General features: G+C 40.7%; 34 protein-coding genes and 1 pseudogene. 11 read left to right on the top strand and 24 right to left on the bottom strand.

Annotated features, from left to right (window positions below; genetic code table 11):
• Positions 1-365 precede the first annotated feature (365 nt).
• The gene (locus tag V7K15_RS07690; protein WP_334904504.1) at positions 366-869 is read left to right on the top strand and encodes a hypothetical protein; all 504 of its coding nucleotides are present in this window, start codon (positions 366-368) and stop codon (positions 867-869) included.
• A gap of 127 nt (positions 870-996) precedes the next feature.
• Here the strand turns inward: V7K15_RS07690 and V7K15_RS07685 are convergent, their stop codons facing one another.
• Positions 997-3471 carry an EAL domain-containing protein gene (locus V7K15_RS07685; RefSeq protein WP_334904502.1) on the bottom strand — a complete coding sequence of 825 codons (2475 nt, stop codon included), beginning with the start codon at positions 3469-3471 and terminating at the stop codon, positions 997-999.
• A gap of 21 nt (positions 3472-3492) precedes the next feature.
• Entirely contained in the window at positions 3493-4281 is a 789-nt protein-coding gene (locus V7K15_RS07680; RefSeq protein WP_334904500.1) for a sensor histidine kinase, read from the bottom strand.
• 511 nt (positions 4282-4792) lie between these two features.
• Between V7K15_RS07680 and V7K15_RS07675 the strand changes: the two genes are divergently transcribed.
• Both V7K15_RS07675 and V7K15_RS07670 read left to right on the top strand, forming a co-directional pair.
• Positions 4793-6022 carry a tetratricopeptide repeat protein gene (locus tag V7K15_RS07675; RefSeq protein ID WP_334904506.1) on the top strand — a complete coding sequence of 410 codons (1230 nt, stop codon included), beginning with the start codon at positions 4793-4795 and terminating at the stop codon, positions 6020-6022.
• Between the two features lie 171 nt (positions 6023-6193).
• Positions 6194-6343: a hypothetical protein gene (locus V7K15_RS07670; protein WP_334904498.1), complete on the top strand. Its 150-nt coding sequence runs from the start codon at positions 6194-6196 to the stop codon at positions 6341-6343.
• Here the strand turns inward: V7K15_RS07670 and V7K15_RS07665 are convergent.
• The 5 genes from V7K15_RS07665 to V7K15_RS07645 all read right to left on the bottom strand — a co-directional run bounded on the left by V7K15_RS07665 (position 6340) and on the right by V7K15_RS07645 (position 12547).
• Positions 6340-6906, bottom strand: coding sequence for a Uma2 family endonuclease (locus tag V7K15_RS07665; protein WP_334904496.1), 567 nt, complete (start codon positions 6904-6906; stop codon positions 6340-6342). The genes V7K15_RS07670 and V7K15_RS07665 overlap by 4 nt on opposite strands.
• Positions 6907-6954: 48 nt before the next feature.
• Positions 6955-8535, bottom strand: coding sequence for a DHA2 family efflux MFS transporter permease subunit (locus V7K15_RS07660; RefSeq protein ID WP_334904494.1), 1581 nt, complete (start codon positions 8533-8535; stop codon positions 6955-6957).
• A gap of 231 nt (positions 8536-8766) precedes the next feature.
• Positions 8767-10263 carry an HlyD family secretion protein gene (locus V7K15_RS07655; protein WP_334904492.1) on the bottom strand — a complete coding sequence of 499 codons (1497 nt, stop codon included), beginning with the start codon at positions 10261-10263 and terminating at the stop codon, positions 8767-8769.
• A gap of 134 nt (positions 10264-10397) precedes the next feature.
• Positions 10398-10865 (bottom strand): MarR family winged helix-turn-helix transcriptional regulator, encoded by a 468-nt coding sequence (locus V7K15_RS07650; protein ID WP_334904490.1) that lies wholly within the window; start codon positions 10863-10865, stop codon positions 10398-10400.
• Between the two features lie 77 nt (positions 10866-10942).
• Complete coding sequence (locus V7K15_RS07645; protein WP_334904488.1) at positions 10943-12547, bottom strand: ArnT family glycosyltransferase; 1605 nt, start codon at positions 12545-12547, stop codon at positions 10943-10945.
• Positions 12548-13256: 709 nt separating this feature from the next.
• On the opposite strand from V7K15_RS07645, the gene V7K15_RS07640 reads away from it, so the two are divergent.
• Together V7K15_RS07640 and V7K15_RS07635 are read left to right on the top strand one after the other, a co-directional pair.
• A complete protein-coding gene (locus V7K15_RS07640) occupies positions 13257-14864 on the top strand; it encodes a hypothetical protein (RefSeq protein WP_334904486.1) in 1608 nt (535 codons plus the stop codon).
• 26 nt (positions 14865-14890) lie between these two features.
• Complete coding sequence (locus tag V7K15_RS07635; RefSeq protein ID WP_334904485.1) at positions 14891-15535, top strand: class I SAM-dependent methyltransferase; 645 nt, start codon at positions 14891-14893, stop codon at positions 15533-15535.
• A gap of 13 nt (positions 15536-15548) precedes the next feature.
• On the opposite strand, the gene V7K15_RS07630 is transcribed toward V7K15_RS07635, so the two are convergent.
• The 3 genes from V7K15_RS07630 to V7K15_RS07620 form a co-directional block, all read right to left on the bottom strand.
• Positions 15549-16373, bottom strand: coding sequence for a zinc-dependent peptidase (locus V7K15_RS07630; RefSeq protein WP_334904483.1), 825 nt, complete (start codon positions 16371-16373; stop codon positions 15549-15551).
• A gap of 181 nt (positions 16374-16554) precedes the next feature.
• On the bottom strand, positions 16555-18477 hold the full coding sequence (locus V7K15_RS07625) for an Hsp70 family protein (protein ID WP_334904481.1): 1923 nt from the start codon (positions 18475-18477) through the stop codon (positions 16555-16557).
• A gap of 14 nt (positions 18478-18491) precedes the next feature.
• Positions 18492-19397 (bottom strand): hypothetical protein, encoded by a 906-nt coding sequence (locus tag V7K15_RS07620; RefSeq protein WP_334904479.1) that lies wholly within the window; start codon positions 19395-19397, stop codon positions 18492-18494.
• Positions 19398-19544: 147 nt separating this feature from the next.
• Between V7K15_RS07620 and V7K15_RS07615 the strand changes: the two genes are divergently transcribed.
• Entirely contained in the window at positions 19545-20336 is a 792-nt protein-coding gene (locus V7K15_RS07615; RefSeq protein WP_334904477.1) for an SAM hydrolase/SAM-dependent halogenase family protein, read from the top strand.
• Positions 20337-20762: 426 nt separating this feature from the next.
• Here the strand turns inward: V7K15_RS07615 and V7K15_RS07610 are convergent, their stop codons facing one another.
• The 5 genes from V7K15_RS07610 to V7K15_RS07590 all read right to left on the bottom strand — a co-directional run bounded on the left by V7K15_RS07610 (position 20763) and on the right by V7K15_RS07590 (position 23249).
• Positions 20763-21110, bottom strand: coding sequence for a DUF5615 family PIN-like protein (locus tag V7K15_RS07610; RefSeq protein WP_334904475.1), 348 nt, complete (start codon positions 21108-21110; stop codon positions 20763-20765).
• A 14-nt stretch (positions 21111-21124) separates the two neighbouring features.
• A complete protein-coding gene (locus V7K15_RS07605) occupies positions 21125-21376 on the bottom strand; it encodes a DUF433 domain-containing protein (RefSeq protein ID WP_334904474.1) in 252 nt (83 codons plus the stop codon).
• A 172-nt stretch (positions 21377-21548) separates the two neighbouring features.
• On the bottom strand, positions 21549-21788 hold the full coding sequence (locus V7K15_RS07600; protein WP_334904472.1) for a YgiT-type zinc finger protein: 240 nt from the start codon (positions 21786-21788) through the stop codon (positions 21549-21551).
• Complete coding sequence (locus tag V7K15_RS07595) at positions 21788-22099, bottom strand: DUF4258 domain-containing protein (RefSeq protein ID WP_334904470.1); 312 nt, start codon at positions 22097-22099, stop codon at positions 21788-21790. Before V7K15_RS07595 ends, V7K15_RS07600 begins: the two co-directional genes overlap by 1 nt.
• Before the next feature lie 406 nt (positions 22100-22505).
• Positions 22506-23249, bottom strand: a complete 744-nt coding sequence (locus tag V7K15_RS07590; RefSeq protein ID WP_334904468.1) for a response regulator transcription factor — start codon at positions 23247-23249, stop codon at positions 22506-22508.
• A gap of 159 nt (positions 23250-23408) precedes the next feature.
• On the opposite strand from V7K15_RS07590, the gene V7K15_RS07585 reads away from it, so the two are divergent.
• Entirely contained in the window at positions 23409-24473 is a 1065-nt protein-coding gene (locus tag V7K15_RS07585; protein ID WP_334904466.1) for a YheT family hydrolase, read from the top strand.
• A 215-nt stretch (positions 24474-24688) separates the two neighbouring features.
• On the opposite strand, the gene V7K15_RS07580 is transcribed toward V7K15_RS07585, so the two are convergent.
• Together V7K15_RS07580 and V7K15_RS07575 are read right to left on the bottom strand one after the other, a co-directional pair.
• Positions 24689-25654 carry an acyltransferase family protein gene (locus tag V7K15_RS07580; protein ID WP_334904464.1) on the bottom strand — a complete coding sequence of 322 codons (966 nt, stop codon included), beginning with the start codon at positions 25652-25654 and terminating at the stop codon, positions 24689-24691.
• Positions 25655-25908: 254 nt separating this feature from the next.
• Positions 25909-26055, bottom strand: a complete 147-nt coding sequence (locus V7K15_RS07575; RefSeq protein ID WP_334904462.1) for a hypothetical protein — start codon at positions 26053-26055, stop codon at positions 25909-25911.
• Between the two features lie 212 nt (positions 26056-26267).
• On the opposite strand from V7K15_RS07575, the gene hetI reads away from it, so the two are divergent.
• Positions 26268-26975 (top strand): 4'-phosphopantetheinyl transferase HetI, encoded by a 708-nt coding sequence (gene hetI, locus V7K15_RS07570; protein WP_334904461.1) that lies wholly within the window; start codon positions 26268-26270, stop codon positions 26973-26975.
• Positions 26976-27029: 54 nt separating this feature from the next.
• Here hetI and V7K15_RS07565 read toward each other — a convergent pair whose 3' ends face one another.
• The 7 genes and pseudogenes from V7K15_RS07565 to V7K15_RS07535 all read right to left on the bottom strand — a co-directional run bounded on the left by V7K15_RS07565 (position 27030) and on the right by V7K15_RS07535 (position 44802).
• Positions 27030-27833, bottom strand: coding sequence for an SDR family NAD(P)-dependent oxidoreductase (locus V7K15_RS07565; RefSeq protein WP_334904460.1), 804 nt, complete (start codon positions 27831-27833; stop codon positions 27030-27032).
• Positions 27834-28600: 767 nt separating this feature from the next.
• On the bottom strand, positions 28601-30115 hold the full coding sequence (locus tag V7K15_RS07560) for a thioester reductase domain-containing protein (RefSeq protein WP_334904459.1): 1515 nt from the start codon (positions 30113-30115) through the stop codon (positions 28601-28603).
• 2 nt (positions 30116-30117) lie between these two features.
• Positions 30118-31791, bottom strand: coding sequence for a PfaD family polyunsaturated fatty acid/polyketide biosynthesis protein (locus tag V7K15_RS07555; RefSeq protein WP_334904457.1), 1674 nt, complete (start codon positions 31789-31791; stop codon positions 30118-30120).
• Positions 31792-32041: 250 nt separating this feature from the next.
• Complete coding sequence (locus tag V7K15_RS07550) at positions 32042-36802, bottom strand: PfaB family protein (protein ID WP_334904455.1); 4761 nt, start codon at positions 36800-36802, stop codon at positions 32042-32044.
• 195 nt (positions 36803-36997) lie between these two features.
• Complete coding sequence (locus V7K15_RS07545; RefSeq protein WP_334904453.1) at positions 36998-38725, bottom strand: SDR family NAD(P)-dependent oxidoreductase; 1728 nt, start codon at positions 38723-38725, stop codon at positions 36998-37000.
• Between the two features lie 147 nt (positions 38726-38872).
• A complete protein-coding gene (locus V7K15_RS07540; RefSeq protein WP_334904451.1) occupies positions 38873-44320 on the bottom strand; it encodes a beta-ketoacyl synthase N-terminal-like domain-containing protein in 5448 nt (1815 codons plus the stop codon).
• Between the two features lie 263 nt (positions 44321-44583).
• Positions 44584-44802, bottom strand: a pseudogene (locus tag V7K15_RS07535) (hypothetical protein).
• A 1421-nt stretch (positions 44803-46223) separates the two neighbouring features.
• Between V7K15_RS07535 and V7K15_RS07530 the strand changes: the two are divergent.
• The 3 genes from V7K15_RS07530 (at position 46224) to V7K15_RS07520 (ending at position 49894) form a co-directional block, all read left to right on the top strand.
• Positions 46224-47429, top strand: a complete 1206-nt coding sequence (locus V7K15_RS07530; protein WP_334904450.1) for an ABC exporter membrane fusion protein — start codon at positions 46224-46226, stop codon at positions 47427-47429.
• A gap of 47 nt (positions 47430-47476) precedes the next feature.
• Positions 47477-48655 carry an ABC transporter permease DevC gene (devC, locus tag V7K15_RS07525; RefSeq protein WP_334904448.1) on the top strand — a complete coding sequence of 393 codons (1179 nt, stop codon included), beginning with the start codon at positions 47477-47479 and terminating at the stop codon, positions 48653-48655.
• Positions 48656-48889: 234 nt separating this feature from the next.
• Complete coding sequence (locus tag V7K15_RS07520) at positions 48890-49894, top strand: NAD-dependent epimerase/dehydratase family protein (protein WP_334904447.1); 1005 nt, start codon at positions 48890-48892, stop codon at positions 49892-49894.
• Positions 49895-50106: the final 212 nt, after the last annotated feature.

The following is a 50106-nucleotide window of genomic DNA, read 5'->3' as shown; positions in this document are numbered from 1 at the left end:
GCAAATTGTCCAGTTCCCCTTCTCCCATATTGGGAGAAGGGGTTAGGGGATGAGGGCAACCCTATAACCCTTTTCTTACCTAACTTCTACCTTAAGTTGACACGCAGGAGCTTTTTGTGTATCCCTACCGCATGGTCTATTTACCTGAAAATAACTTAAAGTACTTTTGAGTCCCAGGTTAAAAAATTACGTAAATGCTTTTGGCTTTCACTAGTACTCCACTAACCTAGAATTGCTGGGAGTCAGGAAGCAGAGGTTGAGTTTCTGACTAATGACTAATACTTCTTTACGAGAGGCTGCGCCAACGGCTTCTCTACGAGACGCTACGCGAACGCTCAGTACAAGTGACTTATGACTAATGACTTATGAATCAAGATTTAACACAACAGTGGTTGACAGAAATCCAAGTACTCAAAGAGCAGATGGCGGGACTTCAACACGATCGCAATGCTGCTTGGGAAAGTGCCCAAAAATGGCGTCAGCTTTATAACACAGAAGCAGAACAACGCCGCACAGATGCCCAACTCTCCCAACAGGCGATCGCATCCCTGAAGGCAGACATCCATAAACTCCAGGGTCTTGAGGTCGAGACACTGGCTACTGGGACACCAGTAACAGTAAACCAACAAGAAATAGAACAACTAAAATCTGTGGAGGAGTTGCAAGCTAAACTGATCGCCGTGATCAAAGAACGCGATCGCCTTTTGCAAGCTTTAAAAACTGAGCAGGATAACCACGCCCAAACCCGCAATAACCTAACTACTGCTTTAGGTGATGCTATTGATAGCTTGACACGCGAACGAGCCGGAGCAGAAAAAGACCCAAGAGGACAAGGCGACAAGGAGATAGGGGGACAAGGGGCTAGCTAATGATACAAATACGTTGGTAGGGGCACAGCAATGCTTTGCCCTTACGAGAAATCTATATCTCTTGCGTAAGTCCTATTCTGGTTTCAGGAAAGTCCAGGTGTTCGTGAATGGCAATTTACCGATGCTGCTATCCTTTTCTGAGATGAATATCACATCTCATTAATCTCTCTATCGACTTGCTATCCACGCCTTGGGAGAAAAAATATCCCTGTGCGTACTTGCATTTCATCGCTCTAAGTTGTGTCATCTGTTCCCCCGTTTCTACGCCCTCCGCTATTACATCTTTATTTAGACTTTCGGCTAGAGTGATGATTGCCTGAATAATCTCTAAATTTTCTCCATTAGCACCCATCTTGGTAATAAAAGAACGATCAACCTTCAAGGCAGTACTTGGAAACCGGTGCAGGTAACTCAAAGATGAATAGCCTGTACCAAAATCATCTAAATGTAATTCAATATTCATCTCTTGCAGTTGCAAAATCATATAAGTTGCTAATTGAATATTTGCCATAAGTACGCTTTCGGTAATCTCCAGTTTTAAATTGCTGCCTTCGAGTCCAGTCTCTTGGAGAATTTGCTTAATTTGTTCAATCAGCGCAGGTTCTGCAAACTGTTTAGTGGAAAGATTTACACTGATTGTCAAGGGTGGATCAGCAGGAAATTGTATTTGCCAAGCGTGCATCTGACGACAAGCCTCGCGCAGTACCGAATAACCAATAGGGATAATCAGCCCAGTTTCTTCTGCCAGTGCAATAAAGTTGTCTGGAAAAACTAATCCCTGTTGCGGGTGCTGCCAACGAACCAGAGCCTCGAAGCCAATAATTTTGTAAGTTTCTAACAAAACAATTGGCTGGTAATGAATCTGAAACTCGTGGCGTTCCACTGCCCGTCGTAGATCCATCTCTAACTCTAATAGCTTCGTTACTTGGGTGTACATGGTTGACTCAAATATCTTATGGCATCCTTTACCCGATCTCTTAGCCTGATACATTGCAATGTCAGCATCGCGTAGGAGTTCCTCCGGTAGGTTGTAACTAGCATTGCTCAGGGCGACGCCAATGCTGACGGTGGTAAATACCTCATTCCCACTGAGTTTGAACGCAGATTTCAGAGCTTGCTGTATCCGCTCAACTACCCTTGTTATGTCATTAATGTTCTTGAGATCATCAAGCAAAATTGTAAATTCATCTCCCCCTAGACGGGCAACTGTGTCTCCACCGCGCAGGCAACTTTCCAATATGCGAGCAAGCGCAGTTAATAGTTGATCACCAATCAGATGACCGAGACTATCGTTGACTACTTTGAAGCGATCTAGGTCTAGAAATAGAACAGCGAATGTATAGTCTACACGTCGTTTTGCCGACATGATCGCACGTTCTAGGCGTTGCAGAAATAAGGCGCGGTTTGGCAGACCGGTTAGTAGATCGTGAAAGGCATTATAAATTAATTTCTCCTCGGCAACTTTTAGAGCGCTAATATTGCGAGCGATACTCAAAACAAAATATACTGAACCATCGCTAGCCAATTCCGGCACAAGACGGGTATGGTAATGTTTCGTTTCCCAAGCGATCGCTAAACTGCATTCAAACTGCATCTCTTGCTTAGTTTGGAAAACTTGCTGGAGGTGATGATCACATATCTGGCAAAATTCTGACGGCAGATTTGACTCTGCGTTTGTTTTGCCGATAAATGTTTCGGCTGATATTCCTGTAATGTTTTCAATAGCTGGATTAACGTAAACGTAGCGTAATTCAGTGTTAAATCTGGAAATAATATCAGGTGCATTTTCAACTAGTGCTTTGAATTCTTGCTCACGCCGCCCTAGTACCTGCAATATCTGCTTACGCTCGGTGATATCCTGAAAGACCAAAACTGCACCTGTAATGTTACCATCGTCATCTTTAATCGGTGCAATACTATCATCAATTGGTATTTCTGCACCGTTTCTAGCAATAAGTATCGTTTCTTCTGGTAAATGGACAGTAACGCCAGACTCAAGGACTTGTCTTATAAGACTTTCAATTTTTATCCGAGTCTTTTGATGAGCAATATTGAATACTTCTGTCGCTTCTTTACCAAAGGCATCTGAATATTTCCAACCCGTCATTACCTCCGCAACAGGATTCATAAAAGTCACCGCTCCGAATGCGTCGCTAGTAATCACCGCATCCCCAATACTTTTAAGTACGGTATTCAGCCATTGTTCACTCTGTTTTAATTTTGTTTCTATCCGATGTTTGGATAGGGTAATTTCAATATTAACTTTTAATTCTTTTTCTTTGAAAGGTTTGATAATGTAGCCAAACGGATTAGTTACTTTTGCACGCTCTAATGTTTTTTCATCTGAATCAACAGTGAGATAAATTACTGGAATATCAAAATTTTTATAAATTATCTGGGCAGCCTCCACACCGTCCATCTTTCCCTTGAGGATAATATCCATTAAAACTAAATCTATAGAATTATCTGCTGCTTTCTCAATTGCTTCTTCTCCAGAATCGGCAAGCCCAAAAACAGTGTATCCAAATTTTTCTAGCCGATTTCGTATATCCATTGCCACGATGAATTCATCTTCAACAATTAATATATTTATTTTGCTCATGATTTTCTTTCATTGAAGAAATTATAAATTTTCGGTCGAAAATGTAATTTTAAACTCTACTCCGTTATTATTGCTAAAATCAATGTTCCCTTTTAGCTGATTTGTGAGACCCTTTACTAATAGCAGACCTAATGATTCTGTAGTCTGAAAGTCAAAATCTTTGGCAAAACCAACGCCATTATCACTGATAGTAAGTGTAAATAAATTTGCTTTTAGGGAGCAAAACTCAATATAAATTTCTCCTGATTCTCTTTGGGGAAAGGCGTGTTTTAGAGAATTTGAAATAAGTTCATTGATAATCAAGCCACAAAGAATAGCTGCATCATTAACTAGGAAAATATCCTCAACCTTGGTTTTCAAGGTAATAGCAGTAGAATTAAGTTTGTATGAATGCAACAAATTAGTTATTAAGTCTTGGATATACTCAGCAAAATTAATCCTTGCTAGGTCTTTAGATTGATACAGTTTGTCGTGGATTAGAGCCATTGATTGAATCCGGTTCTGGCTCTCTTTTAATACTTCAATGGCTCGATTATCGTTGAGATACTGTGCTTCCAAACTTAGCAGACTAGAAATAATCTGCAAATTATTTTTTACGCGGTGATGAATTTCTTTCAATAGCACTTCTTTTTCTTGAAGCAATGCTTTAATCTGCTCCTCTGATTGTTTACACGCTAAACTGACGATAACAGAAGCTAGCATGCTGCCAAAAATAGTCAGCAAATTTGTTTGATGAGTGCTGGTGTTCGCCTCTATCAACAGCTGTTTCAAGAACTCATTCTCTTCGTTATCTCTAACTGTAGTGAGCATTCAGACATCCTCCATAATCTGCTGACACTGAAGTGTCGTAAACTATACCTGTCCCTTGCGCGTTTCGTAGACAGGACTTACGCAAACAATAGCCAAAACCCTTATTTTTAGGTAGTGGCAAATCATGTAGCTTTAGCTGACCGCAGGGTATTGCCCCTGAGTGCCTGTAGTTTTGCGTAAGTCCTAAGGGTCTTTTGCTCTCATGGTGAGTACGGCGAAGCATCTCAGTACATGGCTGAAACCTTGTTTTTTCGTCGCAGTTGACCTAAGTCAGAACGGCAAAATTATACCTTGCGGGGCTTTTAAAACAACCTTTCATAAAGGATATCTACATTAGTTAATTATTGGGAGCGTATATTTTCGGAGTCATGGGAAGAAAAATAATAAGTTTTGTTCAGTAATTAAGTATATTTACGTAGTTAACTTCCAGAGATTTTCGCTTGCATAAGTTATGTTAATGTGGTAGGCAATGTCAACTCACACAACTAACTCAAGGCAAAGTAAAGTACCCATGCTCAGGCGCTTAATTGTGATTGTTACTGCCGCTATACTCTTTAACAGTTCCTTGACGCTGGCAGAGAGTAAAAAGCCTATACCACCGGATAAATTTCCTCCTAGTCCCCTAGAAATTACCACACCCGATCCACTGCTGCCACGTTTGCCCAAGGATAAACAGTCGTTAACTCTTGAAGAACAGCAAAAGTTAGAACCAGCGCTGGATGCCTTAAACCAAGAAGCAGGGGCGAAACTGCAAGCAGGGGATGAGGTGGCGGCGTTTGAAATTTGGAACCGGGAACTGCGCTTGCGACGCTTTTTAGGTTCATTAGCAGAAGTGCAAGCCTTATCACGAGTCGGGGCGATCGCCTGGAAGGAAAACGACGGCCCCGAAGTACAATATATTACGCAGCGATTGCAAGCAATTCAAAAGCAGGCAGAATCTCAGAAAACAACTGCCGAAATTGATCTACAATTGTGGCGATCGCTAGGACAAGCTTACCAAAATGTGCGATCGCCTAAACTAGCTCTAGAAGCTTACAGCCAAGTTTTGTTAGTGGTGCGACAGCAAAAAAATCCCATAGCACTAGTAGAAATGCTTAAGACAATTGGAGAACTACATTTGAGTTGGTTTGATTATCGCAAAGCCGCCCCAATCTACGAGGAATTGTTGGCTTTAGCGACTTCTCAAGGCGAACGTGTAAACGAGGTAACATATCTGCAACGACTGGCTGACATTTACGAGCAGACAAAACAACCGCAGCAGTCATTAAATGTACTTAATAAACTAGCAGAAATTTACGTCAATGAAAATAATCTTACTGAAATACCAGAATTAAAGCTAGCGATCGCTTCAGATTATGAATCTCTAGCCAAGAAAGATCCTAACTTACTGCTAGAAGCTTTTAAAAATTATCAAGAAGCTTATACTACTGCTTGGCAATTACAGGAATATGTTCGTGCTGGTGAAGCTTTGCAAAAGTTAATTGCGCTCTATCGTTCTCAAGGACAAACAGACGAGGCTTTGCAGGCTAGCCAAATTCTTGTGCAGACACAGACGCAAGCCACCAACTTTTACGGGATGATGCAAGCTTATGATCAAATTGGGCAATTGTATCTAGAACGCAAAGAGTTTCCTCAAGCACTAACAGCTTTTAAAAAAGGCTTAGAACTAGCGCAACAACTTAAATATGAGGAAGCATACTTTACTGGGCAAATTGAAAAAGTCTCGAAAGCAAATTTGTAGCGAATATTAACGAAGTACTATAGCGCTTCTCGTTTATATGCAATACACTTTGACCTCTCTCCAAACCTCTCTCCTTTTAGGAGAGAGGCTTTGAATATTACTCCCCTTCCCTTGTAGGGAAGGGGCTGGGGGTTAGGTCTGTATTGCACTCAACCCAGAAGCGCTATATCGTTGAGGAGTAAAATTCGTGAAGTCGCGGAAGTTGAGCGAGATAAGCGGGAGATAATTGTAGAGAAATTGCGTAGGCGTAGCCCGTCGCAGACATCGCTCTCTGTTGAAGAACTTAATACTTTAGGAATTGACCCAGAAATGTTGGATTAGGATACTAATGAGACATCTTCATATATAGCTGCGATCGCACAACGAAAATCAACGCTAGCTAAATGCACTTCTTCTTGTTCATAAAGGTAAAGTACCCAATGTCCTTCTTCATTGCGGCGGAAGCATTCCACACCCATTTTGTCTGGGGAAATTAGCACATATTCTTGTAGTGATTCTAAGTGTCGGTAGCTGGCAAATTTCTTTCCTCTGTCATAGCCTTCTGTTGACTCAGAAAGCACTTCGATAATTAAGCTAGGATAGCACTTAAAATATTCAAATTCTTTATCTCGGATATCGCAAGTTACCATTACATCAGGATAGAAATAGCGATTTATGACATCAATTTGTGCTTTCATATCTAACATATAAACACGGCAACTACTACCCCGGAGATGGTTCCGTAACAGCATAGATACATTCATGGTAACTGTAACATGGGCATCACTTGCCCCTGCCATTGCGTAGACTTGTCCATCAATATACTCGTGTTTGATTTCACTTACTTTTTCGCCTTCTAAATATTCTTCTGGAGAAATATAGTACTCACTTTGGCTAATCACCATTTTAATACCTTAGTAGTTTTATCAAATATTGTAACCCATAGAACAAATTTAATGCGCGACAGCGCCACCAGTTGGCTTCACCTTTTTCAAGAATAAAATGGCAATGCCACTGAGTAACAAAGCAATGCCAATAAAGTAAAAACAATCGTTAAAAGCCATTACAAATGCTTCCCGGCGGACAATGTTAGATATGGATGCGATCGCCTGATTTTGTGCTGTACTCAAATCTGATCCATGACTGATAAAATATTGTGTCATTTGGTCAATTCGCTGTTGAGTTTCTGGGTTATATAAAGATACTCCATCACCCAATCGATTCGAGTGGAATTGCTCTCTGTTAGTTAATAAAGTTGCTAAAGATGCAATTCCTATAGAACCGCCCAGATTCCGCATCATATTAAATAAACCACTCGCTGAACCTGCTTCTTTCTGACTCAATCCAGCAGTGGCGATAGAACTAAGCGGCACCATAATTAGAGGTTGTCCCATTGCACGCACAAATTGCGACCACCGTAACTGATCTAGTCCTGTTTGATTAGTCATTCCAGAGTTCATAAACGCACTGATGGAAAACAAAGTCACACCAACAGCCACCATTAATCGCACATCAATACGTTGCATCAATTTGGGTATCAGAGGAATAATAAACAGTTGGGGAATACCAGCCCAAATTAATACTTCACCAATTTGCAGCGCATTGTATTGTTGAATTTGGGTGAGATACAGAGGTAAAATATAAATTGAACCATACAATCCTATTCCCAGCGACACATTGACAATACTCGCTAAACCAAAGTTCCGCTTAAGTAGAAGCCGTAAATTAATAAATGGTTGTTTACGAGTTAATTCTATAAAGAAAAACACGGCTAAAAAAATTACCGCGATCGCACTTAAGCGCACAATCAGCGTTGAACTAAACCAATCTTTGCGACTACCTTCTTCTAAAACAACTTGCAGGGAACCTAATCCAATAGCCATTGCAATAATTCCCCACCAGTCACCTTGTTTCAGTAAATTAATTTGGGGTTGTTCTTGCTTAATTCCATACCAAACCCCAGCCAGCATTAATGCCCCTGGAATTACATTTATATAAAAGTTGTATTCCCAACCAAAATTTTCTGTTAACCAACCTCCCAATGTCGGGCCAATTGAGGGTGCAAAAACTGCACTAAAGCCAAATGCAGCCAGCCCGATTGATTGCTTAGATTGAGGTAAAGTCGTTAATACAACTGTCATAGCGGTGGGAATTAATACTCCTCCACTAAAACCTTGTAAGACCCGAAAGAAAATCATGGAATTGAGATCCCACGACCAACCACAGCATATAGAAAAGAAAATAAATAGTGCAGTATTCACTAACAGATAACGTCGCAGAGAAAACACCCGTGATAACCATCCTGTTAAAGGAATTACCACAATTTCTGCAACGAGATACGCCGTAGAAATCCAAGAACCTTCTTCTAGAGTTGCTCCTAAACTTGCTTGAATATCTTGCAGCGAAGCATTAGTTATTTGAATATCTAATACTGCCATAAATGCACCAAGCATACTGGCTAATACACCAATCCAAGTTTTTAGTGGGACACGTTCTGGTGGTGCTTGCTGACGAATTACACCTGTATTAGCCATAGTGTTTTTCCTATTTCAAAGTTAACTATTAAAAATCTTATTATGAAATCTTATCTTTCTCTCTGCGCCGCGAAATTAAAATATGAATACTATAGAAAAGCTCATTAGACCTCTTGCAAAAAAAAGTCCCTAACACCCCACCCCCAGCCCCTCCCCGCCTACGGGGAGGGGAGAATTTGACGTAAGTCAAAGGCGGGGTGGGGTTCTATGGGTAATTTAGCGGACATGGTATTACTTAACTTCCACAGCAATTTCCGCAGACATCCCAGGAGTAATCCGCGATTCGTACCCTTGAATACTCTTTTGGTCGAAAACTATTTTTACTGGGATGCGTTGGACAACTTTAGTAAAGTTACCTGTAGCGTTATCCGGTGGCAATAAAGCAAACTGAGCGCCGGAAGCTGGCGAAACACTGTCAACACGACCAATAAAGGTATGATGAGGGAAACTATCCAGCTTGATTTCTACTGGTTCTCCTGGCCGCATCTTTTCTAATTGGGTTTCTTTAAAGTTCGCAACTACCCAATAGTTGTTATCGACGATCGCCATTAATGGTGTTCCCGATTGGACTCGGTTGCCAACTTCCACGTTTTTCTTACCTATGCGTCCAGCACTGGGGGCGGTAACATTGGCATAAGATAGTTGCAATTGTGCGTCTTTGAGCGATGCTTCTGATTGCGCGATCGCCGCTTTTGCCGCATCGTATTGACTACGTTTTACTGTTGTATCTTGTCCGCCGGCGGTAGCTTGTTGCAATCCTCCCTTGGATGCTGCCAATTTAGCTTGGGCGTTGGTGACATTTTCTTGCGCTTGTGCTAGTTGAGACTGGGCTTTGGCGACACCAACTTTCGCGGAGGATAATTTGGCTTGGGCTTGTTCTACTCCCTGAATAGCGGCGTTTTTTTGTGCCGTAGCTACATCATAAGCTGCCTTAGCGCTATCTAACTGCTGACGAGCGATCGCACCTGTTTGATACAACTGGTTATAACGATTGTAATCTGTTTTAGCTTTTTCCAAATTCGCATTTGCTTGCGCTACCTGCGCTTGGGCCGCAGGAATCCCGGCTTGGGCTAGTCTGACTTCAGCTTGCGCCGCCGGTATCCCAGCTTGGGCTTCTTGTACTGCTGCTTGGGCTGTAGAAATTGCTGCTACTGCACCACTGACATCCCCCTGCGCCTGAGTTGTCTTACCAGTGGTGGTTTGTGAACTTAAAGCAATATTTGCTTGGGCGGCTTGCGCCTGACCACGCGCATTTTCTAGCGCAGCTGCTGCTTGTTGTACTTTACTTTGATAGTCCCGTGGATCTAACTCTACTAACAATTGTCCCGGTTGCACCAGTTGGTTATCATTCACAAGCACCTGACTTATAGTTCCGGGAATGCGGCTACTAATTTGGTGAATGTTTCCGGCTACCGTGGCGTTATCTGTTTCCTGGTGGGTGGAGGCATATTGCCAGTAGTGATAACCAAAAGTACCTGCCGCGATCGCACCCACAGCTAATGCTGCCAAAATTAAACCAGTCGGTTTTTTCAGCTTCGCTGGAACTTCTTTCTCGATCTCAGGAGTTACAACAGGCGCTTCTGCTGTTGCGGATGTCTTTGCTGTTACAGTTTCTAAAGTCTCTAAATCAGGAATCACTTGTTTTTCTAAAATTGGCATCTTGTGTCCGTTGCGTCCGTTCAAAGTATTAGCGCCCATGATTGTTAACTCCCTTGTTGTCCGTTGCATAATTTGATTGATACTCGTTTATTTAGAATGCGTAATATTTTCTGAAAAAAACTTTATTTCCTTAGTATGCGTAATATTATCTCAAAATAAATCTTCACAGTGCCTCACCCGGTCGGGTGATTATGGGATAATCTTTAGGAGAGATTAGCGATCGCGCGATTCAAGATTTGGGAAAACAGTTCCCGGTCAGCAAAGGAAATACCGTCCATCGCTTCATCACGCACGCCTGCGGCGATTGGCGGTAAGACAGCCTCTAGTTCCTTACCTGCATCCGTGAGCCAGATCCGCCAGATGCGGCGATCGTGGGTGTCGCGTTCTCGGCGCACCAAGCCGCGTTCTTCCATCCGATCTAATACGCCTGTTAAAGTCCCTCCCACTTGTTTGAGTTTGTCCCCAATACTAGAAGTAGGTAAACCATCTTCTTGCCAAAGACAGCACAGCACCAACCAGTGAAATGGCGTCAGTCCAAAGGGTTCTAGCCTCTCAGTAAACTTGCGACCAACGAGTTGCGAGAGTAATTTGATTCTGTAGCCCAAATTGTATGGTGCGAGATTTTGTTGCCACGACTCTAAAGCTGGGGACTGATTAGATGTAGAAACCATTTGCCATAATAGTTAGGGTGCGTACTATTATCTTACTTGGACTTATTAGATTTAGCAAGAGTGGCTTTCCATCTCTCTTAGGGAAGAACTTGAATCAACTGGTACTCTTTTCCTGTACCAATAATCCGGTGAGGGCGAGATAATTTCGGGGATTGCTCATTATAGATCAAAACATAGCCCAAAGCTGGTACTTGAGAAAGAGAAGCTACTGGTTGGGGGCGAGTATAAAAATAGAAATTAAGCAGTACTTTGGTTTTGGCGTCTATTTCCACAAAGTAGATAGGATGAGTTTGAATAATTGAGGCGATCGCGCTTTGTTGTAAAAAAGTTCTCAAAACCGGGTTATAGTCACTTAGTAGACCGATGCTACCCATCGTTGCCAAAGCTAGCCAACAGGGAATTAACCAACCTGCAATCCAGTAATCAGATGTGAGAAACTTTTTGCCAAAGTGGTAACGACTAATCCACACCACAGGCAAAATTAACCAACCCAAGCCCATAGACAAGCCAATAGTTGCATACTTGCGGATATCAGAACCGCCCCAAGTAAGAACGCCAATACTTGCTATTACCAGTAAAACACCTAAGCCACCAAAGCCATAACTGAGATTTCGAGGAAGATTCTTCTTTGCAAAAAGGTTTAATATATTTTTTTTCGCCTTTTGAGAAGGTAATTGTGGGGGAATTTCTATTTGGTAAATATTGCCTAGCCAGTTTAAACCTACAGATGCCAACCAAGCGATGAACGGATAAAGGCAAAGACTATAGTGAGGGAAACGAGTAGTAAAAATACTAAGTTCACAAAATAAGACAAGTGGAAAGCCAACTAATATTAACTGGTAGCGAACAATGGGACGGCGGAGAGTCAAAATTAAACCTAAAATCCCGAAAAAAGCCCAAGGAAATGCTATTAAAGGGATATTCCATATATAGAACAGGGGACCATTATTATAACGATCCTCAGAACCTAGCTGCACAACAAACTTGAACAACTCCTCAAAACTCTGATTTCCATAGCGCAGCCAGCTTAACCATAGCCAAACAGCAGTAGGTATTAAACCTATGAAAAAGCCTAAATATAAAATTGGGTTAGTAAGATGACGATGACGGCGATGTTCCCCAATTAAATAAGGGAATAAAGCTATAATTGGCAAAAAAATCATAAAGCTTCTGACTAAGAAGCCTAAACCTAAACTGAAACCAGCTAGAAAACTCCACAAATAGCGATATTTCGGATGTAATTCCGTTTTTATTAAAGACCAAATCGCTAAAAGTACCAAGAAAACCATCGGTACATCAGGTGTACTTAAGCGGCAGTATTGCAGCCAGAGAAATTCCACACTTAAGATTGCAGCAGCTAGCCAAGCTAATTTTTTCCCTAGCATAATTTTGCCGATTTCATACACAAGCCATAAGCTAAAAATGCCAGCAATCATGCTAGGAAGACGCGCACTAATATCACTGATACCAAAGAGCTTGTAAGAACTGGCAATTAACCAATAAGGGCCAGGGGTTTTATGATGTGGCTTTTCCCAAGGAGCTATCCAATCACCAGAATCAAACATCAGACGCGCACGCGATGCGTAAAGCCCTTCATCATGTGCCATTAGACTATTTTGCCCAGAATTAAATAGTAATAAGGGCAGTATCCAAACTAACAAACTAAAATAAGTAAATCGCAAAGTTTTTTAAGGGCGATCGTGAACCCAAATCTAAGTATAATCAAGTAGCACAAGCTAATAATTATATATTATCAACTTATGACTGATCAGAAAAGCGTTGCACAAGTTCTAGCTAAAATCTTGCATGGGCAAGCAACGGGTATGGAATTTAATCATTAGAGGATGTTTGAAAAGTATTTGGCTGTGATTTTAGGCACTTTGATCCCCCCTAACCCCCCTTAAAAAGGGGGGAACCGGAATCAAAGTCCCCCAATTTATCGGGGGATTTAGGGGGAGCTAAAATGTTTTGATACCGACAAGAGGACTTTTCAAACAACCTCTTAGACATCTCCGAAAAAGAATGTAGAGACGTCGCAGTGCGACGTCTCTACAAGGGTTCTGTGTAACGCATATTTAATTTCTGGAGATGTCTATTCGTAGGTTGGGTAGACAACATGAAACCCAACATGAAGTCTGAATATTTCCGAACCTCTTTTACGGTGAAATTTACTTAGTACTTGAAGATTGTACAATCAGAAAAATTGAAGAAAGCTTTTGATTTTCCTAATTAAGACGATTTATTCAGACATAGACGCAGACAATGCTAATTCCCCAATTACAAAAACTTTTAATAACACCTATTACTCAAAATAGCAGACAAAATCAATGTAGATTCACTATCATATTTTGGTACAGTCTAAGTCTAACTTTTGCTGTTGGTTATATTCTTATGGGGTTGCGACAAGCTTTCAGTAGTAAATATATAGTCAGCGACGATGCACGCGAATATATTTCTTGGATGTATCGTTACTTTAACCCAGATTTATTTCCTGGAGATTTAATCGCTGATTATTTTCAGTCGGTGACACCAATTGGATATGGTATTCTTTATAAAATAATTGCGGCTTTACATATCGATCTAACTTTCTTTAGCAAAATTTTTCCAATAGTACTGGGACTAATTACAACTAGCTATTGCTTTCTAGTCTGTATGGAGATATTACCAGTGCCAATGGTGGGGTTTATCGCATCTTTACTTTTAAATCAAAGTCTTTGTATGCATGATGACCTATTTTCGGCTACTCCTAGAGATTTTATTTATCCCCTATTTTTAGCTTTTATATATTATTTAATCCGGTCTTATGGTTTAGGTATATTAATTGTACTTGCACTCCAATGTTTAATATACCCTTTAATAGGTTTTGTGGATTTATTAATTTTAGCTCTGAGATTATTTCACTGGCAAAATGGGCAGATAACTATTTCTCAGAACCGAAAAGATTTTATTTTATTTGCAGCAGCGATGATGATTGCTGGTATTGTAATTTTACCTTATGCCATTCAATCATCACAATTTGGCCCGGCAATTACTGCTGCTGTGGCCAGAACTATGCCGGACTACTGGCATGGAGGAAGAGTCAGCTATTTTAGTGATAATATTATTAATTATTGGCTTTTTGGTAGAGATAGCGGTTTTCTTGCTTTAATTTCACCTCCTCAACTATTATTTGGTTTATTATTACCAATTATCTTGAAATTCCAGTCTAACTTTCTCCTTAGCAAGCAACTAAAGGATGAAGTCAAACTATTACTACAGGTAGTAGTAGCTAGTTTAATAATGTTTTTTACTGCCCATGCCTTAGCTTTTCAACTGCACTGGCCTAGCCGCTACACCCATCATACTTTTAAGATGGTACTTGCGATCGCAGCAGCAATCTCTATTACCTTGATTTTAGATGCTACACTTCAATGGTCGAGACAAAATGGGAGACAAATTTTAATCTTGGGGACTATTATGATCTTTGGTGCAGGACTCGTTTTGTATCCTAGCAGCTTCAGCTTAAAAGTTTTTCCTAAAACCCCTTATCTAGAGGGCAAAGTCCCAACATTATATAATTTTTTGCAAAAGCAACCGCAAAATATTGTCATAGCCTCTACTTCTGGGGAAGCAGATAACATACCTATCTTTACTCAAAGAACAATTTTGGTGGGGAAAGAATATGCTTTACCGATTCATACAAAATATTACGCTCAATTTCGCCAGAGGATGGTTGACCTTATTAATGCCCAATATACTGAAGATATTAACCAGATTAAAGAATTTATCCAAAAATACCACGTAACTTTTTGGCTATTAGAACGTTCTGCATTCATGCCAGAATATATAACTAAAAACACTTGGTTACAACAATATCAGCCAGCAGCACAACAAGCGAATGCAAAGTTACAGAAGGCTTTACCTGTGTTAGCAACATTAATGAACTCTTGTGCAGTTTTGGAGACGGATAATTTAGTCCTTCTCAAAACAGAATGTATCAAAACCCTAAGCAGGACTTGAACCTAATTCATAATTAAAAGAGATTTATGCAGTTAAGACCGAATCAACGCCTGAAATTAGACGACACAGACGATAAACTGTTCTATGCCTATCCCCGCTTTGTCACCCATGTAGATGAAGGATTTATTCAACAGCTAACAGATTTATATCGCGATCGCCTAAAACCCAACACCCGCATTTTTGATATGATGAGCAGTTGGGTGTCTCATCTGCCAGAAGAGATAGAGTTTGACCATGTGGAGGGACACGGACTCAACGCAGAGGAACTAGCACGAAATCCCCGCTTAAATCATTCTTTTGTGCAAAATATTAACGAAAATCCGCAGATACCTTTGCCAGATGAAGATTTTGATGCTGTTATCAATTGCGTATCTGTGCAGTATGTGCAATATCCAGAAGCAGTATTTTCCGAAATTTACCGCATCTTAAAACCCGGTGGTGTGGCAATTATCAGCTTTTCTAACCGGATGTTTTTTGAAAAGGCAATTCAAGCTTGGCGAGAGGCTTCAGAAGCAGAACGAGTGGAATTAGTCAAAGCCTACTTTGCTTCAGTTCCAGGATTTACAACCGCAGAAGTTATAGTTCATAAGTCAACATTACCGAATTTCTTACAGTGGTTGGGTGCAGCTGGAGGAGATCCGTTTTATGCCGTTATAGCTTACCGGAGTTAAGCCAAGTGGTACTTCACGCCCATTGCACAGGATTTAATTGATAGTAACGTTGCAGTTGCTCATAAAGTGCCGGATGTTTGGATAGCAATTGGTGCGGTTTCTCAAAGAATGTCTCAGTCGCAACGGCAAAAAATTCTGCGGGATTCGTTGCACCATAGCTATCCATTACCGTTTTTACACCTTGTAGAACATCATTACAAAGTTGCTGATATGCTTCTGTCATTACCTTCGCCCAAATAGGATAATCTGAATTGCGTTGCAGTATCGGAACTCCTTCAGCTTTACCATCTTCTTGATCCAACTGATGGGCGAATTCATGAAGCACAACGTTACGTCCATCCCTCCAGTTAGTGCTGTCTAGTTTCACCTGTTCCCAAGACACTACTAATTGGTCAGTTGTCCACGATTCACCCAGTCTTGCCACACGCGTTTCTTCAACAACATAATTTCCGATGGAAGTCGTTTCCTCAACAAAATAAGCGTTGGGATACACCAGAATTGAACGAAGTCTGGGGAAGTACTGCCCACGTTCATTTAGTAGGAGTAAACAGGCGATCGCCCCAAGGGTCAATTTCATTTCCTCCGTCACCTGTAACCCTCTACAGCCAATAAATTGCTTTTCTGCTAAGAACACTTGAATATGTCCCTTAAGTCGTCTGATTTCATCGGGAGAAAGACAGGGATAAATGGGAAGATTATTCTCAATAATGGCATTCCAAAGCGGAGGGAAAGGGCGATGTTTAAGACGGTTTCTTCGCCTTTTGACTAGAATGGGATTGACTAAAATTCCAGTGATAATTAGCCCAATGATGATAAAGAAAATTATTGTTTTAATCATTGACTTTTGAGCAGTTTATATATTTAATTCACTGGTATAGCAGTTTGCAGTTTAATGCAATATAGACCTAACCCCCAACCCCTTCCCTACAAGGGAAGGGGAGTAAGATTCAAAGCCTCTCTCCTAAAAGGAGAGAGGTTTGGAGAGAGGCCAAAGTCTAATTTACTGGCACACATCACCGCTATTGAATCAGAATTATACAAGATTGAACTTTGGTGGAAAGGCTTTTTTGAAGCCCTTGCTCAACTTTGTCAATCAGTTTGTCAAAAGCCTGTTGATCCGCTATCAGTTGTTCTTGAAGAACTTTCTCTAACTCAGGCTTTATTTGCTCACACATATCCTCGATTTTTTTGTCACCCAAAAAACTAGAACGAATCCAACTAGGTACATCCACATTTGTCTTGATTACTTCTTGAACGTTCTTGCGATTTAGCTCCATTCCTGCCGCCATAACTGAAGCCCCATATACTAGCGCAATCGGCCAGGTTAAATGTCCAGTTAGTATTAAAGTAATGATACTAGCCACAGTGCCTCCACCAATTATTACATTGACGATAAACGCTACTGTCTCAGCAATGATTGCATCTCCAATTCGTAGCTCTGGGTTAACAAAATTTGGGTCAATGCTATCCTCAAATCTTAAGCTGCTTCTAGGTATCTGAAACTTTCGACATATTGGATCGGTTTGTGCGGCTAAATCTGGTTGTATTTTATTGTTAAACCATAAAGCGCATTGATAATTAATTATCTGCACAGCGCGTTCGCTTTTGAGCCACTGTTCTGCGCGACTGATCAAAGATATTTCCAAATCTGCTAAAGTCCGTATTTTGTTTTTTTGCCAATCTTTTAAACCTGGTTTAACTGCATTGACAATCAAGCCATCTGTCAAAGGCTTAGTTAGTGATTCAATTAACTCCGGGATATGCCTCTCAATCAAACCTTTAAGCTGATTCGAGGTAAATAGTTTGTTGACTTCTTCTTTAAAAGCAGTAGCACGCAAATCCCATCTTCCTACTCGTGCTAAACCCATTGCAATGCAACGTTCCGGTTCCGGATCAGGGCGAAGCAGCGTTTCTGGTTCGGGAAACATTTCCTGACAAAGAAAGTGCGTAAACTTCATCCGAGATGCACCGCCAGTCATCAGCACAAGTTTCGGGACGATTCCAAGGTTTTCCAGCTTTTCTTTCGCCTCCATTAAAGAGTCGTGAAACGATCGCATCCAGCTATGAAGTTCTAGTTCAGGCAAGGGTTGATTTAAAATTTCCTCCATGATCACTTTATTAACTTGGGGAATAAAATAAATCTGTTCGTTGATCGACTCGAAGCCACGCGCAAAGGATTCAGGATCGCTGTATAGTTGTTCATTAGAAAAGTAATCTTCTTTAGCTTTGCGGCAAGCAAGTTCACAACGAGCTTGGTGATGCGGATATTCCTCAAATACTTTTTCGAGTAATGTTTTTTGCTCGTGGTTGGTGAGAGTACGGGCAAAAATAGCCTTGTCAATTAGGGATGCACCTAAAGTATTACTCCCGAAGTCTATCGGGATTTCTTCTAAGCTTTTAACCAGAGTAAAATCTGTGGTTGAAGAACCAATATCAACAATTAGCACCGATGCCAGAAGTTTGTCATACTCCAGCTTCCCGGCTTCCTTGGCTTGCATGAAAGCAGCCCGCGATTCCGGTACAACATTTAGTCGGGGAATGCCGGCTTCTTGAAGGATCTTTTGGTATTCGGAGCGATCGCTAACTGACCATCCTGAAGGGCAACCAATGTAAAAATAGCTACCTTCCCCACCTTCAAGTTGTTTACTTTCTTTCAAAAGGCGGTAGTAGGTTGCGACAAAAGTACTAATTGTTTCCCGATATTTGGGATCGTTGTTTGGTTTTTGCTTGAAAGTGATTGTCAGTTGGGTAACGCCAGCTTGAATTAATGCTTGTTCTCCGACAAGATAACCGAGTTTGGGATGCCAACCAAGAGCTGTAATTTGGTTCTTCTTGTTATTAACCTCTAGCATCTGGGGGGGTTCGATGCTTTCCACTATCGCTTTAGCTACAGCCGTTTCACCGTGTCCCAAATCAAAACCGATTGTTTCTAAAATTTCCATACCCTTATTGTCTATTATTCTCTAGAAGAGGAATATGTTGGCTCAATTACCCGACCGCGCCTAATTAAGCGATCGCCTTTCAACAAAGCCGGAGTTAGAGTTACATGATCTTTGGTATCGGGGTCGATACTTGGCTCAAAGTCAAAATACCCGCGATCGCTGTGAGGGTCATTTGCTCGGTAAATTTGAGCGTTAATTCCCTGAGACATTAAAATCTGTGGCAGAAGTTTGGCAAGTTCATAAGCCATTTGAGGTTTATCAAGTTTTGATGCGCCCATTAGCCTTTGCAGAAAATTCAATAGCTCTGGTAGTTCTTCTATTCCTAAGTCATCTTCATATTTATTCGATTCTTCTACTCTAGCTACTGCGAGGTCGATAGTGTTGAGAGCATCGCCAAGGTGATCTAGAAATACTTTGCTATCAACCCGGACAATAGGTTGAGGTAATTCCAATAGCTTTTCAGACATGGAATTTTGCTGGTTGTTTAAGTCGAGTTGAAGCACAACTTCTAGTCCTAGAAGTATAGAGGCTAATAAGATAGCCATCCATGCACCTGGGGTAGTTTTAGTTAAGGAGAATAACGAGCCTAAGATGCCTATATAAATTAGTCCCTGTAGCAGTTTCAAGATTAATCTGTTGGCAAAAAAATTTGTAGCTGGATTAGTAATTTGCCTTTGCTCTGTGGGAGCAACTTGAAGATAATTAGCCGCCGCGAGAGTGGCGATAGACTGCCGCAGTGTATCCAGGAAAAAGGAAGCCAGACGAACTTGAGCCAGATTCAGCTTTTCAATGTAAATTCTTTCGAGATGATCGAGTCGGTTCTGAACCAGCTTAACTATCTGCTCAATGTTGGTTGTGTTATCAATATCTGTCTGGAGTTGCTTGCGTTCTTCGCTAAAAAGTGAAGTGATTGTTTTCATTGCGTTGACTAAGACTTTAAGGTTACTAATAGGGGTGAAATGAGCAGACAAATGTTCATTTCACTCTCTAATCACATGATGACCGAATAATTCATAATTCATAATTAGGTTGATTGCAAATTACTACCCTAACAAAGGAGGAACAGAATGTTTATCTGTGTCATTGCAGATTACGGTACAGGAGATCCGGCATTTACAGAAGTCACACAACGTCTGCTGATGGCTTTACCCGATGCCCAAATTCATTTGCTTTCGGTTCCAGCATTCAGTACCTTGGCAACGGGATTTTGGATTGCCCAACTGGGACTTAATCCAGGGCCTGGCGATCGCTTAATTTATCATAACTGTGCCCCTCGTCAAGATGATCCCGAAGCCCGTCGGGACAATGAAGGTGAAGGACTAACTTATGCGCTTTTATCCAATGGTGTAAAAGTAGTGGGTGTGAATGCGGGCTACACCCTCTCCTTTATCAAAGACCATACAAAGGAGTTGCGAGTGGTCAACGTTTCTCGTGGGGGATCGCAGTTTCGTTCGCGGGATGTGTTTCCTCCGGCGGCGGCGGCGATTATCGGTAACGATTTTAGCCTTCTGGGAGATGACCTTTCTTGTGAGCAAATCCCAGATGTTCCACCAGATCGAATTGCCTGGATTGATGGCTACGGCAACATCAAAACAACGATTGCGGCGCATACAGTTAACTTCGAGCCTCAAACCAAGATCGTGATCCGAATTGGAGATGTGGTCAGTGATGCGGTGTATTCTGATGGCAGCTTCAAGGTGTCTGAAGGAACTTTAGCCTTTGCTCCTGGTAGTTCCGGTTGGTCAAGAGGCGATTCAGGAGAACCATTGCGCTTCCTAGAACTGTTTCTGCGAGGAGGGAGTGCTTGGGAGCGCTTTGGCCGTCCCCGTGTGAATCAGCAAGTAACTCAAATTGCGTGAACTACTGATAAAGCTTCTGATGCCCATCATAGTGCGGTCAGTCGCTTCTCTATGAGACGCTGCGCGTAGCTTACTGAAGTTATTGTTATCATTGCGTTGACTAAGACTTTAACGTTACCAATAGGGGTGAAATGAACACTTGTCTGCTCATTTCACCCTGTAATCACATGAGGACTGATGTAATTAACTCAAGTTGTGTGGTTTCTTCATCTTTTTACTGGAAAATTGCGCTCAATGTTATAAGAAATCTTGCATATAGTTGAGACATATTTCAGCGTATGTACGCTGGCTAGATAGCTTTAATATGACTAGTTTGTAATAAATAATATAGCATTAGCTACTTAAGCTAGTGAATAATGAAAATACTTAAATCTATTCTACTGATAAATGAATACTTTTTAATTGATAATTTATAACTTTTCATTTTCAACTATCAAATACTTTCCTACGAATCCTAATTTTTTGTTGAGTTGCAATTACCACGACTCCAGCTTCTAAATCTTGAACATAACTATCCAAAATCTCTTGCAATAGAGCTATTCTTTCTGAGCGGGGCAAATTTTCTAATCTTAAAACTCCACAATGTTGTCTTTCCTGTAGCCAAATTATTTGCTCAAAATCAGAGTCCGTCGTAATGATAATGCGTTTCTCTCTGACAGCCCAATCCAAAATCTCGCTATCACTCATTTTGCTATTAACATCACGTACACAAGCAACATCATGACCTAAATCTAGCAATAACCCCGATAAAGCTCCACTTGCATTTACATCCATTAAAAATTTCATAATTACGCTTTAGTCGCCCTTTCAAAAATATCCTCATTAGCTACAAGTCGATAAGCATAAAGCAACACTGCATGAATATCAGCCATTTCCAAATCTGGATAATCATCCAAAATTTCTTGCATCGCCACACCCTTAGACAAAAGCTCCAAAATCATCGCCACTGAAATCCTCAAACCTCGAATAATTGGCTTACCACCAAAAATATCGGGATTAAATGTAATTCTTGACAATAACGCCTCATTAGTAACTGACATGACAAATCCTCCATTTTTAATTATTAATTTTTAATCATCAATTATGAACCACATGATTAATAAACTCCTCATGCTCTGCCTCAGTCATAATTATTACTCTAAATAAATTAGTATCAAAAACCACGACGCAACGCATTACAACTCGTGAACCACATCATCATTTTCCAAATACTCAAACGGCTTCATCATAAGAAAAGACATCCAAAGAAATCGATCTAACCGGCTTATCTTCACCGTACAACATTACCCGAATTCGCTCAGTTGTCTCTCTGCTAAAAACCTCTTCCCCACAGCGAGAGCAAACAGTAGCCGGAATATTTTCAACTAAATGAAATTTTCCCTGAATATTAAAAACTTCACTGACATATTCTGTATGAGACTCTCCTGAACCACAAACATGACATTTAAACATTAGTGAATTCTCCTTCTATAATCAGTCCATTGCATAGGTTCTGGTTCATACAGTGTGATGATTTTAACTACATCAGATTCGATCCTTGAAACCTGAATATGTAAAGCTCGGTTTTTTTGGGTAAATCCCAAGATTAGACAACTAGGTGAATATTTATCGTCTGGATAATCTTCAATTACCTCCACGGTTACACTCGCTTCTCTGATCTCTGCTTCACTAATATTGCGCTCGATCGCTCTCTTAAAAGCATGGCGCGTAAATTCAAAATTTCCAGCCTGTAATTCATTTTGGATCTCCTGCAAAGATTTCATCAGATCATCAACTGCTCCAGATCCCTCAATTCCTCATCAAGCGCCGCAATTTCTCCCAAAATATCCTCAACACTCCGCAATTTTTACGGCTTATAAAACACCTTATTAAAATTAATCTCCACCCCCACCACATTTTCAAAATACTCAAACGGCTTGGTAATATATTTTGCCATAAATGCTGCGATCGCTGCCCGATTCGCCACCTCATCCCGAATCGTAATCCGTAATTGTAATATGCAGCACGTTTTAGCTCAAGGGTAAAAATCAGTATAAGCTCTAATAGCCTTGATATAAAATAGTTTACCTGTCAATAGTAGAGACGTTGCATTGCAACGTCTCTACAAACCGGAAAATCTCAGCAACAAGCTTAACTAAATAGGAAAGTTTAAGGAAATTTAGCGTGATTTCATTCCACGACTGTTACTGAAGCCCCTTCAATTGATGGAGGTATACCCGGTAACTCCAGACAATATCCAGCGCCATACACTGTCTTGATATAGCGGGGGTGACGGGGATCTGGTTCTAACTTGGTTCTCAAGTGGCGAATATGGACTCGAATCGTTTCAATGTCGTCATCGGGATCGTAGCCCCAAACTTCTTTGAGGATTTCGCTGGGGGAAACCGTTTGACCGTGGCGTTGCAGCAAGCAGTGAAGTAACTCAAATTCCAAATGAGTCAATTTCACCGTGTCATTGAACCATATTGCCTCAAATCTTTCGGGAACCAGAGTCAGTGAGCCATAGTTCAAAATCTCACTATGCTTTGCTGCTTGGGGTATGCGGTCAGTACGCCGCAAAAGTGCCCGTACCCGCGCCAGCATTTCTTCAAGTTCAAAAGGCTTGGTGAGGTAGTCATCTGCGCCAGCATTGAAGCCTTCCACCTTGTTCTGAGTTTGGCTCAAAGCCGTTAACATTAACACCGGAATCTCAGAGGTGCGATCGTCACGACGCAGGCGTTGACAAACGGTAAACCCATCTACCCTGGGCAACATCAAATCGAGCATGATCAAGTCTGGTTGTAGCTGGAGAGCCAGCGCTTGACCTTTAATGCCGTCTTCAGCTTGACTTACATCGTAACCAGCCATTTCTAAGTTGACGGCAACTAGTTCGGAAATCGCTGGATCATCGTCTATGACAAGAATCCTCGGCATTCTGAAAAAATTTTTACTACTTGATTAAGGATAAATAAGAACCTTTGTATAGATACAAAGATTTTTGAGTCGATTATGAAAAGGTTTTTAAATCTTACATAAATATTAAGATTAAATGACTATGAAATCAAGACTCAACTACACGAAATCTTATAGTCTATGATGTGTTATACTCCCCCCTACAATCCGTCTTGGTTTTTACAAAACGGTCTGATGATGACTGTATACACCGCTTTGTGGGGAAAACGTTACTGGGAAAGTACTATTCAATTACCAGAACCTTCTTATCACGAGAAAATCTTTGTTGGTGGCCAAGGTGTGCCAATTTTTGGCTTGGTTGCTATCCCTGAAAATGCTCATAGCACGATTATTGGTACTTATGGCATTACTGGAGAGTTAGAGACAGAATGGTTTTTGAGAGTGCTAGGACGTAAAGCCTACGCTCAAGGATACGCTGTGGTGTTATTTGATTGGCGTGCCCACGGCAAAACTGCCCAATTGTCGCCGACTCTAACTTCCGATGGACTGTATGAGGGGGAAGATTTTGTTCGCATCGCTGCTGCTGCTAAGGCAATGGGATGTCCAGAGAAATTTTGGTTTACAGGGTATTCTTTAGGAGGGCAATTGGCGCTATGGGCGGTAAAGGTCGCTCTTGAGGTGATTAGGGAGCATGGAGATTTAGGACTAGAAGATAGCGATATTGGCGGTAGTATGGTAGTTTGTCCGAGTTTGGATTCGGAGCGATCGCTATCTTATCTAGTTAGAAAGCCCTTCGGCAGATATTTGGAAGCAGGGATTGCACAGAATTTAAAAAAACTGGCATGGCGAATACATGATGCTCATCCTGGAAGCATTGACCCAGCAGCGATTGAACGGGCGAACAGTATTTGGGGTTTTGACAATGAGCTGGTAATTAACCGACTAGGTTTTTCTTCTGTAGAAGCATATTACCAAGCTAGTAGTGCTTTACAAATATTGCCGCAAATCTCGAAACCGACTTTGATTTTATATGCTGCTGATGATCCACTTTTTGACCCAGCGATCATACCAGAATTACAAGAAGCGTGCGATCGCAATCCCGTAATAGATTTGTTGCTCACTCAGTACGGTGGGCATGTTGGCTATTTGAGCAGCAAAGATTGCCAGCGCCAAGTACAAGACTCTGACCTGTGGTGGGCATGGAATCGGGTTTTACAATGGTTGGAACATCAGCGTAATTCGTAATTCGTAATTCGTAATTCGTAATTAAGATTCGTCAGATTAAATCTAATCGGGTATCCTTGGTACGTCTACAGCGTATACGGATCTAAACATGAGGGAGATAGAGAAATAAGAAGTGGGATACAACCAAATCCTAGTTTGATTGTATTCAAACTTTATGCCCTGCCCTATACCCTTGCCTACTAATAGCAGGGTGGTCTTCTGTCTATCAACATCCTTTAATTATGTTGATTTCTAATTTTTTTACGCCAATCAATTACTGGCTTTTCAAAACAGAAAAAACCTATTGCTGAAAGAAATGTAGAAAATAACAACATTAGCCAAATTGATTTTAAGTTCCAGTGTATCCCTAGTTTCTCAAACTCAAAAATAACCAAGTAATGAGATAAAAATAATCCGTAAGATAGATTGCCGAAAAAGTCATCTAAATATGTTCTTTTAATTTTTATTAATAAAGGTATAATCATAATTGCTAATATTAATCCTATCAATACTTCTCGATTATAGGGCAATATCAAACGGGGATATAAAAAAGTTGCTGCCAATAATAAACAGGAAAAAATTAATGTGTACTTGACTGGCTGATTTGTAGTAATATTGTTATTCTTATGTAAGAAACTACCACAAAGAAACATAAATATTGTTCCAAATATTAATCTATAACCAAAATAATCTGTGTTAATAATTCCTAAATAAGCGATAAAAAAAATGATGTATGATAATAAAAAAAAGACTTTTTGTAATTTATATATTAATAAAAATGGAATTAAGATATAAAAACATCCTTCAAGACCCAGCGACCATGCAGGTGGAATAATCATGAATTTGTCTCCTACCCAAGGAATCATATAAAATCCCATAGGTATTATCAAAATATTTTGTAATAATCCAATTTCTGTAGGTTTACTAAGAAAATGCGAGTTAAATCCAAAGATAGAATAAATAATTAAAACTGCTATTGTGTTAAATAAATACTGCGGATAAATTCTCAAAATCCTATCGAGATAGAACCAAACAATTTTTCTAGGAGCAAAATAATTTTTAGATATCAAGGCTGTCATTACATATCCACTTATAACCAAGAATGATATTACTGCTATCACTCCGGGGTTTAAGGTGTTTATAAGTACTCCTGTATGACTTATGGCAACAAAGATTGATAACAGGAAACGATATATTCCCATTAGATATCTCCAAAACTAAAATTACCTAGTGTTATTCTAGTATAATTAAGGAATAATTCTTTTATAACATGAGTAAATTATTCAAGTAGATGGAAAAAGACACAAAAGCCACCAAGTATTTGATCTGACTGGAGTAGGAATAATTTAAAGAATTATTAACTAAAACTGATGAACTATATCCCGGATTTCTCACAAGAGAAAAAAAACACATGGATTAGCCAGACTTAGGATAAATTAATTGATATATTATTAAATTACCCGCCTTTGTCGAGTTCCGCAATTAGTGTTAATCCTGCATCCGATGTTACAGGCTTACCCTTGAAATTAACTATAACTGGACATGACTCTACTTGTCCAAATACGAACTGTTCCGGTATACAATGATTTTTATTTAGGGTCATGCTTGAAACTGCTGGGATTGTTTTGCAATATAGATTTTGGCAGTTTTTGACCCTTCTTTTCTCTGGCTTTATGAGAAATCCGGGATATGAGCAAAAAGAATCATATTAAAAACGTGTCCCGAATTATAATGTCAACACCAATAAAAACCTAATCAAAGTTAATCTCACACCAAATTCAAAATTTAATTACGAATTACGAATTACGAATTATTATGAATCTCTGGCTAACTGCACCGACAGATTTAATTTTATTACCGGATGAGATTCATGTCTGGCGCATAGACCTTGACCAATCAGAATCAAATTTGCAAAATTTAGCAGCAACTCTTTCTAGTGACGAAACGGCTCGTGCTGAACGGTTCTATTTCCAGGAACATCGGCAACGTTTCATCGCTGGTCGCGGTATTCTCCGAACTATATTAGGTTGCTATTTGAGTATCCAGCCGTCACAAGTTGAGTTTAATTATCAACACCGTGGTAAACCAGTATTAGCAGATAAATTTGCTGATAGTGGATTGGCGTTTAACTTGTCTCATTCCCAAGGGTTGGGTTTGTGTGCGGTGAATTGTACTCGCCAAATTGGTGTAGACCTAGAATATATTCGCCCGATGTCTGATTTAGAAACTCTTGCCAAACGGTTTTTTTTACCGAGAGAATATGAGATGTTGCGATCGCTATCTCCCAACCAACAGCAAGAGATATTTTTCCGTTACTGGACTTGTAAGGAAGCTTATTTAAAAGCAACTGGAGATGGACTATCCCAGTTAGAGCAAGTTGAAGTATCGTTGACTCCCACAGAACCAGCCAAGTTACAGATAGCTGAAGACTGGAGTCTTTTTGAACTAGTACCTGCTAACAATTATGTTGCTGCTGTTGCGGTGACGAATTTTGGCTGGCACTTAAAATGTTGGCAGTATTAATCCTAGCCATTAGTCATTTTTCCCCAATGCCCAATGCCCCATGCCCCATGCCCCCTACTTATCTTCCTGCATATTTCTCACAAATTTTGTCACCAGGTTTCTAGGTACAAATCTGACGATTTTCGCCAGTAGTTTATTGATAAAACCAGGAATAACAATGGTTTGACCTTTCATTAAGGCGCGAAAACCAATTTCGGCTACTGTTTGTGCATCCATCATCTTCTTGCCCTTGACTAACTTAGAGTCAGCCATTCCTGTTCTTTCATGAAAGGCAGATGCGGTTGAGCCTGGGCAAAGAACTGTCACAGTCACACCTGTACCTTCTAATTCATTAGCGATCGCTTCTGAAAAAGATAAGATATAGGCTTTAGTAGCAAAATAAACCGCCATTAAAGGGCCTGGTTGAAAGGCAGCAGCCGAGGCGACGTTTAATATTTTTCCCTCACCTTGCTTTACCATGTCCTTCACGAATAGCTTAGTTAAATGGGTGAGACACACCAAATTTACCTGTAGCATTTCCAATTCAGCAGCTAGGTCTGTTTCGTGAAATAATCCATAGATACCAAATCCAGCATTATTTACCAGCACATCAACCTTAATATTGGCGAGTTGCAATTCTGTGAAAATTTCTTCAGGAGCTGTTGATATAGATAGATCCTTAACAATAGTTGTAACAACATTTCCAAATTCTTCTTGGAATTTAACTGCAATTTCTACAAGCTTTATCCCGTTTCTGTCTACTAAGACAAGATTGTAATCATGAGCAGCAAAAATACATGCTAATTCGTAGCCAATTCCACCGGCTGCCCCAGTAATAAGAGCAGTTTTTTTACTCTGTCCTTGATGTGTTGTGTTCATGTAAAAAGGTTAGTGAATTCAAGTTGGTGAAGCTGCATTGGATTTACAGTGATTCTCGCTCTACAATTAAGTATGCGTAATATCTGAAACGACGAGAAATGTCTTGAGTTTATAACCCTTTCAAATGCTTGTGTGGTGCTCCGGCGTAGCCCACCGTAGGTCTTACCCTGAGCCAGTCGTTGGCGTAGCCTCTCGTAGAGAAGGGCATCGCCTTCAGCTTGCTATAGCAGTACAAACGTAAATTTAGGACTTATGCATCGTCAAACTTGAGAATCCAGAAAATTTGGTTATGTCCCACTGCTAGCGATCGCTCTATTTACACGTATTTGATTACTCAGAAGAGTGGGTAAAATCAAACTTTTATGGCTGACACTAACCATTGTATACTCAATTGTTTATGTCAAGGTGTAAGTTCTAAAAATTTATATTTGTGAGCATCAAAAAACAGGACAATTAGATTGCCTCTGTTGGTGTATGATTTGTTAGCTGGCATCTTAAATGTTGGCTATTAAGTAGTACCGAGTCCTAAAAAACATCGATTAAACAAAATGTTTGGTAGGGGAGCCAGTGCGTTGCGGTGTTAGCGTAGCGTTAGCGAGTCCGCGTACTCTTACAGAGAAGCAAGCTACGCTTTTAGCGTCTCGTAGAGAGCGTCACCCGAAGGGAGGTTCCCGACACTCGATGAGTCGCTAATGCTTCGCTATCTGTTGTAGCAACTGGCATTGTGTTACAGAAGCTGTAACACACCCTACGCAAGTTGTGACTTCCTAAGCGATATTCAAGAAACCAGTTTGAATCAAGTAGGCGGTATAAGTCATAAACAATTGAGAGTCAATAGGAGGACAAACAATAGAACTACCTGCTAGTGCAATCAGCGTATCTTCGCAGCTAATATGGGGTCTTCTAGCTTGTAAATACAAATCAGGAATAGTCACTTGTTGATCAGACCAACGCTCTAGTAAAAAGGGTCGCAGAGTATATAAAGGGTTATCCACAGAAGACACATTATTGATTAACTCAGCTTGCCATTTGTCATAGGGAATCATGTCAACTGAATAACCAAAAGAGCGTATCCACTCAACTAGCATTTTCAAAGCAGCAGGTTGGGGATGTTGTAAATTGAAAGCCTTACCTATGGATTCTGTTTGGCGTGATAGATAAACAATGGCTTTACTTACATAGTCCACAGGAGACATATCCAACATATAATCTACATCAGGGAAACTTCCCATTTGTAGACAGCCCTTGGTCATCAAATTGATAAAGTCATGTGTGTTACAAATCCCTGTTTTGCTATCACCTGAAATCAGTGGTGGTCTATAGATAGTTACAGGTAGTCCTCGGTCACGGGCAATTTTGACTAACTTTTCAGCTACCCATTTAGTTTGAGAGTAACCAAGATAAATACCTTCCCAATGATTGAATTCATCCTGTTCTTTGACAACCTTGCCAGCATAAGCAGATGATTCAAAAATAGCGACACTAGAAACGTAATGTACAGGCTTAACTTTAACTTGACATGCCAATCTCAAAACTTCTTGAGTTCCTAAAACATTGGCTGCCTTGAGTGCGGAGTAGGGAAAAACATAATTCAACAAAGCACCACTATGATATATAGTATCAATATTGGCAGCTAACATTTGAAACTGTTCAGAGCCAACACCTAACAATGGCTGAGATAAATCGCCGACAATCGGAATAATTCTGGAGTTAAATTGCTCCTGCCAAATTGCATACTGTTGCAGATTATTTTGCAGTTTAGTTTTGCCTTCTTCGGCATTAGCAGCACGCACTAAACAATAAATATCCGCATTAGTTTCCTGTAGCAATTCCCGGATGACAAAAGCTCCTAAAAAGCCTGTTCCTCCAGTTAAAAAGATGTTTTTCGGTTCACCTACAGACAGATTAGATGCAGCACCAGGATGGATTGTAGGGTCAAGAACAGCCTCAGCACCTAAATCTAGAACAGAGGGGGCAGCGTTGGCATTAGAAGATGTCACCCCTGTCTTTTGAATCGGTGAATCTTCTTGCACTTCTTCAGCTAAACGCTGTGAAAGAGCTTCAATATTTGGGTAGTGCCACAGAAGCAACGGAGATGGTTGAAATCCTAGTAATTTTTCTAATTTGCTTACTAGAATCATTGCTTGGGCTGAATCCAAACCATAGTTTTCTAAATGCTCTTTGACATCTATTTCATCAGTTGATATTTTTAGCAACTCAGCTAAGTTAGATATCAAAAATACTTGAATATCGCCTGCGGTGAAAGACTGTTTTATAGTCATTTTCAAATCTCCAACAATGTAGAACGAATAGGGTGATACTGACTGTAATAATCAGAAGCTTGCAGTCCTTGAATTTTCAAATTTTGGACACGATACAAAAAGGCTGCACCAGTCATAATTTGATTAGCAACATCAACTACCCGACGATTATCTGCTTCAGAGAGGTAGGAACCTCGTACCCAGTCATTGAAACCGCCCATAGCCGGGCCACACCAAATTTGATAATCGACTTCTCTACCTTTTTCACCAGAACTAGACCACCGAGAAGATAATCCTAGATACCAGCGGAAAATCAACGCCATTTTGAGTTTAGGATTATTAACTGCTTTACCCAATTTCTCAGGATTCTTTTGGGACAAATAAGCCGCAGTTCCTTCCCATACTTCGGCAATAGTTTTGCGAAAAACTTGTTTTTCTAATTTCTCTCTTTCTGCCAAAGGAATCTCTTCAATGGAATCATAAGCACGATAGAGTTCAAATAATTTCTGCGCTCGCATGGGGAACATCGTACCCCGTTTGAGAACTTGTAGTTTGACTCCCATTTCAAACATATCTGCTGCTGGAGCCATCATCATATCAGCCATTTCTGCTTGAGATAGTAGCTTTTTGGTATGTTCACAAGCCCCAGATTCAACGCATGACTGATTAATTGAGCCGGTCATTATATAAGCAGCACCCATCATAAAGGCTGCTAATGCTGATTGTGGTGTACCAATTCCCCCTGCTACTCCGATTCTAATCGGTATTTGGTAATGATATTGTGCTTGAATTTCATCCCGCAAGGCAATAATAGAAGGCAACAAACAAACCAAGGGACGGTTATCTGTATGACCTCCAGAATCAGCTTCAACGGTAATATCATCAGCCATCGGAACTTTGGCTGCAAGGGTTGCTTGTAACTCAGTAATTAATCCTTGTTCCAGAAGTTCTTTGATAATTCTGGCTGGTGCTGGTTGCAGAAATTTAGTAGCAACTTCTCGGCGAGAAATTTTGGCAATGACTTTATTTTTGATTTCAATTTGATTGGCGTTATTCAACCCCAATCCAGCAACACGGTAATAAACAATGTTGGGAGTCAAGTCGAGAAATGCTGATGCTTCTACTGTTCTCACTTGATATTTGAGGTATAAATCTACAGCCCGGCGTTCAATCGCAGGTTCGTTAGGACTGTGAATTAAATTAAATGCATAAGGCCCTTGAGGTAAAGCTTCTTGAATACGGTTTATGGCTGTTTCCAAACGGTCTGGAGTTAAACCACCTGCACCAAAGGAACTCAAAATTTGCTCTTTTCCGAGTGCAATGACCATTTCTTCGGAAGCAATTCCACCAGCCATTGCGCCAGTTACGTAGGCATATTTCACTCCATGAGAGGAGAGAAAATTCGGATCTCCAAATTGTTGAATACGGATAGGTGCTGCAAATGTTAACAGTTCTACTTGGGCTGTTGTGCCATTATCACCAGGGGATAAATACCCCTCATTTGTGACACCGATTTTTCCGGCAATTTTTACGATGTAGCAGGGTTTATCTAATACCATCAATTTATTTTTGATGGTTTGTTGCTCAAAAGATACAGTTTCTAAAGAACCTTTCCAAACCTGGTTTTTATTATAAGACCAGGCGGAGAAATTAAGACCATTATCGTGTTTACTTAGTACCGTATCTACGGTTGTCACGGCAGTTATCCCTCGGATTATAAGTAATGGATGATAAAAGCTGAAGGGTGTAGACTCTGTTAACGTAGACGCTTCGGCTTGCCGCAGAGGGCACAGAGTAAGGGAGTAATACCAATTCTCTAGGAAAATGCATTTAATCTTTTTTAAACGAACCGCATACTCCTACGGAGAAGCAAGCTACACGCAGCGTCTCGTAGAGATCAGTTAAGCAGTTTTTGAGTGCAAGTTGAGAGAGAATTGGTATGATTTATTAGGATTCGTCGTTAAGCAAGTTTTGGGCGCAAGTTAGTTGCAATTGAATGATTTCGCTCATTTGTTGACTGTAATCTTGTCTAGCTTGTAAAAAAGCTGTGTGCGCTTTGGTTATCTTTGAATTATTCACATTGAGCTTTTGATACTGGGTCTTATTTAAATCGAACATGCTGATGATGCTACTAATTTTTTGAGTGATGACAGGTGGCGAAGAAAGAGGAATTGGCTGTCTAATTGCGCTTGACTCAGAAGATTGTAATTGTTCTTTCGTTTCAAAACCGTTATCAATGATATTTTTCGGCTTTACTTCTTCTGGCTGAGGCAAAATGTTAGGGGAGTAATTTTCTTCTTGGATTATCTGGTTGGAAGTCTTAAGAGAATCTGCGATTTCAGATTTTTGAAGATTAGGTATGTTTGGATGCTGTTTTTTAAAGCGATCGCTCTTAAGATCCCCAGCGAAATCTTCAACAAGTTTGCGATTTTCGTTGCTCAATATAGTAGCAGCAATTGATTTTCCACCCAAGGTAACTGTTCTCAATGTTGCTTTATTTTGATTAGGGGTTTCTTGAGCTTTGCTATATAACGGTGATAAATCCACGTTCACCTGATGACTGAGTAGTTTTGCTAATGCTTTGACCATTGAAGCATGGTCATCCATCCCTCTACGATTTAGAGAGACTGTCATGTGTTCTTTATCGCCGAGGATTTTATCAATCCATCGTGAACACACACTACCAGCACCTGCTTCTAAAAATATTCGCACACCATCACCGTAGACACGATTAACTAATCGTGGAAAATCAAGTTCTTGGCACAATCCTTTGGCGATATTGTGCGCGATGGTATCGCTATCAAGTGTAATCGGTTGATAATCGGCAGCAGAATAAAACACAATACCGGGAAGATTTTGGGATGGTAACGTGTTTACCTTCTTGATTTCCTCGTACTGCGATCGCATCGCTTCACAATGGATCACATGGTCGAAGGGAGCGGGAAAAGCGTTGCAACCTAATGTTGTAATCACTCGCTTACAGGCTGCATCATCACCAGCAATTAATACTTCTTCTGGCGTGTTGATTTGAGTTAAGTAGACGTGATTCTCATGTTTGAGACATTCTCTAACTTGGGATGGACTAGCCATGAGAACATAGGTATTCCAAAAATTGTTGTTTTGTGAATTTGGTGAATCTGTTAATCCCCAATATTCACGCACAGCATTTTTCGGGCCAGATAACTTATCGCCAAATAAAGGTGATGAGTTTAAGGTGTTACTTCCGCCTTCAAAATCACTCCAAACTCCTTGGGCAACCATCATACTAGTTTCACCCAAACTATACCCAAAAACGGATTTCGGCTTGACTTGAAAATCATCTCTAAAAATTGCCGTCATGTATCTAGCAAAGGCAATTTCACTTTCAAACATTGCCAGTGAATCATCTAGCAATTGCTTTTCGAGAGTTTCTAGTTGCCTGGTTGTCAATTTAGGTAAACTTCTGGGATAAACTAACTTTTCAACATCGGCAGCCCGGTTGTAAAGATTATTACTTTTTAAGTCCTCGAAGACTTTCGGAAATAACCGGAAGACACTGCGACCAATGCCAATATAAGAATTGACTGCTGCGGGATAAACATAAGCAACTGCTCCAGTTTTACCCAATGGTTTTGCGGTGAAATAACTACCTAGTGGTGTTTGCCAATCTGTGCCGTTTTCAAAGGCATTGTTTACACCTTTGCGGGCAGATTCAATTTCTTTGAGTAAATCTTTTTGGTTACGTCCTGTGATTGATAAGACGTATTTTGCATTAGATTGCTGTTCAAAATTAGCGAATGTTTCGCTGGCGGTAGCTGATAAAGAGGAACTAGCTTCAATGGATTTTTGGAGATTGTTAAGTAAATCTGGTATCGTGGAGCGATCGCTAACTGCTATAGGAAACAGATGAAAAGGCATTTGTTGCAAATATCTGTTGTCGCGCTCCTCTTGGCTGGGTTCTTCCGATAAGATTAAATGGGCGTAACTGCCATCTATACCCATGCTATTAATTGCTGCTACTCTGCGTGTGCCGCCTTTATCGACAAACCAAGGTCTTGATTCCATTGCCACATAGAAGGGGCTACCTTCCCATACTTGCGGTGTTTTGACACCAGACCATTTGGGTGTGGCGGGAATATACCTGTAATAAAGACAGAGAGCGGTTTTGATTAAGCTAGCGATTCCTGATGCTGTATAGGTGTGGCCGATATTGGCTTTGACGCTGCCCAATGCACAATGCAGACCATTACCCACTTTCGGATAAGCTTGCAATAAACCTGTGATTTCGGCTTCATCCTGCTGGGAAACGCCACTACCGAAGACTTCTACATAGTTAACCTGTGTGGGTTGAATCTCCGCCATCTGGAAGGCTTGTTTGCAGACATCACTGATAGCTGAGGCATCAGGTTTTACCAGAGCGTTACTCAAAGTAGAATTACCTTGTGCGAAACTCATGGCATCAATTACTGCATAGATGCGTTCGTTGTCTTCCTTAGCAGCTTCGTAGCGCTTGAGGACAACTGCACCGGCACCTTCACCAACCGTCCAGCCATTAGCTTGTTGGTCAAAACTCAACGTATTGACACCCGTATTAATTGGTGCAAATTGGTTGCGGAACAAGACATTTTCTACACCACCGGCTAAATCTACGGCACCCACAACGACTGCATCAACTTCTCCCGTAGCGAGTAGCATTTGTGCAACTTCCAACGCTTTGAGGGCAGAATTTTCGCCAGCGCTGATGGTGAATGCCGGGCCAGTGAAATTCCATAAAGCAGAAATCCGACTTGCCATGATGTTGGCAATGTGACTCACATATTCGCCGATTTCTACTGGTTGGTGAATGCTATCTTTAACAATGGTTTCCAGTTGCGCTAACTGTTCAGCAGGTAAAGAAATTCCTTGGTTGAGTAAGGCGTCCTTAACTTGCCAAGATAGATTCCATCTTTGCTGTAGCTGATGCACAGAGAATTCTGTCTCGGCGGCAACAATCACAGCCACATTGCCACCCTCCTGTAGTTTCGCATCTTTGACGGCGCGATCGCTAACCTTCAAAAGCAATAATTGTTGTGGATTTAACTTCTCTATTTCATTCGGTGGGATTTTGCATGATAAAGTATCGATTTCAAAATCTTTGATATATGCCCCAACTGGTGCTTTACCATCTGCTAAACCGTACTCTTTCAGGACATTTTCTTGGTTTTCTATACCATGCCATCTTTGAGGCGGTAGGGAAGTAAAATGCTGTGTTCCATCATAAATACTGCGTTCAAAAGCATCTAAACCGTTGCAGTTACCAAAAAAGGCATCCATGCCGACAATGGCGACTTTTACAGGTGGAACAGGTGCAGTTGATTCAACTGGTTGTGTTGTAGTTCCTTGTTCTAAAATCAGATGAGAATTAGTGCCGCCAAAACCAAAAGCGCTAATAGCCGCCCGTTTAATTGGTGCGTTATTATTCGGCCATGCCGTAGCTGTTCTAACAATTTTGTCGGCGGAAATTGTACTTTTTTCTGATGTTAAAGGTTCAGAAACATTCATGGTTGGTGGAATTATACCATGCGACATACTCAAAATCACCTTAGTCAAGCCAACCATGCCAGCAGCAGTTAACAAGTGACCAGTATTTGCCTTAGCAGAACCTACCAGAGGCGCAGCTTGATTTTGACCAAAGAATGTTTCTATGGAGTTGAATTCGGTTGTATCTCCTAGCAATGTGCCTGTGGCGTGACACTCTAAATAATCGATGGTTTTGGGACTAAATTTCGCCTCATTATAGGCTCGTTCAAAAGCTAAGATTTGTCCTTTAGGATTAGGACTTAATAAATGTTTACCTTTGCCATCATTTGAGAGTCCATTACCGCAGATAGTAGCGAGAATATTATCGCCATCTCTAACGGCATCAGAATATCTCTTCAGCATCACCATTCCAACACCATCGGCAGGAATTAGCCCTCTAGAGGATTTGTCTAAGGGGCGGCTGATGCCGTTTTCTGCATATCCTTGAACACCAGAAAATAACATCCGCACGAAGAGGGAATCTGCACAACTGATGGCTCCAGCTAACATGACATCAGCTTTATGTGACCATAAGTAATGAGATGCTAGTTTAATAGCATAAAATGATGACGAACAAGCAGCATCTAGACATAAATTAATCTGGGATAGACATAGAGCTTGAGCAATAATAGATGCTGGTAAACCAGATATCAGAGCATTGTACAAAGATGCTTTAGTTGCAGTTGGGAGAGCAGCTAAATCAAAATCTTCATACTGTAAAAGTTCTCTGACAGCAGGTGCGATCGCTTGCTGGTAAATTGGAGAGAATAGCTGATTAGATAATTTTGTCGGGAATGACAAATTACCTAAAATTACACCGCATTTTGCCAGAACAGTTTGATTACCCCAATAACCACTGTTTACAATTGCTTGTTTAGCGGCATACAATGACCATTTGAAGGTGTTATCTAAACCAGCAACAAATTCTGAGGGTAGATTGTATTCACTAGGATTAAACTGAAAGTTGCGGATGTATCCGCCTTTGAGGGAATAAGTTTTGTCTGGTGTACCTTTAACTGGATTGTGAAAGATTGTCGGATCTACTCCGATTTCTTCGACGGTTGCAGAGGATGTCGAATCTTTTTGAGCAATAATATTTTGCCAGTATTCTTCAGGGTTTTTAGCATCGGGGAATAGGCATGATAATGCGATGATGGCTATTTTTTCCACGATTTATATGCTCCGAGTTTGGGTATTTAGCAAGAGATAATTAAAAGGCAGGATTTACGCTGTTCCCCAAACTTTGAAGTGGCAAGTTATAGCAGTCCTAAGATTAAGCTAGCTTTCAGAGTTTGTAGTAAGCACTTTAGTGCTTATATAAGAAGGACTAAAGTCCTTACTACGAACTTTAAACTTAAGAGATTACTAACTTCTGAGCATTTTCATTGACCAAATGATGGCGTGAGCGCCGAGCATTCGTGAATAGATTTTACCTTGGCGATCGTGTATGATGAAGTTTGCGATCGCACTACTTGGTGTCTTAGATATCACTTCACAAGAAACGTAAAATGTTTCGTTATGTGGTATCATGGCAAATTGTTCAAATTTTTCGACTTTTCCAGGTAAACAACCTTCTTCATGAAAGTGTTGTGTCCAAACCCATAAGGCGTGCATACTCAAGTCTGTTGTGTAAGGATTTACCCATTGGACAGGGAATTGTCCTTGTTGCTGGGCGGTGAGTTCTGGCCACAGACATTCTGTAGTGATTTTTTCAGGACTGATGTTTAAAACTCTTTTGATTTCTTGAAAAGCCGGGCCATGAAATAATCTAGCTCCCCCATTTTGGTAAAAAGCTTTTCCGGTAGCGGTGATGATATTATCTTGTTCGAGATTGAGAGATTCATAGATGGGTGCATCTGGGATTTCACGCTGGAGATTTAGTTGAGCGCTAAAATGAAAATGAGTTTTTCCTTCTGGGTTTTTACTTGAAATTTTGGCTTTTAGTTCGATTCTTTCAAGATTAACTTTGGAAATTTCTTCTATTTCTAAAATATGTTCCTTCGCTAATGTTTCATTGAAAGTAATCCCCTTCAAAACCTTGAAATCTTGGTAATAAAACAACCGATAACCGGGATATAATTGTTCACAAGCATTGATAATCCAGGTCATTGCACAAGTTGCTGGTAAAACTGGAGAACCAGCAATAGTATGATCGTGTAAAAATGGATTAGCCTCCAATGTCATTTGGCGACGAATACGATAAGTTCGTAGTTCTGAATCTAGTTCTGTCGCCATTGGAACTAGTGGACTACCAATAACAACTTGTGCGGTTGCATGATTAGTATTATCCATTTCTTTAACGAGCATTTGTGCCCCGACTGCAATCGGAATTATTTCAATTTTTCGCTCTTGAAAAATCTTCTTTAATTCTGCTGTCACCATTCCACTATCCCAAGCGCCCCAGTTGATAGCGACTACATGACATGAGGGATAACTTTGCTTAAATATATGGGCTGATTTGTTCAGAATTTCATTTGCGATCGCATAATCAGATTGTCCAGGATTTCCGTAAAATCCTGTTACTGAAGAAAACAAAACTAAATGCTGAAGTTGATTAGGATTAACGCAAGCCAACAGGTTTTCTAAACCTTGAACTTTGGCGGTGTAAACTTTTTCAAAATCTTGTTCTGTTTTCTTTTCAATTAACTTATCAGCCAAGTTTCCCGCACCGTGGATGATTCCGGTAATTGGGCCGAGATGTTGCACAGCATTGGCAAGTTTTTCTTGTAAAGCTGGCGTATCTGTAACATCGACGCTGATATATTCGGCTTTCGCTCCGGTTTTTTCAATTGCGGCTAGAGTCTTTTTAATTTCGCGGCTGGAGGTAATTTTGTTATAGATTTTTTGCACATTCATGGGTGTGGGCTTCTCTCCTTGGGAAAGAAGATTTTCCATGATGCATTTTTTCAATGCGGATTCATCAGAATTTTGAGCAAAATCTGGCTCGGTTTCTAATAGTTCGGAGCGACCGAGGAGGATGAATTTGCAGGGTTGCTGTTGGGCTAATCTGATAGTACACTCAGCCGTAATCCCTTTTGCACCGCCGCTCACGACAAAGACAGATGATGGACTAAGCTGGGCTGTTTGTGTCATAAATCCTCTGATATTAATTCGTAATTAATAGATGCTCTAGAAAGCTGGTTACAAGTTGTTTCCTATCTCTTTCTCTGTGTCCTCTGCGGTTTTTTTTAACGAACCACAGAGACGCAGAGAGCGCAGAGAGAAGAGATGAAGGGATTTTTAATCGGCGATAATGGTAACTCGCCCTTGTGAGCCGTAACCAACTTCACTAATATAAAGGTTGGGGTCGTGAAGCTCGGCGATGATGTTTTGTACTGACTGTTTGGCGTCAAGTCTGGGACTTAGATCGATCGCACGAGTAAACACTTTTGGCCATTCCCATCTTAGAGTTTTGGTTAATCCAAATAAACCAGCGCCGATCGCACCAAAGTTGACTTTGTACTCTAAGCCGAAAGCGCCATCAAGGTGAGCAACTGTGCAGAAACAACTACGTCCATGACGCGCGGCTTCGTTGAGGGAGGGTTTGAGGTGTTTCGCCATCAAAAATACGTGCTTGACGATCGCCTTTTCTTCTTCGTTGTAAGAAATACTCCCGGTGTGATTTGCTACAAACATCGGATGTAGATGGATAAAAGCCCCAATCGCTCCGCAGTGAGATGCGATCGCTTGCAATTGTTGTTGAAGATGTTCTTCACTCAAGTTTGCTAAGGTGACGCGGGTTACTCCTGTGGGTAAGGGCGCTTGCTGGGCGATCAGCGATTGGGGGAAGCTGACAACTACTACTTTCCAGCCTTTCTCGATTAGGGATTCAGCTAATTTATAAGTGGTGAGGGAACCATCATCGGTGATTAAACCGATGTGTCCCTCTGGTAAGGTGAAATCCAAATAATCGGGCTGTGGTAGGCTTCTGAGTTTGACGGGATGACGCTGGATATTATGCTCTAATTCCGGTGGCTGTTGGACAAACTCAGGTTCAGACTTTTTTTTTTCACCTCCAGCTAACTGCTGTAGGTAATCGACTATTTGACCGATGGTGCGGAGTTCTCCGAGTTCTTCAATGTTTGGCTTAGGTAAGTTGGGGTACATTTCTTGCATCGCCCCTAGTATTTCTACCCGTTTGATCGAGTCAATCCCTAAGTCGGCTTCCATGTCCATTTCTAGTTCCAGCATCTCCACTGGATAGCCAGTTTTATCACTGGTGATGGCTAGCAGGGTTTCACCTAAATCTGCAAATTCATCACTTGTTGCGGGTTCTGGTTCTGGGTTGAATGCGACAACTACGCTTGCTTCAGGTGAAGTAATTACCTCAACTACCGGTGCAGTCTCTATTAAAATCTCAGTTGGTTGTTGTACTTCGTGAACTGCAATTTCTACAGAAATGTTTTTGGAAGTATGGGATTGCAGATACTCTACAACTTGACCGATGGTGCGTTTTTCTGCTAGTTCTTCTAAATTGGGTTTGGGTAGGTTGGGGTACATTTCCTGTAGCGCCCCCAGGATTTCTACCCGTTTGATCGAGTCAATCCCTAAGTCTGCCTCCATGTCCATGTCCATTTCCAGCATCTCGACTGGGTAGCCCGTCTTGTCGCTGGTGATGGCTAACAGGTTTTTATCCAAGTCAACAATATCGATGGTTGCGCCAGATACAGGTGCAGCAGTTGTCGGTGCTGGTTCTGCCACAACTTCCTTGACTGGGGGTGAGCTAATTTTGACTACAAGCTCAGTTTGGGGTTCTACTACTGCGGGAACAGGTGACGCCGCTACAGGCTCTACTGTCTCGAAAGTAGGGAGTGGGGAGAAGAGATTAGGGAGCAAAGAAGAGGAATTTTCATCCTTCTTAGAAGTGGGGGATACAGGAGTTTCAACTACAGGCTCTACTACCTGCGGAGCGGGCGCCAGAGGTGCTTGGGTAACATTTAAGCCATTTTTAGCTACTGGCTCAGTTACAGGCAGTGGTTGGCTTTCTACTATCTTTGTAACGGCGGGTACTGGTGCATCACTAACAGTTGTTTGTGTGGTGAAATGATGTCCTACGGCATTGCTGACTTTCTCTGTGAGTTGAGTTACTCCCTCACCTGAGATGATTTGAGAATACTCTTGCTGGATGAGTTGGAAAAAGCTTTTAGTATATTCCAGTTGCTCTTGGAGATATTGCTCATGGATGCGTAGGGTTTCACCTTGTTGGGAGTGAAACTGCATCATGCTGCGCTCTAAGCTTTCCATCACGACTAGCTTCATTTTGGCAGTTTCGGCTGTTGATTTACTTTCACTCAACAAAGAATTCTGCTGCTGCATCAGTTGGAAAAACGCTTTGGCATATTCCATTTGATGGTTGAGATAAGTACCGTGAACTTGTAAATTCTCAGCTTGATTTTCTTGAAACTGTGTCAGCAGGTATTCTAAACTTTCTAAAAGTTGTTGGTAATTTGTAAGTTTTTCTGGTGTTGGTTGCATCTTAGATTCCTGGGCTGGTTGTGACAGGGTAACAGGATTCATTTGTTGCTCTGTTTGGGTGATGATATTAGCAGTCACATTGTTAGCGATCGCAGGTGTTTTTTTATGTCCGTTAGTCTCGATCACCGCCAGAGGTGGAGTTACTCCTGGGCTGGTAAACAAAGGAGCCGCATCAGCATATTCGGGGGTAGGTAATGTGATTTTATGCCCATCCTGCAAAGCTAAAGCGAAGGCATTTTTCGTTTTTTCGGATCTGTAGTTGATGCCGTTCAAACGGACATTTAAGGTCTTCTTCGTCTCAATTGGGGGTATAGTTTGGAGAAGTTGGTAAGGATCGAGGTTATTCAAAGCCAGACCAATCACCCGCAACTGCACAACCGCTTCTCGTAAAGAGCGATCGCTATTCTTTTGAGTGCTGGGGTTCAAAGATACGGTAGTGTGTGGGCGATCGCCAAGGATATCTTTTACCAAGTTGGTCAGAATTCTTCTGGGCCCAAATTCCACAAAGCAAGTACCACCGGCTGCATAGATATTTTCAATTTCCTGCTTAAACAGCACTGAGTTGGAAAGGTGCGTTTCCAGGATTTTTTGAATACCTTGGGGTTCATTGGGATATTGCTTACTGGTGACGTTGCTGTAAACAGGGATTTTCGGACTTTGGAACTTGACGGACTTGGTTGCGATCGCAAAGGATTTTTGAGCAAAGGCGATTAGCGGTGTATGGAAAGCTGCTGAAACAGGTAACAATACAGCTGTATATCCTTTCTCGTGTAAAGCCTCTCTAACTCTCGCTATTTCTGCGGTGGGGCCAGCCAAGACAAATTGAGTCGGAGAATTTTGATTAGCGATCGCAACTTGGGGAAAACGCTTCAGCACTGCTTCGACTTTGCTGATGTCTTCTTTAACAGCCAGCATACTACCCGCATCATGATCCGGGTCTTCGGGTGCCGCCATTGCTTGACCCCTAGCTTTCACCAGGAACAGGTAATCTTCTGTACTCAAAACGCCCGCAGCCCATAAAGCTGTCAGTTCCCCGAAGCTATGACCCGCCACAAAATCTGACTTAAACCCAGCTTGTTGCAGTATGCTGTACATCCCTGCACTCAACACCCCGATGGCTGGTTGAGCGTATTCTGTGCGTTGTAAGGCAGCAACTTGGGCGTTTTTCTCTGCTTCCTCAAACACCGGATGAGGAAAAACTATCTCTGAAAGCGGCTGCAAATTATCTTTAATTAACAAGCTATCCATATAGCCATGAAGACGCCGCATCAAAGGAAAATTCATCACCAGTTCGCGCCCCATCTCCAAGTATTGCGAACCTTGACCAGAAAATAGAGCGACAACTTTTCCACCCAACTCCATACCAGAGGCGCGGTAATAAATCCCTTGGGGATGCTCCCAAGATGCTGCTGTTCCTTTGTTTTTCAGCCAATCAATGCTAGTTTGCAACAACTTGCAAGCGTCTTCAAGATTCTCAGCGACAAACCCAAATCTGGCAGCAGAGAGGGGAATCTGTGGCGATTTGCACTCCTTGATTAATTCTGCATAATGTGTCGGTGCTTCAGGCGATCGCAACTTACCTAAAATCTCTTCAGATTTATTCAACAATTGGTCTACTGTGGGAGCAAACAACAGCACTTCACTAGCACCACTATGTAAGCGGTAAGCGTGGTTCTGGTCAGCTTCATGTTCTTCCAAAACGACGTGATAATTGGTGCCGCCAAAGCCAAAGGAACTCACACCTGCGCGTCTTGGTGCTTCCCCTTCAGCACGAATCCAAGGTCTAGTTTCGGTATTCAAATAGAAGGCGGAATTTTTAATGTTGAGTTTGGGATTCGGCTCAGTAATGTTAATTGTCGCCGGTAATACTTTGTGATGTAAAGCCAAAGCAGTTTTAATCAAACTTGCCGCACCCGCAGCCGCTTTTGTGTGTCCAATTTGTGATTTCACACTACCCAAAGCGATATGCTGCTTTTTGTGATCATGTTCGCCAAAAAAGTCTTTCAAAGAACCAAATTCTGTCGGATCACCAGCCATTGTACCGGTGCCATGTGCTTCCATCAAACCAACAGTTGCGGGAGAGAAGCCAGCATCTTCATAAGCACGTTCTAAGGCTTTAACTTGACCTTCTTTACGAGGAGCATAAATGCTCTTATAACGCCCATCACTGGAGGTACCAATACCTTTGATTACGGCATAGATTTTATCGTTGTCACGTTCAGCATCTTCCAGCCGTTTGAGTACAATCATCCCAATACCTTCACCCAACATCATCCCATCGGATTTAGCATCGAAAGGTTTGACATTCTCACTCGGAGAAACCGCCGGTGTTTTGCTGAATGATATGTAAGCCATGATGGTGTTATCGGTATCAACACCACCAGTTAGCATCATGTCAGAACGATGCTCAACTAGCTCACTAATAGCCATTTTTAAAGCACCAAAAGAACTAGCGCAAGCGGCATCAACTACGCAGTTCATCCCACCAAAATTTAGGCGATTGGCAATTCTACCCGCGACTACGTTAGCTAACATTCCAGGGAAAGCATTTTCATCCCATTTCACATAGGCGCTTTTGATTTTATCAACGATTTTTTGTGTATCTTCATCAGATAAACCACTGCTTTTAAGAACTTTTTCCCAAATCGGATATTCCAACCTTGCAGAAAGTGGCATTCCTAATTGCTTGGCCATCGCCACGCCTAAGATTACCCCAACAGTCTCGCGGCTAAACTCACGTTTTTCACCATAACCTGCATCTTCCATCGCCTCTTTCGCAACTACTAAACTTAATAGTTGCGATACATCTGTGACTTCCAAAATGCTGGGTGGTATGCCGAATTCCATCGGGTTAAAATCTACCTCTGGAAGAAACCCACCTCTTTTACAGTAGGTTTTATCTTCAGTAGTTCTGGGATTCGGATCGTAATAATCTTCGACGCTCCAGTGAGTGGAAGGAACATCAGTAATACAGTCAATTTTGTTTACTATATTTTGCCAGTATTCGTGCAAGTTTCTAGCTTTGGGCAATAGAGAAGCCATCCCGACAATGGCTATAGGATTGTGTTGTAATTGTCTGTTAATTCTGTTGACTGACACTGATTTCTCTGACCTCATGTTTTTTTCCTCTATAGACCTAATTACAGCCTTTTCGCAATTATTAACAAGGCTCTCTAACTCCGCTAAGGCAGTATCAATTGAATAAGCAGACATAGGGCATAGTGAGTACTGTGGATTGTGTAGCTACAGTAATTTCTGTTGCCTACTAAATAATCAAAATCTCTTGTTTTGTAAGCAGCTAGCTATCCTATCTCCGCTAAATGCTTTTCTCAAAATCGACACCACACGACAGATACTGCCCTGATAAAGCCTGAGATTTATAGGCGATTTTGGCACACTGCGATCGCAGAAAAATCTTAGACAACGTTAGACTCTTGAAATTGTGGCAATAGGTCGATGACGTTGTTAAAACGGGTCTAATAGTCTTGGAGTGTAATAGCTGCTTGACCAGTGAATTCAATCCATTTCTAATAGTAGAGATTTTGAGCAATGGTATCCCACTGGAGCGAGAGAAACTGAGCAGTAGCTAAGGGAACATAAACGCTTTTTTCACCCGAAACCGTTTGATTATCTAGCCTAACTACAGCAACATAGCTGATGTTAATGACAACGTTCTGTATCTTGATCAATGTCATAGCTAGTTTCAACGTCCGGGATAATATATCTTATGGGATTTGACCCAGGAAAGTTGACAAGTTCGTTACAGAAAAGACACCGCCTTTAATCCGAATTTATGCAAGTTGAAAAAGTAATTAAACGATCATTAAGTGATGACATAGCAGGTTGGTTTAGTTATTTTCAATTTCCAAATCTCAATTAAATAACTAGTTTGTATAACCACTTTAAAGCATTGAATTAATAAAAACACTAACATACTTTACAGAAACTAAATCATTTCTTTAAAGTTATTTCATAAATAGCCGTCCACCATTACTGATATAAATTTGGAATAAAATTCAGCATCAAAGTATAATTTATGACTAAATAAAACTGTGAGAAATTTACCTCGTTCCTAGTCTCTGACTAGGAATGCCCCTCATTGAGGCTCCGCCTCTCTTACTCGCGGCAGCAGCCCAATGAGCAGCATTTCCACCCAGATGCTAAAAACGAGGTTTGAAAAGGGTTTGGACTTAAATTCATACCCATGAGCAATGTTCTTTACAATATATGTGGTTCAATTAAATGAAAATTGCTGTAAATTAAGAATGCAAATCTGTTGTCTAGTAAGTAAAAATTCAATGAATACATAGATAAATTGAATAACCATAAGTATTTTTTCTCAGAGAAACATCATAATTGAGTCAAAGTTTTTGGTTATTTTTAAATATAAGTCAAGCTAAGAAGCAAAGCCGTTATTTATAAAGCAAATGTTAATTTTTAGTATGTGGCTTGCTAAACATAATATGGGTTAAATGAGTAAAAATTAGGCATAATTCATGTAGCTTTAGCTGACCGCAGGGTATTGCCCCTACTGGAAATTGCTATAAGAATGTCTTATATTACACAACCTTGCTAATCATAATCTGTTAAAAATATCAAATCTGCTTAATAACTAACTATTTGTTAGTATTCAATGACTATACAAGGAATTAGTAATAAGTAAATTTCTTCAGTCTCTAATCTTACAGTAATTAAATATTTTAGTGAGATAATCAGGACTTATGCCAATTAAATAGCTTGACAAAATTTGCTTTTTACGCCATACTTAATAACAAGTTTATCCAAATTTTGAGTTCATTTTTATTAGCGCTTCGTTGTGATTGAGAGTTAAGTTTTATGGTTAGCGCTATTGTATTTTACGCTACGGGATTAGATATCAAATTAGGATATAACTTAGGAAGCTTTGAAGTAACACACCATTAATTTTCACGCCACAATAGCGACTTTGGGCGGCAAAAGCGTACAACAATTCATATAAAACCAATTTAGAACCATCCAGTTTATTAAGGTAGAAACCCTAGAGGAAAAGCCCTCTTGTTAATTTGCGGATGAGTCTATTCTAATCGACTAAATATAACCAGGCTATCCCCTAAAAAAGCAGAATTGGAATGAAAATATGGCAGTAAATAAAGAAAGCCGATTATTCACAAAACCCGTAGGTCGATCGCGAATAATCTTAGCAACTTCTCTCACTTTAGCGGCCGGATTAATCACTTTCTATAGTTTGGCACCGTTTTGGTCTAAACCGAAAGTTGTGACACAAGCGAATCCTCCCAAGGCTGCCACGCCTGTAAAACTTGCTGTGACTGCCTTGGGGCGTTTGGAGCCAGAAGGCGAAGTTACTTCTTTGACTGCTCCCGCTTCCAATAATGGGGTGCGAGTAGACAGATTGTTGGTAAAAGAAGGAGATACGGTTAAAGCAGGGCAATTATTAGCGTATCTAGAAAATTATGGTCGTTCTAAAACCGGATTGCAACAGGCTTTAGACCAACTGCAAGTTGCCAAAGCTAAACTAGCGCAGGTGAAATCTGGGGCTAAAACCGGAGATGTCGATGCTCAAAAGGCTGCGATCGCTCGGTTAGAGCCACAATATAAAGGAGACGTTGCCACCCAACAGGCGACAATCGCCCGCATCCAGGCTGAAGTAGACAATGCTCAAGCCGAAAACGATCGCTATCAGCAATTATATAAACAAGGTGCGATCGCGGCTTCCATAGCAGATACCAAAGCTTTACAACTCAAGACTACACAACAGCAACTAACAGAAGCCCAAGCCTCACTGAAGCGGACTCAAGACACATTCCAAGAACAACGCAAACAGGCACAAGCTACACTCACGGGCATTAGTGAAGTGCGTAGTGTAGATGTTCAGGTGGCACAAACCGAAGTCAACAGTGCCACAACTTCTGTTCAACAAGCAAAAGCCGACTTAGATTTAAGTTACATCAAATCTCCCATAAATGGCAAAATTTTGAAAATTCATGCCAAAACCGGAGAAGTAATCAGCACCACCAGAGGATTTGCTGAAATAGGTAAGACATCTCAAATGTATGTGATTGCAGAGGTGTATCAAACTGATATTCAAAAAGTCCGTGTAGGACAAAAAGCCACCATTATCAGCACTGCATTTACTGGAAAATTACAGGGAACTGTGAAAGAGATTGGTTGGCAAGTTGATAAGCAAAATATCTTCAGCCTCAACCCTGGATCAGATACAGACCGCAGAATAATTGAGGTAAAAATCTCTATTGATAATCCCGCAGATAGTCAGCGAGTGGCTCGTTTCACTAACTTACAGGTAGATGTTGCCATTCATATTTAGTAATTGATCAATGACCAATTTACTAATAACAACTAACAAATAAATCCATGATTTTCAAAATTCCTTTAGGATGGCTACAGCTAGCCCAGCAAAAAGTTCGTTTACTAGTAGCTGTAGCCGGGATTGGTTTTATTGTGCTGCTAATGTTTGTGCAACTTGGTTTTCAAGATGCTCTCTATTCCAGTGCAACCGCAGTGCATCAGCATCTCAAGGGAGATTTATTTTTAGTTAGTTCGCAATACAAATCTTTGACCTCAAATCAAAGCTTTTCGCGGACTCGTTTATACCAATCTCTGGGGTTTAATGGCGTAGAGTCAGTTAGCCCGATGTATTTGCAATTTGCCAAACTTAAAAATCCGGCAACTGGTGAGAAATATTCAATATACGTTATTGGTTTCGATCCAGGCAAACCTGTGATGGACATCCCAGAAGTTGAGGAAAATTTAGATAAACTCAAAATTCCTGATGTCATGCTTTTTGACCGGATTTCGCGTCCAGAGTTTGGCCCAATAGCGGAAAAATTTAATGCGGGAGAGACTGCACAAACAATTGAAATATTTCCCTTCAATTCATTAATTGGTTATAGAGTAAGAATTGGTGGTTTATTTAGCTTAGGGCCTTCCTTTGGGGTAGACGGAAATTTACTTGTTAGTGACTCAACTTTCTTGAGGATAAATCCTAATAGTCGTCCAGCAGATATGATCGATATCGGTTTGATTTCCCTCAAACCTGGTACTAATGCAGAAACAGTAGTGAAAAATTTGCAAGCAACTTTGCCTAATGATGTCCAAGTTTTCACACGCCAAGGCTTTATCAATTTTGAAAAAAAATATTGGGCAGTCAGAACACCCATTGGTTTTATACTTAACTTGATGTTGACAATGGCTGCGGTTGTTGGGGTAGTTATTGTTTATCAAATTCTTTACAGCAATATTGCTACACAGTTCGTTGCTTATGCCACTTTAAAAGCCATAGGTTATGCCAATAGATATTTATTAAATGTGGTATTTCAGCAAGCTTTAATTTTGGCTATTTTAGGTTATATCCCCGGATTTATTACTTCTATCTTGTTATATAGTTTTGCAGAACAAGCAACTAAATTACCAATAGTTATGACCACTAATAATGCACTGATTGTCTTAACTTCAACAGTTTTAATGTGTATCACATCAGGAGCGCTTGCTATCAACAAACTCCGCTCCGCAGATCCGGGAGATATTTTCTAAGCAATAACTACCTGTGGACTCAAAGTGTTGCTTTGTATTAATAAGTGGCTAACTCAGGATTGATTTTTAAACGCAGAGTTTGTCAATTCGATTCGCTATAAATTTGTGCAAAGCTCTATTAAGATTACCTATTTTTTCTCTCTGCACCTCTGCATAAGATAAAAAATATTCGGTATTCTTTCACTGATAAGAGATTTTTAATCCAAAATCCAAAATTCGTATAACCCCTACTTTATGAACCTCAAAAACAAAACCCTCCTAATTACTGGGATTGATGAACTTGTCGGATTACGTACAGCCGAGTTAGCCATAGCGCAAGGAATGAAGGTTCGGGGACTGCAAAGTTCTACAGAACAGAATAAACAATTACAGAATTTAGGTGTTGAGGTAATTATTGGTAGTATTACCGATGCTACTATTGCCCAAAAAGCTTGTCAGGGAGTAGATATCGTTTTACATACATATCAAATTGCCGAAGAAGCTGGTGCGATTAAGCATTTTCGTGATGTCAATGTTGGCGGTACTGTCAACATCGCTAAAGCCGCTAAACAGGCTGGTGTGAAAACATTTGTGCATCTATCCAGTGTGATGGTTTACGGTTTCAATTATCCTAATAGTGTTGCAGAATCCGGGCCACTATCTGGCGAAAATAATCCTTACTGTCAAACGAAAATAGAAGCCGAAACAGCACTCTTAGAACTGAATAATCCCTCAGATTTTGGCATCATTGTTATTCGAGCCGGAGATATTTACGGCCCAGGGAGTATTCCCTGGATAGTCAGGCCAATTCTGATGATGCGTCAAAAGTTATTTGCCTATGCCAACGATGGTAAAGGAGTAATCAATCATGTATATATAGATAACCTGATTGATGGCATCTTTCTGGCGATAGAAAAAGAAACCTATGGTGAAATATTTAATATTACCGACGGACAAGAAACTTCGTGGAAAGAGTATTTTATGCGTTTAGCAGCAATGGAAGGTTTACAAGCGCCCCTTTCATTACCGAAAGATGAAATCAAGTTGTTTCTAAAGCTGCGTGTTCAAGGACAAAAACTTTTTCGCCAAAAAGTTGATATCTTACCAGAGTCTATAGATTTTATGACTCGTCCCTATGCTTGTTCTATTGTCAAAGCACAAAGTCTGTTAAATTATAAACCAACAATTGACCTAGAATCAGGTATGCAGCTAACACATGAATGGCTGCAAAAAACAGATATCCAAAAGTTGATCAAATAAAATAGTAGGTTGGGTTTAGCGACAGCTAAACTCAACAAAACCTTGATCAAAACCTTGATAATGTTGGGTTTCGTTTCTCAACCCAACCTACTAAAATATGAATTATTACGTTGCATCTACCTAACAGTTATCTGCAATTAAGCATAAATAATCCACAGATTTTTTGAATACTGGTTTTTTATGAATAGCAATCAGCCACGCTTGAGTATCGG

This window comes from Nostoc sp. (assembly GCF_036919815.1).
In the GTDB taxonomy this organism is placed as follows: domain Bacteria; phylum Cyanobacteriota; class Cyanobacteriia; order Cyanobacteriales; family Nostocaceae; genus Nostoc.
Note: the sequence above shows the minus strand (reverse complement) of the source record. Positions and strands in the feature narration are given on the sequence as shown.

Excerpts from the sequence above, each read along its gene's own strand:
- V7K15_RS07665 (WP_334904496.1), bottom strand. The coding sequence starts at position 6,906 with ATGGTGATTAGCCAAAGTGAGTACTATATTTCTCCAGAAGAATATTTA.
- V7K15_RS07625 (WP_334904481.1), bottom strand. The coding sequence starts at position 18,477 with ATGGAAATTTTAGAAACAATCGGTTTTGATTTGGGACACGGTGAAACG.
- V7K15_RS07560 (WP_334904459.1), bottom strand. The coding sequence starts at position 30,115 with ATGACTATAAAACAGTCTTTCACCGCAGGCGATATTCAAGTATTTTTG.
- V7K15_RS07575 (WP_334904462.1), bottom strand. The coding sequence starts at position 26,055 with ATGACCCTAAATAAAAATCATTGTATACCGGAACAGTTCGTATTTGGA.
- V7K15_RS07595 (WP_334904470.1), bottom strand. The coding sequence starts at position 22,099 with ATGAAATCTTTGCAGGAGATCCAAAATGAATTACAGGCTGGAAATTTT.
- V7K15_RS07565 (WP_334904460.1), bottom strand. The coding sequence starts at position 27,833 with ATGAACACAACACATCAAGGACAGAGTAAAAAAACTGCTCTTATTACT.
- V7K15_RS07635 (WP_334904485.1), top strand. The coding sequence starts at position 14,891 with ATGCAGTTAAGACCGAATCAACGCCTGAAATTAGACGACACAGACGAT.
- V7K15_RS07530 (WP_334904450.1), top strand. The coding sequence starts at position 46,224 with ATGGCAGTAAATAAAGAAAGCCGATTATTCACAAAACCCGTAGGTCGA.
- V7K15_RS07605 (WP_334904474.1), bottom strand. The coding sequence starts at position 21,376 with ATGTCAGTTACTAATGAGGCGTTATTGTCAAGAATTACATTTAATCCC.
- V7K15_RS07675 (WP_334904506.1), top strand. The coding sequence starts at position 4,793 with ATGCTCAGGCGCTTAATTGTGATTGTTACTGCCGCTATACTCTTTAAC.
- hetI (WP_334904461.1), top strand. The coding sequence starts at position 26,268 with ATGAATCTCTGGCTAACTGCACCGACAGATTTAATTTTATTACCGGAT.
- V7K15_RS07540 (WP_334904451.1), bottom strand. The coding sequence starts at position 44,320 with ATGTCTGCTTATTCAATTGATACTGCCTTAGCGGAGTTAGAGAGCCTT.
- V7K15_RS07615 (WP_334904477.1), top strand. The coding sequence starts at position 19,545 with ATGTTTATCTGTGTCATTGCAGATTACGGTACAGGAGATCCGGCATTT.
- V7K15_RS07520 (WP_334904447.1), top strand. The coding sequence starts at position 48,890 with ATGAACCTCAAAAACAAAACCCTCCTAATTACTGGGATTGATGAACTT.
- V7K15_RS07580 (WP_334904464.1), bottom strand. The coding sequence starts at position 25,654 with ATGGGAATATATCGTTTCCTGTTATCAATCTTTGTTGCCATAAGTCAT.
- V7K15_RS07640 (WP_334904486.1), top strand. The coding sequence starts at position 13,257 with ATGGGGTTGCGACAAGCTTTCAGTAGTAAATATATAGTCAGCGACGAT.
- V7K15_RS07590 (WP_334904468.1), bottom strand. The coding sequence starts at position 23,249 with ATGCCGAGGATTCTTGTCATAGACGATGATCCAGCGATTTCCGAACTA.
- V7K15_RS07690 (WP_334904504.1), top strand. The coding sequence starts at position 366 with ATGAATCAAGATTTAACACAACAGTGGTTGACAGAAATCCAAGTACTC.
- V7K15_RS07660 (WP_334904494.1), bottom strand. The coding sequence starts at position 8,535 with ATGGCTAATACAGGTGTAATTCGTCAGCAAGCACCACCAGAACGTGTC.
- V7K15_RS07600 (WP_334904472.1), bottom strand. The coding sequence starts at position 21,788 with ATGTTTAAATGTCATGTTTGTGGTTCAGGAGAGTCTCATACAGAATAT.
- V7K15_RS07545 (WP_334904453.1), bottom strand. The coding sequence starts at position 38,725 with ATGACACAAACAGCCCAGCTTAGTCCATCATCTGTCTTTGTCGTGAGC.
- V7K15_RS07610 (WP_334904475.1), bottom strand. The coding sequence starts at position 21,110 with ATGGATGTAAATGCAAGTGGAGCTTTATCGGGGTTATTGCTAGATTTA.
- V7K15_RS07585 (WP_334904466.1), top strand. The coding sequence starts at position 23,409 with ATGATGTGTTATACTCCCCCCTACAATCCGTCTTGGTTTTTACAAAAC.
- V7K15_RS07685 (WP_334904502.1), bottom strand. The coding sequence starts at position 3,471 with ATGAGCAAAATAAATATATTAATTGTTGAAGATGAATTCATCGTGGCA.
- V7K15_RS07680 (WP_334904500.1), bottom strand. The coding sequence starts at position 4,281 with ATGCTCACTACAGTTAGAGATAACGAAGAGAATGAGTTCTTGAAACAG.
- V7K15_RS07630 (WP_334904483.1), bottom strand. The coding sequence starts at position 16,373 with ATGATTAAAACAATAATTTTCTTTATCATCATTGGGCTAATTATCACT.
- V7K15_RS07620 (WP_334904479.1), bottom strand. The coding sequence starts at position 19,397 with ATGAAAACAATCACTTCACTTTTTAGCGAAGAACGCAAGCAACTCCAG.
- V7K15_RS07655 (WP_334904492.1), bottom strand. The coding sequence starts at position 10,263 with ATGCAACGGACAACAAGGGAGTTAACAATCATGGGCGCTAATACTTTG.
- V7K15_RS07650 (WP_334904490.1), bottom strand. The coding sequence starts at position 10,865 with ATGGTTTCTACATCTAATCAGTCCCCAGCTTTAGAGTCGTGGCAACAA.
- devC (WP_334904448.1), top strand. The coding sequence starts at position 47,477 with ATGATTTTCAAAATTCCTTTAGGATGGCTACAGCTAGCCCAGCAAAAA.